Source organism: Zobellella sp. An-6, assembly GCF_052487945.1.
The window spans coordinates 2,775,507-2,831,582 of the sequence record NZ_CP199259.1; the positions used below are offsets into that span (position 1 = coordinate 2,775,507).

The window sequence follows — 56,076 nt, forward strand, 5'->3', positions numbered from 1 at the left end:
TAATTCCCGTCGCCGGCCTGGGTACCCGCATGTTGCCCGCCACCAAGGCCATCCCCAAGGAAATGCTGCCGGTGGTCGACAAACCCTTGATCCAGTACGTGGTCAACGAGGCGGTTCAGGCCGGGATCAAGGAAATCGTGCTGGTGACCCACGCCAGTAAGAATTCCATCGAAAACCATTTCGATACCAGCTTCGAGCTGGAGGCCACTCTGGAAAAACGGGTCAAGCGCCAGCTGCTCGAAGAAGTGCAGCATATCTGCCCGCCGGATGTCACCATCATGCACGTGCGCCAGGGCGAGGCCAAAGGCCTGGGCCACGCCATTCTCTGTGCCCATCCCCTGGTGGGCGATGCGCCCTTCGCCGTGCTCCTGCCCGACGTGCTGATCGACGAAGCCAGTTGCAACATGCAGGAAGACAACCTGGCGGCCATGATCCGCGCCTTCGACAGAGAAGGTCACAGCCAGATCCTGGTGGAGCCGGTGAGCAATGAGCTGGTGGACCAGTTTGGCATCGTCGATATCAACGGCCACGGCCTGGCCCAGGGGACCTCGGCCCCCATGAGCGCCATCGTCGAGAAACCGTTACGGGAAGATGCCCCCTCCACCCTGGCCGTGGTCGGGCGCTATATCCTGTCTGCCGAGATCTGGCCGCTGCTGAAGAAAACCCCTCTTGGCAAAGGCAATGAGATACAGCTGACCGATGCTATCGCCATGCTGATGGAGCAGGAACCGGTAGAAGCCCATCATATCGCGGGAAAAAGTCACGATTGCGGCAGCAAGCTCGGCTTTCTGATGGCCAATGTCGAATACGCGCTTCGTCATCAGGAGCTCGGCGCCGCCTTCGCCCAATATCTGCAGCAGCTACGCCTTCAATGACTCCCGCGGCTGGCGGTGAGCTGAATTTCACCGCCAAAGCTGCCCTTCAGCGTCAGGTTCAGGGGAAAGGAACAACGGTAGCTGAACTGGTCGGCGGTCAGCTCCCCTAATCCCAGGGGGCCGGCATTGCAGCGATCCAGCCAGTCGCTCCCGGCCATGCCACCGTTGGCCACCTCCACCGTGCTGGCATCGGCACTCAGCCTGATCAGGGCCAGATTGACGCGGATATCCAGCCCCACATCCAGGATCAGGCGGTTGATGTATTCCAGGGTTCGGGCCGGACTGTTCAGCATGCTACCCGGCTCGCTGCCGTAGCGGCGCATGGGCTCGTTGAGGATAAAGGTCACCAGGGTCATGATCACCGGCGTATCCATGTTGAGCGGGTCGAACTCCGCCAGCAGCAGCAGCAGATCCCGGTCCAGGTTGAGGTATTCGGTCAACACCCAGGGCGAGCTTTGCCGACAGCTCAGCCGCCAGCCACCCAGCTCCCGCTCCGGCTGCTGCCGCCAGCTCCGCAGCAGGCGGCTGGCGGCGATGTCTTCTCGACGGTAATAGGCCAGATGATCGTGCAACTCATCGAGCATCCTGGTCGACTCGGGTTTCAGGCTGGCGGCAATCACCTCGGCCACCAGGCTCCAGTTGCGGATGGGTTTTATCAGGTAATCCTCGGCCCCGGCACGCAGTGCCCGGGCCACATCCGCCATGGTTTGCCGACTGGAAATCGCAATCACCGGCAACGCCGGGTAGCGCCGCTTCAGGCCGGCGATAACGTCATCGCCCGCCGGCATCAGCAAGAGTCCACAGAGCACCAGATCCGGCCCGTTCAGTTCGGCCTGGACCAGGCCATCCTCGCCGCCATCGGCTTCGATGACCCTGGCGCCCCACAGCTCGAGATAGGTAATCATCAGTCGACGAAACAGGGGGTCTTCTTCTATCAGCAAAATCAGCGGGCAAAAATCAAACATCAAGGGTCGTCCGGTTAATAGTGGTAATGAGAATATCTACACTGAGCCTAGCCGATTTTAGGCTCAATGACAGCGGGGTGACCCCGGCTGTATTCCCTCGGCACTTTGTTGGATAATGTCGGTCCCATACAACCACAGTGGCATTATGACTCCGGCAGAATACCAGGCGCTGACCTCCCCCAGGCTCTCCCACCCGGCTCGCAGCCTGTATCAGTATTATCTCCGGCACCATGCCCGGGGCGACAAGACCCAGGCACTGGACTATCCCAGCCTGGGCAAGGCGCTGGCGGTGCAGGGCGAGGGGGAGTACCGCTACCGGGTCAAACCGGCGGAGCTGACCGCCCTGGTGGACGAATTGCTGGAAGCCGGCCTGCTGAGCCCGCTGGAAAGACCCCACCCCCAGCACTACCACGGTGCCGTCTTTTCGCTGCCGCTGAAGCGGTTGCAGGGGCTGGCTCCCCTGCCCTCCCGCCAGTTCGCCATGCACCCCGAATGGCGCCCGGACGCCCAGTTCGAGGGTCTGGCCCGGCTGTGTGGTCTGCTCGACAGCCATTTCGACGAGACCGAGCTGGGAGAGTTCATCGCCTACTGGCTGGGCCGCCCCGAAGTGTTCGAAAACCAGCATCAGTGGATGCTGAAATTCGTGCGCAAGCTCAAGCACCAGCGCAGCGTCAGGCGGGCCCCGCCTGTGCAAGACACCGAAGGTTACCAGCAGGTGCCGGCCCGACCCGCCTCCGGGCCCAGCCGGCGGGCCCGCGAAATGATGGAAGAGGCCCAGCGCCTCGGCACCCTTCACCAGGAAGATCGCCATGAAAAAGACACCTGAAGAGATTGCCGCCGATCTGGCCGAGATCGCCCGGCGGCGCCGGCAACGACCGGATCAGGATCTGTCCGCCGCCAGCGCCGGCGGTCAGGTCCAGGGACTGCTCGCCCGTCTGCAGCGACTTCGCGCCAGCGGCACCCTGCCCCAGTACGACTATGCCAGCCTCAAGCGCCAGTACGAAGCACAGGCCAATGCCGAAGTGCGTCAGGCCCAGCAGGAGGCGAGGCAGCGGCGTACCGAGCGCTTGCTGGCCCAGGCGGATCTCAATCCGGACTGGACCTTCGCCAATATGGACCCGGAGGATCCGGCGCTCGGCCACCATATCGACACCGCCCACCACTTTATCAACGCCTTCGATCACTGGGGCCAGAAGGGCGGCGCCGCCATCCTGATCTACGGCGATTTCGGCACCGGCAAGTCCACCCTGGCCGGCGCCATCGCCCATGAGTTGATCCGCCAGCACCAGAAGTCGGTGATCTTCCAGCAGTGGGCCTCGGTGGTGGACCGGCTGTTTTTCGGCGTGATCGAGGATCAGGAAAGCCGCAACCAGTATCGCCGTGCCCTGGAAGAGGTGGATCTGCTGGTGCTGGACGAGGTGGCCGCCAACCGTAGCCGGCTGGCCGAAAGCCAGTCCAGCTTTCTCGGCCACCTGCTGCGCCGGCGGCGCAACCTGTCCAGGAGCGTCATCCTCATCACCAACCACGATCCCCAGGCGCTGCACCGGGCGGTGGGCGATTTCTGCTTCGAGGCGATCAAGGCGTTCCACCCGGTCGACATCGCCCTGCAGGGCCCCAGCCGCCGGCCCGAAATCGGTGATTACAGGAGCTGACCAGGTCCTAAAAACGACGGCGCCGCGGGCCGGGACCTGGGTTATTAAGTTGTAACAATCACCGATATTTTCAGGTAAAGTGACGGCCAGGACCACCGTTATCGACTTCATTCAGGAACTCATGTCGGGCACAGGACTCACCACCAAGACGGCGCTGTTCACCATATTGCTGACCCTGCTGACCCTGAGTACCGTCTTGCTGGCCCTGCTCTCGTTTTCCGGCTATCGCGCCGCCGTCGCCCACCTCGCCGACCAGCAGACCCAGGCCCTGATGACCGCCAGCCGCCTGGTTCAGCAAAGCGAAAGCATGGCGGGCAGCAGCGCCTTGCTGCTGCTGGCGAACTCCCATGCCAGCCGCCGCAGGGCGGTGTTCGAAATCACCGATCGCAGCGAATGGATAGGCCGGCTCACCGAGGCGCTACAGCAATACCGTAACCACGACCGCCACTTTGGCGAGATCACCCGGGCCCGATTCGCCCTGGCCGAAAACCTGCAGCACCTCGATGCCCTGGTCGGCGAACGCATCAACCTGCTCGGCCGGCTGGAACAGGCGCCTGCCGGCGATGGGCTGCCGGCCCTGCGCCGGCTGGAGCAGCGGCTGCAGCAGGGCGTCGAGATCAACCGACGCCTGTCGAGGGATCTGAGCGTCGCCGTGGGTTTTCATATCCACGATATCCGCAACGGCATACTGAACACCGTCTCCCGACTGAATACCGACATCGAACGGCGGGAACGGCAACTGCTGCTTATCGCCGCCGCCGCCCTGCTGATGGTGGTAGTCACCGTCACCTATATCCATCGCACCATAGTGCATCGTATCCTGGCCCTGCAGCAGGCCATCAACCGTGAACGTCCCCGCCCCGAACATGTAGTGGTGGAGGGACGGGACGAGATCAGCGACATGGCGCGCTCGGTGAGGAATTACATCGAAAAGATCGGTAAAAACGAAAACCGCATCCTGCGCATGAATCAGAAGCTGCACTTCATGGCCAATCACGATGCCCTGACCGGCCTTTATAACCGCCATCATTTTGAGCACCATGTGCAGTCCTTGCGCCTGCGCACTCCCGACGGCCCCCTCAGCCTGGCCATGGTGGATATCGATTTCTTCAAGTCGATCAACGACCGCTTCGGCCATGACGTGGGCGACAGGGTGCTGACCCAGGTTGCGGCTCTGTTCATCGCAGCCCTGCCCCCGGCGACCCTGGTGGCCCGCTTCGGCGGCGAAGAGTTCGCCATCCTGTTTACCGACACCTCCGCCGAGCAGGCTCGGCAAGTGCTCGAGCGCCTGCGTGGCCAACTGGCGGAGACCCCGCTCGAGCCACATGCCCTCAGGGTCACCCTGAGCGGCGGCCTGGCCTGTGATTACCTTCCGTCCGACATCGGCCTGGCCCTGAAGGCGGCCGATACCGCCCTGTACCAGGCCAAGCACCAGGGCCGGAACAGGATCATCCTAGCTTCTCCCCTGCACACCGCCTAAGGAGCGTCTCCCATGCCGGCAGTCCCGCGCTGTTTTGCCGCCTTGCTCTGCCTGTTGTCCCTGGGGCTGGCCCAGGCCGCAACACGCACCGATATCCGGGTTGAGTTACAACTGGAACCTCCCCACCTGGATCCTACCCTGACCGCTTCGGCCACCACCGCCGAACTCACCTACGCCAACCTGTTCCAGGGCCTGACCCGAATCAACCACAAGGGCGAGGTGGTGCCCGCCCTGGCCCGCGCCTGGCGGGTCAGTGACGACGGCCTCGTCTATCATTTCACGCTGGCAACGGGCGTGTCTTTCCACGACGGCAGTCCCTTCAACGCCGAGATCGCCAAGTTCAGCCTGGACCGGCTGCGGGATCCGGCAAACGGCAACCCGCAGCAACCGCTCTACAGCGCCATCGAGCAGGCACGGGTGCGCGGGGAGCACGAGTTGGAGCTGCACCTCACCCGGGCCGACAGCCTGTTGCCGTTCAAGCTCGGCCTGTCCGCCGCCGTCATGGTGCATCCCGACAGCGCCGACAACAACCGCCATCACCCGGTAGGCACGGGTCCCTACCGTTTCTCAGGCCGGGTGCCCGGACAGGGCGTCAGCCTCGAATACTTCCCCGGTTACTGGGGAGCAGAGCCGTCGATCAAGGGAGCCCGCTTCACCTTCACCTCCAACTTCGTGGAGCTGGAAGCCAGCCTGTCGGAAGGGCTTATCGATCACTATTCCGACGCCAGCACCCTGGTCTCCCACGCCCAGCTGCGCCATCGCAGCGACTACCTGATCCGCGACGGCATCGGCGAAGGGGAGATTCTGCTGGCCATCAACAATGCCCGCCCCCCCTTCGACCGGTTGCCGGTGCGCCGGGCCCTGGCCCATGCCATCGACAAGCAGGCCATACGGCAGCAATTGTACCGGTTCAACACACCGCCGCTCATCGGCAGTCATTTCTCCCCCTATCACCCGGCCTATGTGGAGCTCAGCGACTACTATCCCCATGATCGGGAAAAAGCCCGCCGATTGCTGCAACAGGCGGGGGTCCCCCCAGGCACCGCCATGACCATCACCATACCGCCCACCATCTATGCCGCCGAGCTGGCGCTGCTGATCGCCAGCGAACTGGAGGCCATAGGACTCGAGCTCCATGTGGAAAGGATCAGCTGGCCCCAATGGATGGAGCAGGTGTTCACCAACAGGGACTACGAACTGACCATAGTGTCCCACATCGAACCCATGGATATCGGTATCTATGCCCGCGATCATTATTACTTCAACTACCACAACGATGCCTTCAAGTCGCTGTGGCGGCGGATCGAGCAGGCCACGGCGCAGGGGGAGCGGCACCGCCTGCTGGCGGATGCCCAGCGCATGCTGGCCGAGGATGCGGTGAACGTTTTTTTGCTGATGAAGCCCCAGCTGTCCATCCACAAGAGCAATCTCAGGGGCACCTGGGTCAATACCCCGGTGCCGGCGGTGGTGTTGGAAGAAATGTCCTGGGAATAATCCCCGGCAGCGGCCGGAGGTTTGCTCCCGCCCCGGCTGTTGCTAAACTGGCTACTTCCCCCGGATGGATGGACGCCCCTTGCCGAACAAAAGCCCCCCCTACCCGCCGCTGCGCTTTCGCACCCAGGTGCTGCTGCTGGTCGGCACCCTGGTAGCCGCGACCCTGCTGGTGCAGGGAACCTATCTGCACCACCGCCAGGGCCAGATCATCACCGAGCAGATCGGCCTGCGGGCCATGAACGTGGCCCAGACCGTGGCCCGGATCCCGGCCATCGTCGATGCCTTCGACAGCGCCGATCCGGCGGCCATCATCCAGCCGCTGGCCGAGCAGATCCGCATCGAAACCGGCGCCCGCTACGTGGTGGTGGGCAACAGCGCCGGCATCCGTTATTCCCATCCGCTGCCCGAGCGTCTGGGGCTGCCCATGGTGGGCGGCGACAACGAGCGGGCGCTGATCGGCGGTGAGGCCTATATCTCCGAAGCCGAGGGGTCGCTGGGCGAGGCCATTCGCGGCAAGGCGCCCGTCTTCAGCGCCGACGGCGACATCATCGGTATCGTCTCGGTCGGCTTCATGCTGGAAAAGGTGGATGTCGACATCGACAACTACCTGGCCCTGGGCTGGGTGCTGGTGGGGCTGATGGTGCTGCTGGGGCTGGCGGGGGCCGCCTGGCTGGCCCAGCACCTGAAGCGGGTGATACTGGGGCTCGAACCCCACGAGATCGCCCGCCTGGTGATGGAGAAGGATGCCATACTGCAATCCATCCACGAGGGCATAGTGGCGGTCAACCGGGAAGGACGCATCACCCTGCTCAACCAGGCCGCCCGCCGCTACCTGGATCTGCCGCCCCAGGCCGAAGCCCTGGGCCTGCCGGTGCAGGAGCTGGTGCCCAATTCCCGGCTGCGGGAGGTGCTGTCCAGCGGCGAGCGCCAGTTTGATCAGGAGATGTGGATAGGCGAGCACCCGGTGGTGGTCAACCGGGTACCCATCATTCACGAAGGCCGGGTGGAAGGGGCGGTGGCCACCTTCCGCAGCCGCCAGGAAATCCGGGAACTGTCCCTGGCGCTGAACGCAGTCAGCAGGGACATGGACGCGTTGCGGGTCCAGGCCCACGAGTTCTCCAACAAGCTCTACACCATTTCCGGCCTGCTGCAATTGAACAAGCCCCAACAGGCGCTTGCCCTCATCAACCAGGAAACCGCCCGGGAGCAGGCCCAACTGGCGACGGTGCTGGAGCAGGTGGCCGATCCCCTGGTGGGCGGCATCCTGCTCGGCAAGCTGGCGGACGCGGCGGAAAAGGGCGTGCAGCTCGACATCGTCGAGCACAGTGCCCTGCACACCCCCCTGAGCCCAGGCGGCCAGGAGGTGGTGCTGTCGGTGCTCGGCAACCTGCTCAACAACGCGGTGGATGCGGCCCTGCAAAATCGGGAGGAAGCGCCCCGGGTGCGGCTGTTCTTCACCGATCTCGGCGAACAGCTGCTGTTCGAGGTGGAAGACAACGGCCCGGGGGTGGATCCCGGCCTGCTGGCCCATATCTTCCAGGACGGTTTCACCACCAAACAGGGCAAGCACAGGGGCATCGGCCTGGCCCTGGTACGCCGGCTCTGCCTGGAGCACGGCGGCGACGTCAGCCTGGAGGACGGCGATCTCGGCGGCGCCTGCTTTATCGTCACCCTGGCCAAGGCCAGGGTCGCCCGGCGGGAGGAAAGGATGGCTCAAGAGGACAAGGTGGAATGAACGACAAGACCCACGGCGTGCTGATCATCGAAGACGACTTCCGCATCGCCGAAATCAACCGCCAGTTCGTGGAGCAGACGGCGGGATTCAAGGTGCTGCACGAGGCCAAGACCCGGGCCGAGGCCCTGGCCTTTCTGGCCGGACAGGCCGACCAGATAAGCCTGGTCCTGCTGGACGCCTATATTCCCGATGCCACCGGGCTTGAGCTGTTGTGGGAGATCCGCAGGCATTACCGGCATATCGACATCGTCATGGTCACCGCCGCCAAGGAGGTGGACACCATCCAGGAAGCCCTGCGCGGCGGTGTGTTCGACTACCTGATCAAACCCACCCAAAGCGAACGCATGGCCCATATGCTGGACCGTTTCCTCAGGGAGCGGGCATGGCTTGAGCAGAAACAGGAAATGAGCCAGGAGGAGCTGGACCTGGCGCTCAACCGCCGTCAGGTGCCGGCGCCGGCCGAGCCGGCGGCCACCGCCGGCGGCCTGCCCAAGGGCATAGACCGGCTGACCCTGGATACGGTGCTCGGCACCATGGCCCAGGCCCGCGAGCCGCAAACCGCGGTGGAGCTGGCCAAGGCCATCGGTGCCAGCCGCTCCACCGCCCGACGTTACCTGGAATACCTGGTGGCCCAGGGCAAGGCCTGCGCCGAACAGGCCTACGGCGAGGTCGGCCGGCCCGAGCGGCGCTACCGGCTCAATCCCTGATCAATCCAGCCTGAAGCCGATTTTCAGCACCACCTGGAAGTGCGCGATCCGGCCATCGGTGATATGGCCGCGCATCTCGGTGACCTCGAACCAGTCCAGGTGATCCAGGCTCTCGGCCGCCTTGGCCACCGCCTTCTGGATGGCATCGTCGTAACCGGTGCTGGAAGAGCCGGCCACTTCTATCAGTTTGTACACATGATCGGACATAAAGACTCCATGTTCGCTAAGGCAGCGACCGCCCCGGCGGCCGCTGGCAACGTCCTTAAGCAATAGCAGCCCCCGCCCCTGCCGTCATCCCGCCCGCTCCGTGAACAAAATAAACAAAATCGCCTTAATGCTGTTTTTTCAACTTATGCCCCAAAGCTTGTTGCTTAACACCAACGCATCTATTTTTACACCAGATATTAACAAGGACGAACCAAGGAGAACTGCATGTTCAACGCACTACGCAAACCCTTCAAACGCTTAGGCCTGGCCGCCCTGCCGCTGCTGGCCCTCGGCGCCCAGATGCCGGCCCAGGCCCAGGATTGGCAGCCCACCCGGCCGGTGGAATTCATCGCCCCCGCCAACCCCGGCGGCGGCTGGGATACCCTGGTACGCACCGCCGGCATGGTGATCCAGACCGAGAAGCTGGCGCCGCAGAACTTCGCCCCCATCAACGTGCCCGGCGGCGGTGGTGCCGTGGCCTGGGCCCAGATCGCCCGTGACGCCAAGAACGATCACAAGTTGTTCGCCACCAGCCCGCCCATCATACTGGTGCCCCTGGCCGGCACTTCCCGCTTCAGCCACAAGGACTTCACGCCCATCGCCCAGCTGAACACCGATTACGCCATCATCCTGGTGCGCAAGGATTCACCCTATCAGAACATCAATGATCTGTTCGACGCGATGAAGGCCAACCCCGGTCTGAGCGTGGGCGGTGGCTCGGCGGCCGGCTCCATGGACCACATCGCCATCGCCGGTGCCGCCGCCAAGGCCGGCCTGGAAGCGCGTAACGTCAACTACATCGCCTTCTCCGGCGGCGGCGAAGCCATGGTCAGCCTGATGGGCAACCATGTGGAGGCGGTGATCAGCGGCGCCGGCGAGTCGGCGGGCCAGCTGGAAGGCGGCGAGCTGCGCGCCCTGGCGGTGTCTTCTCCCGAGCGTCTCGGCGGCATCCTGGCCGGTGTGCCCACCTTCAAGGAGCAGGGACTCGACTACACCTTCGACATCTGGCGTGGGGTCATGGGGCCGAAAGACATGTCGCCCGAAGCCCGGGCCTACTACGAAGACCTGTTCGCCCGCATGGTGAAAACCGATGCATGGAAACAGGCCAGCGAGCAGCTGGGCTGGATCGACGCCTACCAGGACGGTGAAGCCTTCGGTGCCTTCCTCGACGCCCAGCTCGATCAGTTCAGCACCATACTGGGTGACCTGGGTCTGCTGCGGCGCTAACGGATAGCGGTGACGGGGTATCCCCGTCACCCGAGTCATGTACAGGTATTGTTATGAACAAACTCAACATCAACCAGAAAATTGGCATTATTCTGGCCTTGTTTGCCCTGGGCTACATCTGGATGGCGTTCCAGATCCCCGGGTTCTCGCTGCCCCGCCCCGTCGACTCGGATACCTTCCCCAAGGCCCTGGGCAGCGCCCTGCTGGTGCTGGCCGTACTGCTGTTTCTGGAAAAGCCCAAGCACAGCGTTCAGGACGATGAAGAGCAGGACGATATCATCGAGGAAACCGGCGGTTTCTGGACCAGCCCGCGCATGCGGGTAGCGGTCACCTCGGTGGCCATTGTCGCCTACGCCTTCGCCCTGCAGCCGGTCGGCTTCGTCGTCACCTCCATCCTGCTGTGCTGCGGCCTGGCCTACTACTACGGCTATCGCAACCACAAGGTCAACCTGTTGGCATCGAGCGGTGTCGTGCTGGCACTGTATTTCATGATGAGTTACGTGATGGATGTGTATCTCCCCACCGGGATCCTGCCCTTCTAAAGGCGCGGTCGCGTTAACTTACCTTTAATCAGGAAAAATCAAAGGTTTATCATTATGATGGATGCATTCAACAGTCTGGTGTACGGCTTCGGCATCGCCCTGGACCCGATGAATATCATGTACGTGTTCGTCGGTGTCTTCGCCGGCACCATTATCGGCATGCTGCCCGGCCTGGGCCCCATCAGTGCCCTGGCGCTGATGATCCCCATTACCTTCAGCATGGATCCCGCCTCCGGCCTGATCCTGATGTCCGGGGTCTATTACGGCGCCATCTTCGGCGGCTCCACCTCCTCCATTCTGCTCAACGCCCCGGGCGTGGCCGGCACCGTCGCCACTTCCTTCGACGGCTACCCCATGGCCAAGAAGGGCATGGCGGGCAAGGCCCTGGCGATCGCCGCCTACGCCTCCTTCATCGGCGGTACCGTCTCGGTGATCGGGCTGATGCTGATCGCCCCGCTGCTGTCCAAGGTGGCGGTGAGCTTCGGCCCCGCCGAGTACTTCGCGCTGATGCTGCTGGGCCTGACCGCCGTGGTCAGCCTGTCCGACAAGTCCCTGGTCAAGGGCCTGATCGCCGCCGTGGTCGGCATGATGATCTCCATCGTCGGCATCGATCTGCAGACCGGTACCGAACGCTACACCTTCGGCAGCCTGGAGCTGCTCGACGGCATCGACTTCCTGGTGGTGGCCCTCGGTGTGTTTGCTTTGGCAGAAGTCTTCTACATGCTGCTCAAGGGTGGCAGCAAGGAACAGCCGCGCAACAACATCGGTTCGCTCAAGCTCAGCAAGGATGAGGTCAAGGATATCGCCGGCCCCATCGGCCGCAGCTCGGTGCTGGGCTTCTTTATCGGGGTGCTGCCCGGCGCCGGCGCCACCGTCGCCTCCTTCCTCGGCTACAGCCTGGAAAAACGCCTGGCCAAGGACGGAGATACCTTCGGCAAGGGCAACATCAAGGGCGTCGCCGGTCCCGAGTCCGCCAACAACGCCGCCTGCGGCGGCTCCTTCGTGCCCCTGCTGACCCTGGGCGTGCCCGGCTCCGGCTCCACCGCCGTGCTGCTCGGCGCCCTTCTGGTGATGGGCGTCACCCCCGGCCCCATGATGCTGGAACAACGTCCGGACGTGTTCTGGGGTGTTATCGCCAGTATGTATCTGGGCAACATCTTCCTGCTGGTGCTGAACCTGCCGCTCATTCCCTACATCGCCCGCATCCTGGACATGCCCAAGCCGCTGCTGCTGGCGATGATCCTGATCTTCTGCATGATCGGTGTCTATGGTCTCAGCTTCAACGTGTTCGACCTGCTGCTGCTGCTCGGTTTCGGCCTGATCGGCCTCGGCATGAAGTTGTTCGGCTTCCCCACCGCCCCGCTGATCCTGGCCTTGATCCTGGGTGCCCTCATGGAAGAGTCCATGCGCCGCGCCCTGCAGATCTCCGGCGGCGACTGGATGACCTTCGTCGACAAGCCCATTTCCATGTGGCTGTTGATCCTGGCCTCGCTGTCCCTGTTCGCACCGCTGGTGAAAAAGGCAGTACGCCGGGTGATGGCCTCGGGCAAGACCACCCTTGCCTGATTCCTCGCTGCCATCCTGATGACAAAAAGCGCCGCCCCGGCGCTTTTTTATCGGTCCCGACTCCTGAACGCCGGTACCGGCAAGGGGATCAAGCCCGTCCTCATCCAAAAAAGGCCCCGCGAGGGGGCCAAGGCACGATTAACGCTTTAATACACTCAGGACTCGGTTTGCAGCGCCACCTCGCCGGCGGGTTTGGCGATGGGCTTCATCAGCAGGGTGTAGCCCACCACGCTGATCAGCAGGCCGACGAAGAAGGCCAGATCCATGAAGATCAGGCTGCAGACGAAGGACACGCCATACACCAGGAAGGCCCGCAGGTTGTAGTTGTTCTGGTAGACGAAGGGGCCCTCGGGATCGTAGAAATCGTTAACGTTCAGCCGGCCACGGCGCAGCAGGTAGAAGTCGGCCAGCATGATGCCCGCCACCGGACCGAGCAGGCCGGAGGTGATGACGCTGAACCACAGCAGGTTGTCGGCGAATACCCAGGGCATCATCAGCAGGCCGATTACGCCGGAGATGGCCACGCCCTGGGCGAAGTTCAGCCGGGGGAAGACGTTCATCAGGATATAGGCCGAGGGCATCAGGTTGGCGGCGGTATTGGTGGACCACTGGGCGAAGGCGATGGTCAGCATGCTCAGGATCAGCACCACGGGCGAGCTCATGGAGTTGAGCACGATTTCGATGGGATCCCAGGTGCCGGTGAGGATGCCGCCTATCATGCCCACCATCAGGATGCCGGAGCCGATCACGATAAGGCCGGTGATCTGGGCGACAAAGGGCTTGCGGTTGCGGATAAAGAAGTTCTTGCTGGAATGATCGCGCGAGCGTTCCAGCTTGCGGGTGAGATCCGGGCTGTTCAGGCCCATGGTGATCCAGATACCGGCGATGGCCATCACCGCGAACCAGAAGGAGCCATTGTCCAGCGAGGGCGCGGCCAGCACGTCGCCGATGGTGGCGTCGTTGGTCTGCAGCAGCCAGAAGGTGACCAGGCCGATCAGGATGGTCAGCGCCGGAATGGCGACCCAGTCGAACTTGGCCATGGCCTTCATGCCGTAGACGGCGTTCACCACCTGCAACACCCCGAAGATCAGGATAAGGATGGTGGTGTTGGTATAGCCGACCCACATCTCCAGCACCTTGCCGATGGCCACCGCCGCCACCCAGGTCTGGAAGCCGAACCAGAAGCAGGCGGGAATGGCGCGGAAGGCGGCGGGGATCTTGGCGCCCTTGTAGCCGAAGCAGGCGCGGATATAGACGGTGAAGGGGATGCCGTAGCGGATGCCGATGTCGCCGGCCAGGATCAGGATGCTGGTGACGATGGCGTAGGCCGCCAGTATGGCGCCGATGATGGTCCAGGGCGACAGGCCCGGATAGAGCTGGGCGCCCATGGTGAAGGCCCCCATGTTGATGGTCATGCCCGCCCAGAGCATGGTGAAGTCCCAGATGTTGATGTCCCTGTCCTTGTCGGTGGACGGCATCAGCTCGGGGTTGTTCATTTCGTGTACCGCCATTGGCCTCTCCCTGTGTGACTGCCGTGCCGGCGAGGTTGCCGGTACGGGTTAAATGTGATCAATTAAATTGAAATTACGTAAACAAAATAACCAATATATCGTTAACAATAAATCCACAGTTTCGTTATCAATACATATTTGTGATCCTTGTCACGCTATGCCGGCGCGAGGGCGACCGGTACCGGACGGATCGACGAGGGGAGCGCCCGGCTGTCCCGCCACTCCCGCTTCTCTTCCGTCACGCTCGCGAAGGCGGGAGTCCATGCGTCCCTTCGGCTCAGCCATTGCTATCCGACCGGCCTCCGCCCTGTTCGCCCGAACTGAATCCGGATGACCCCTGCGGTGACCTGAACGGCATGGTGCGCAGTGCGCCGGCGATTCGCGGTGTGAAAGAGCTCAAGCAGCGAGCCCGCTCCCGTATGCGGCAGTTGCGACGCGGGCCGGAGCGGGTAAAAACGGGGCATATCGCTTATGCGGCATAGTCGATGCGTTTCCCGCTATGTTATTAATGCCATAAAAAACAATAACTTATAAAATAGTTTGAATTAATTCGATATCAATGTGCCACTCTTTTCAATTTTTTTATCAGGCCGACACTCCTAATATCGGTTCCGAGCTTAACGAACAGCGAGCAACGCCTGGCCGGGCTTTAAAAAACAGTCAGCAAGACAACCCAAAGGAAACGAAAGCCATGTCTAAAGTAACAATTGAATTTTTTCACGATGCGGTCTGTGGTTGGTGTTATGTCCTGAGCCCGAGGTTACGCAAGCTGGTTGAACGGGCCGATGTCGAAGTGAAACAGCGCTGCTTTGTACTGCAACGCAATGATAAAGAAATGGTTCAGCGCTTTGGTTCTCTGGCTGCCGCCAAATCGGAAATCCTGAAGCACTGGGTCGCCTGCCAGCAAAAGGCGGATGACCCCACTCGCTTTAATATTGAAGGCATGCGTGCTCGGCCATTCTCCTACCCGAGCGGCTATTTGGCGGCGCTGGGCGCCAAAGCGGCAGAGTTGCTGGGAAATTCAGACACTCACTGGGATTACTTCGATGAAATCCAGCGCCTGCACCTGAAAGTGAACGATAACATTGGCGATCGTGAGGTCATCATCGCCGCAGCGGGCAATATCGGCCTGGATACTGAAGCCTTTGCCAAAGCCCTGGACAGCGATGAAGTCCGCCAGGCGGTAGAAACCGACCTCAAGCGAGCCAGAGACTTTGACCTGCGCAGCATTCCAAGCCTGATTATCAACGGTGAGCATGTGGTGTCTGACACCTTGACCAACGAACAAATTGAGCGACTGTTTTTGCAATAAGACTGAAAAGCAGCCCAGATAAAACACGAAAAGCATTGCAAGCTTTTAAATAGCTGTTCCGAATGGTAGATCACTGTCGGCAATGACCGGGTTCCGCTAAGCAGACCCTCCGCGCCAGGGATGGCGCGGCGGAGCCTCCAGGGACGGGTTCACGGCGTGTCTGCGTGCGGAATCCGGTCGATGTAGCACTATTTGGATCAGTTATTTAATTATATTAAGGTGAGATGGCACAATGACGACAAAAGTACTGGTTCTATATTATTCAAGCTACGGCCATGTTGAAACAATGGCGCACGCGGTGGCGGAAGGGGCAAGGAGCGTCGGTGATGTGCAGGTCGATATTAAGCGCGTACCCGAGTTGGTGCCGGAAGAGATTGCCAGGCAATCCGGTGTTCAACTGGATCAGCAGGCACCCATTGCCGAGCCCAATGAGCTGGCGAACTACGATGCCATTATTTTTGGTACACCGACCCGCTTCGGTAACATGGCCGCCCAGATGCGCAACTTCCTCGACCAAACCGGTGGGCTGTGGTTTGAGCAGAAGCTGATCGGTAAAGTCGGCAGCGTGTTTACCTCAACGGGCACCGGCGGCGGCAATGAAACCACCCTGCAGTCATTCCATACGACGCTGTTTCACCATGGCATGGTGGTGGTTGGCTTGCCTTACTCTGCACCCGGACTGACCGACCTGTCGGAAGTAAAAGGCGGCTCTCCGCTGGGGGCGGCGTGCATCGCAGGCGGCGACGGCTCACGTCAGCCTTCGTCCAAGGAGCTGTCAATGGCACAATTCCAAGGCCAGCATGTGGCCAGGCTGGCCAAGAAAATCAGCCGGTAACCCTGACCGATCCAGGATGGCGGCCGCCTGTCAAAAAAGGCGGCCAGCCCTTCTTGACCTTCCCCGGCGACGGAAGGAGGCCATTCCCGGACGCCATCACAATGTCGCTGCAGGCTGCCGGCCCCAGGCGCCGCCGTATTCCTCCCTCCGGATCCCAGTGATCACCGGCATCGTGGCGGTATTGAGCTTGCTCATCAGCGCCGCGAACTACGCCGACTCTGCCGGCTTTTCCTCCCGCAGGTTATCGGCCATCGACCTCGCTTTTAGACTGTGCTCCCGTCCTGCGGGTACCACCCTGGTCAGGGTGATACCGGCTACTCACGCTTTTTCCCTTCCATGATGCCTTTCTTTCTATGGGTGGACGGCGTCGGATGCCGTGGTGGCAGGATTCTAATTCACAATTTGATTTTTATTCATTGTGTTGACAACCATTACGTTGCACTATGGCTTGGCTTTAAATAACTGATCCTAATAGTGCTACATCGACCGGGCCCCGCACGCAGACACGCCGTGAACCCATCCCTGGCGCGGAGGGTCTGCTTAACGGAACCCGGTCGTTGCCGACAGTGATCTACCATTCGGAACGGCTATTTAAATAAATATTCCGCAAATGAAAAACATGTTTAGATTTGATTGGTTAAAGGAACATCCCCCATGTCGGCGCGCGTAACCTTAGAAATGTGGCGGGCTTTTATTGCGATTGCAGAGCAAGGCAGCGCGATGAAGGCGGCTCAAAAATTAAATAAAAGCCAGTCCGCCCTCTGCCACAGCATCAAGAAAATGGAATCGTTGCTGGGGCATTCATTGTTTATTGTCGAAGGCCGAAGGTCCACCTTGACGGACCTTGGTCACAGCCTGCTGCCTCGGGCACAAAGTTTACATAATAACGCCACCCAGATTGAAGCGCTGGCCTCGAAATACCAGGGGAAGCTGATGACAGAAATCAATGTGGCCGTGGATGTACTGCTTCCTTTTGACTTTATCCGGGACGTTTTTGAACGCTTTTATCAGGTTTATCCAACGGTTTCTATCCGGGTATTCGAAACCTCGCTGTCCGGGGCCGAACAGTTGATGGAGTCTGGCAGCGTGTCGCTGGCGATTGCCAGCCGCCTCCCCAAAGAAACCGTACTGGAACCCTTGGCCGAGATCGAACTGCTTTGCGTGTGCGCCCCTTCATTTCCGCTGGCAACCGAAACACGGGTGTTTCAACCGGAACTGAAACGTTACCGCCAGGTGGTGATCCGTGATTCTGGTAACCAGAACCTTGATAGCGGCTGGCTGGGATCACACCAGCGGCTGACGGTCAGCAGCCTGACGGCGGCGTTGGCGTCCGTCGAGCAGGGGCTGGGGTTCGGCTGGTTACCGATGCACAGTATTGCCGAGAAAATGGAGTGTGGTGATTTGGTACCTGTTGATCTGACGAAGGGAAAAAGCCGGATCGTCAGGCTGCAGCTGGGCATGAGTCCGGATCAGGCCCATGTTGGTGAGGTGAATACACTGTTTGATCTGTTTAACCAGCCGAAAGCCAATCCGCCGAGGTTGAGCGTGCATAGGTAAGTGGATGGCTCTCTCCGGCTGAAGGTGTCTGAAGACACGGCGGGTATTGGAGGGCTGTTTGGATGGCGGGGAATGGGCGGGCACGGTTGGCATTCCCACGCCGGGAGTGGGAATGCGGTAACGAATAGGCTAACTAACCGCTCCTAATAGTGCTACATCGACCGGGTCCCGCACGCAGACACACCGTAAGTCGTGATACTCGCGGCGGGCAAGTCGGAACAGTTGTTTAGCGGCGGGACTGCAATACCCGGGCAATCTCCTCCAGGCTGGCGGGATCCTCTATGGTGGAAGGCACCGTATAGTCTTCGCCGTCGGCCATCTGGCGGATGATCCGGCGCAGTATCTTGCCGGAGCGGGTCTTGGGCAGGCGGCCGACCACCAGGGCGGCCTTGAAGCAGGCCAGCGGACCGATGCGCTCACGCACCAGGGCGATCAGCTCTTCGACGATTTGCCCGGGCGGAGTATTCACCCCGTCCTTGAGCACCACCAGCCCCAGGGGCTGCTGGCCCTTGAGTTCGTCCTGCACCCCCACCACGGCGCACTCCGCCACCGCCGGGTGGCCGGCCAGCACCTCCTCCATCTCGCCGGTGGACAGCCGGTGGCCGGCCACGTTGATAACGTCATCCATCCGCCCCATCACGAACAGGTAGCCGTCTTCATCCAGGTAGCCGCCGTCGCCGGACACATAGTAGCCGGGAAAGGTGCTGAGATAGCCCGCACGGTAGCGGTCGTGGTTGCGCCAGATGGTGGTGAGGCAACCAGGCGGCAGGGGTTCGCGCAGGGCGATCAGTCCCTGGGTGTTGGCCGGCACCGGCTGGCCCGCCTCGTCCAGCACCTCGACATTGAAGCCCGGCACCGGCAGGGTGGCGGAGCCCGGCTTGATGGCATGGGGCTCCAGGCCGATGGGGTTGGCGGCGATGGGCCAGCCGGTTTCGGTCTGCCACCAGTTGTCGGTCACCGGCCGGCCGGTATGCGCCATCACCCACTCCAGGGTGGGCGGATCCAGCCGCTCCCCGGCCATGTAGATATGGCGCAGCCTTGCCATGGGGTAACGCCGCACACCCTCGCCGGCGGGATCTTCCTTCTTGATGGCACGAAAGGCGGTGGGCGCCGAGAACAGCACACTCACCCCGTATTCGTCGCACAGCCGCCAGAAGGCGCCCGGGTCCGGGGTTTTCACCGGCTTGCCCTCGTAGAGAATGCTGGTGCAACCCCTGAGCAAGGGGCCATAGACGATATAGGAATGGCCCACCACCCAGCCCACGTCCGAGGCGGTGAACATCACCTCGCCCGGCCTGAGATCGAACACCGCCGCCATACTGAAGTGAAGCGCCACGGCGTAGCCGCCGGTGTCGCGCACCACCCCCTTGGGCTTGCCGGTGGTGCCCGAGGTGTAGAGGATATAAAGCGGATCCGTGGCCGGCACGGGCACGCAAGGGTGCGGCTCGGCCCGGGCGAGCAGGGCCTGCCAGTCCCGATCCCGCTCTTCGGCAAGCACCGCCTCGCATTGGGGCCGTTGCAGCACCACCACCTGCTCCGGTTTCCAGCGGCTGTCCATCACCGCCTTGTCGACCATCGGCTTGTAGGGGATAACCTTGTTCACCTCGATGCCGCAGGAGGCGGTGAGCAACACCCTGGGCTCGGCGTCCTCGATGCGTACCGCCAGCTCGTGGGCGGCGAAGCCGCCGAACACCACCGAGTGCACCGCCCCCAGCCGGGCGCAGGCCAGCATGGCCATGGCGGCCTCGGGGATCATCGGCATGTAGATGACCACCCGATCGCCCTTGCCCACCCCCAGCCCGGCCAGCATGCCGGCGACCTTGGCCACCTCGTTGCGCAGGGAAAGGTAGCTGTAGCGGGCCTTCTGGCCGGTGACCGGCGAGTCGTAGATGAGGGCGGTGTCGCCGCCGCGCCCGGCCTCGATATGATGATCGAGCGCCATATGGCAGAGATTGAGTTCGCCGTCGACGAACCAGCGGTCGATGCCGTTGCCGTCCTTGGCCAGTATGGTCTGGGGAAAGCGGAACCAGTCGAGCGTTTCCGCCTGCTCGCGCCAGAACCGTTCCGGTTGCTGTCGCGCCGCGTCGTGGTAGTGCCGGTAGGTAGACATCGATGTCCTCCTGTAAGCAAGGTGGCGCCGGCCCCTCCCCTGGGCCGGCGGTGGATTCTTTCGCATGCAGGCCGGGGCCTGTGCGTCACTCCCGCGCCTCCGTCACTCGCGCAGGCGGGAGTCCATTTATCCCTGCAGATCAGCCGTCGTTTTATCCCTGCAGATCAGCCGTCGTTTTATCCCTGCAGATCAGCCGTCGTTATCCGCCTGTGTGCACCCGGCCCTGGATCCCCGCCTTCGCGGGGATGACAAGGGAATGCGCGGGGATGACGGGTGAATGCACAGGGAGCCGTAAGGTCGATTTCGGCCGACCGCCCCTTTTAGTTGATCACAAACAGCTCCATAAACTCCTGCACCGGGGTGGCCTCCAGCCGTTGCTGATCCAGGCAGAGATCCACTATCTGCCGGCAGCGGCCCTGGGGGAAGCGGGTCTGCAGGTTGCGCAGGAACTTGTGCTCCAGCACCGGGATGCCCTCGGCCCGGCGGCGGCGATGGCCGATGGGGTATTCCACCTCCACCTTGTCGGTGCTGGTGCCGTCCTTGAAGAACACCTGGATGGCGTTGGCGATGGCGCGCTTGTCGGCCTCCAGGTACTCGGCGCTGTAGCGCGGCTCCTCCACTATCTCCATCTTGTCGCGCAGGGCGTCGATGCGACTGTCGCCCCGGTGGAAGTCGTCCTCGTAGTGCTCGGCCACCAGGTCGCCGTACAGCAGGGGCACGGCAATCATGTACTGCAGGCAGTGATCCCGGTCCGCCGGGTTGGCCAGATCCCCCACCTTGGAGATGATGCGGATGGCGGACTCGTGGGTGGTCACCACGATGCGGTCGATGTCACCGATGCGGTCCTTCACCTGGTCGTGCAGGCGCACCGCGCACTCCACCGCGGTCTGGGCATGGAACTCGGCGGGAAAGCTGATCTTGAACAGCACGTTTTCCATCACGTAGCTGGCGAAGGGCTGGTTGACCTTGAAGCTTTCGCCCTTGAACAGCACGTCGTAATAGCCCCATTTGGGTGCGGTCAGTACCGAGGGCAGCCCCATCTCCCCCTTCATGGTGATCATGGCCAGCCGTACCGCCCGGGCGGTGGCGTCCCCCGCCGCCCAGGACTTGCGCGAGCCGGCGTTGGGGGCATGGCGGTAGGTGCGCAGCGAGCAGCCGTCGACCCAGGCCTGGGACAGGGCATCGATGATCTGCTCCCGGCTGCCGCCGAGCATTTTGGTGACCACGGCGGTGGAGGCCACCCGCACCAGCAGCACGTGATCCAGCCCCACCCGGTTGAAGCTGTTTTCCAGCGCCAGCACGCCCTGGATCTCGTGGGCCTTGATCATGGCGGTGAGCACGTCCTTCATGGTGAACGGCGCCTTGCCCTGGGATACCGCCACCCGGCTCAGGTAGTCGGCGGTGGCCAGGATGCCGCCCAGGTTGTCGGAGGGATGGCCCCATTCGGCGGCGAGCCAGGTGTCGTTGAAGTCGAGCCAGCGGATGAGGCAGCCGATGTTGAAGGCGGCGGTCACCGGATCCAGCTCGTGGGAAGTGCCGGGCACCCGGGCGCCGTGCCGCACCGTGGTGCCGGGTACGAGCGGCCCCAGGTGCTTGGTGCACTCGGGAAAGCGCAGCGCCAGCAGGCCGCAGCCCAGGGTGTCGATCAGGCAGTTGCGGGCGGTGTTGTAGGCCTCGGCGGAGTCGATCTCGGTGTTGGCCACATAGTCGGCGATGGTGACCAGCAGCTGATCGGGATCGGGTCTTTGGTTCAGGTCGAAATTGGCGCTCATCTTGGTGTTCCTTGTCTCTTGGTCGACATCGTTGCTCTGTGAATGGGGTGGTCGACTGAAGTCGACCCTACGGTCGGCTTGAGGCTTCCGCTCAGCGTTGCACCGGAGCCAGGAAGTGACTTGCAAGTCCCTGGATCCCCGCCTTCGCGGGGATGACACTTCACGTCCAGCCTCAAGCTTCCAGCTTCCGTTCAGCGCTGTGCTATCGGCACCCACTGCTGGTGACCCGGGCCCACGTAGTCGGCGCTGGGACGGATGATGCGGTTATGGGCGCGCTGCTCCATGATGTGGGCGGTCCAGCCGGTGACCCTGCTCAGTACGAAGATGGGGGTGAACAGCTTGGTGGGAATGCCCATGAAGTGATAGGCGCTGGCGTGGTAGAAGTCGGCGTTGGCGAACAGCTTTTTCTCCCGCCACATCACCTCCTCCACCCGCTCCGATATCGGGTAGAGCACCCGGTCGCCCACCGCCTGGCCCAGCTGTTTGGCCCAGGGTTTGATGATGGCGTTGCGCGGATCCTTCTCCTTGTACACGGCGTGGCCGAAGCCCATCACCTTGTCCTTGCGCGCCAGCATGGCCAGCAGCTCGCGCTCGGCCTCGTCCGGGCCGCTCCACTGCTCGATCATCGCCATGGCCGCCTCGTTGGCGCCGCCGTGCAGGGGCCCGCGCAGGGTGCCGATGGCGGCGGTCACCGCCGAGTGCAGGTCGGTGAGGGTGGAGGCGCACACCCGGGCGGCGAAGGTGGATGCGTTGAACTCGTGCTCCGCATACAAAATCAGCGAGCAGTGCATCACCTTCACGTCCAGCTCCGGTGGGGTGTTACCGCGCAGCATGTGCAGGAAGTGGCCGCCGATGCTGTCGTCGTCCAGGGCGGTGTCGATGCGCACGCCGTCGTGGGCGTAGCGGTACCAGTAGCAGATCATCGAGGGCAAGAGCGCCAGCAACCGCTCCGCCGCCTCCTGCTGCTCGCTGAATTTGTGTTCGGTTTCCAGGTTGCCGAGCAGGGAGCAGCCGCTTCGCAGCACGTCCATGGGGTGGGCCGAGGCGGGGATCTGCTCGAGCACGGTGCGCAGCGCCGCCGGCAGGCCCCGGTTGGCGCGCAGCAGGGCCTTGAAGGCGGAAAGCTCGCCGGTGTTGGGCAGGTAGCCCTTGAGCAGCAGGAAGGCCACTTCCTCGAACTGGGCCTTGGCGGCCAGATCCTCGATATCGAAGCCCCGGTAGGTCAGGCCGGAGCCGGTCTTGCCCACGGTACAGAGGGCGGTCTGGCCGGCGCTCTGGCCGCGCAGTCCTTCGGTGTTAGTCATGGTTTCCTCCTTGTGCGAACAGTGCATCCAGTTTGGCTTCATAGTCGTGGTAGCCCAGGGTCCGGTACAGCTCTTCCCGGGGCTGCATCAGTGCCACCGCCTCGCGCTGGTGACCGTCCTGCAGGATGTGGCGGTAAACGGTCTCGGCGGCCCGGCTCATGGCGCGGAAGGCCGACAGCGGATAGAGCACCATGGCCACCCCGGCGCCGGCCAGCTCCTGCTGGCTGAACAGGGGGGTCTTGCCGAACTCGGTGATATTGGCCAGCACCGGCACGCCCACGGCGTCGCAGAAGGCGCGGTACTGATCCAGGCTCTCCATCGCCTCGGGGAAGATCAGGTCGGCGCCCGCCTCCACGCAGGCCAGGGCCCGCTCCACGGCGCTGTCCATGCCCTCCACCGCCAGGGCGTCGGTGCGGGCCATGATGGCGAAACGGCTGTCGGTGCGGGCGTCCACCGCCGCCTTGATCCTGTCCACCATCTCCGCCCGGGACACGATGGCCTTGTTGGGCCGGTGGCCGCAGCGCTTTTGCGCCACCTGATCCTCGATATGGATGGCGGCCACCCCGGCCCGCTCCATCTCCTTCACGGTACGGGTGATGTTGAAGGCGCCGCCGAAGCCGGTATCCACGTCCACCAGCAGCGGCAGGGGGCTGGCGGCGGTGATGCGCCGGGCGTCCTCCAGCACGTCGTTGAGGCTGGTGATGCCCAGATCCGGCAGGCCGAAGGAGGCATTGGCCACGCCGGCCCCCGACAGGTACAGGGCCCGGTGCCCGGCCTGCTCCGCCTGCATGGCGCTGTAGGCGTTGACGGCGCCGACGATGGCCAGCGGCCGGGATGACGCCATGGCGTCGAACAAACTCTGCTTCATTGCATTTCCTCCTGGAATTGGGCCAGCAAATGGTTGCGACTGCGGGCCACGTGGCGACGCATCAACAGCTCGGCCAGCTCGCCGTCGCCCTGGAGCACGGCGTCCAGGATCTGGCGATGCTCCCGCAGGGCGAGCCGGGGGTCGGAGTGACGGTAAGAAAGACGATGGCGGTACATGCGCAGCAGCTGGTACAGCTCATCGCACAACAGGCCGACCAGCATCCGGTTGTGGCTGGCCTTGAACAGCAGGTAGTGGAAGTCCTCCTCCCCCTGCTGGCGCAGGTAGACCTCCTGGCTGTCGACAAATTTCTGGTGCTCGTCCAGCAGCCGGGTGAGGGTCTCGGCCTCTTCCCGGGTAATGGCGGCGGCGGCCAGGCGGCAGGCCATGCCCTCGAGCGCCTCGCGCACCGCGAACAGCTCGGTCAGCCCCTCGGCGGTGAGTTGCACCACCCGGGCGCCCTGGCGCGGCAGCCGCTCCACCAGGCCCAGTCCTTCCAGCCGCAGCAGGGCTTCGCGCACCGAACCCCGCCCCACCGCGTAACGGCGGGCCAGCTCGGGTTCGGACAGCTTGGTGCCGGGGGTCAGTTCGCCGCTGATCACGGCTTCCACCAAGCGGGGGGTCAGATCTTCACTGAGTACGGACATGATGTTGTCGACATTTCAGTTTCACATAACTCAAAAATAGCAGGTTATTAGCAAGATGAAACAAAAGTTGTCGACAAAAATAACAAAAGGGGAAGTTGCGCACATTTCGACCAAGGTCGTATTGTGGTGAGGGGTGAGCCGTAGAGTCGAATTTATTCGACCACAATCCGGCGCCATTGGTGACAAGGTCCACTGAAGTGGACCCTACAACTGACCACGGCACCGGTGGTGGAAAGGTCCACTGAAGTGGACCCTACAACTGACCGCGGCGCTGTTGGTGGAAAGGTCCATTGCAATGGACTCTACCGCTGGAGCGCGAGCGGGCCGCCCTCCCTGCGGAGGGCCTGCTCGTATTCAAACGGACAGGGAATAGGGCTGGCCGTCCCGGAGCAGCCAGTCGGTCACCGCTTCCTCCGGCATGGGTTTGGCAAGCAGATAGCCCTGCCCCAGCTGGCAGCCCAATTGCTGCAGCAGCCGCTGTTGCTCGGGTTGCTCTATGCCTTCGGCGGTCACCGCCATGTCCAGGCTCTGGGCCAGGGAGACGATGGTCTTCACCAGGTTGACCGCCCGGCTGTCCGTCGACAGATCGGCGACGAAAGACTTGTCGATCTTGAGCTTGTTCACCGGCAGCTGACGCAGGTGGCTGAAGGAGGAATAGCCGGTGCCGAAGTCATCCAGCGCAATTTCCACCCCGAGCCGGCGCAGCTCGTGCAAGGTATCGAGGGAGCCGGCCGTGTCCCACAGGCTGGTGTCCTCGGTGATCTCGAGCACCAGGGCGCCGGCGCCGACCCCGGTCACCAGCAGCGTCTTTCCTACCGTTTCCGCCAGTTCACCACGCATAAAGATGCTGGGGCTGATGTTGACGTTGATCTTGAGCCAGCCGAAGCCCGCCAGTTGCCATTGGCGCAACTGGCGGCAGGCCCGGTACAGCACCCACTCGTTGAGCGCGCGCGCCAGGCCGTGGTGTTCGGCCACCGCGATCAGCTCCAGCGGGCTGACCCGGCCGAACTCCGGCGACTGCCAGCGCAGCAGCGCCTCAAGGGACTCGATGCGGCCGGTGTCCAGCCGGAAAATGGGCTGGTAGTGCAGCGCCAGCTCGTCTTTTTCGATGGCCGCCTGCAGCGCCACCGCCAGCTTCTGCTGACGCAGCCGCTGTTCGTTCATGCCCGACTCGAACAGCTGTATCGCCCCCTGGTCCTGTTTCTTGGCGTAATACATGGCGGTGTCCGCGTGGCTCAGCAGCTCGGGCATGGTGGTGCCGTGATCCGGGTACAGGCTGGTGCCGATACAGGCCTTAGGCGACAGGCAACCGTCGTTGAGCCGAATTTCCCGCGACAGCGACTGCCACAGCCGTTGCGCCATCTGCTCCGCCTCCGCCATTTCCGCCAGTTGCTGGATCACCACGAATTCATCGCCGCCCAACCGGGCCACCTGGCCCTGATCGCCGATGGTCTGGCGCAGGCGTGCGGCCACCACCCGCAGCAGCCTATCGCCCACCTCGTGCCCCAGGCTGTCGTTGATCGCCTTGAACTCGTTCAAGTCCACCATATGCACCGCTATCCGGTGCCGCTCCTTCTGGGCGGCCAGAATGGCACTGCCCATCAGCTGGTAGAAGTACATGCGGTTGGGCAGGCCGGTCAGCATGTCGTGGTAAGCCAGGTGGCGGTTGCGCCGGTTTTCCCGCACCAGCAGCCACAGCATCAGGCCGCCGCTGATGAACAGGCCGGCCAGGTAGAGCATGGAGCGCAGGCGGATATCCTGAATGATGTTGAGCTGCTGCCAGACATTGGCCCCGGAGAAGCTTTCCACATTGATTTCCCGGGTCAGCGTCCGGTAGGCGGCGAATTCCTGTTGTAACGCCAGAATGCCGGCCCGGTCGTCGGCGTGCAGCCCGTAAACCCGATCTTCCCACGACGCCAGCTGAGTCCGTAAACGCTGCAGCAGGGGCAGCATGCCGGGCTGCTCCCGCAGCGGCTGGCTCTCCTCCCCCTGCAGCAGCACGTCAATCCGGCTCCACAACACTTCGAAGCGCAGCTGCACGTTCGCCTCGTCGTCGGTGCCGGCCATAAGCTCGGTCAGGGCATGGTCGAACTTCAGCACCTCGGTCTCCAGCTCGGAACTGGCCCAGCCGATGGCCTTGATGGTGGCCGACACATAGCGTACCACCTCCAGATCCCGGTGATAGCTGTAGATCGAGCTGAGGCCGAACAGCAGGGCCACGGCGGTAAGCGACAGCAGCTTGAGTTTGGTCACGGTCAGCGAATGTCCAGGGTTCTGAGTTGCCAAATCATCATCTCATGGTGCTGCTTGGTATCGAGGGCCGGCATGTCCGACAGGGGCAACAGTACCCACACCGGGCCCTTGTCGCGGATTTTCATCGCTTCCCCGTCCTTGTGGGTGGCCAGCAGCACCGGCAGGCGCGCGGCCGTCGCCCAGTCGATATCCACATGATACTGATTCAGTGCCGACGCCCTGATCTTTTCCCCGTCGGCCGCCCCCACCCTGGCCAGCAGATCCTTCAACAGCACCCCGCGGTAATGATGCGATCCATCGGTCCAGGGAGTCTGGGTATTGAACTCGTGCTGGGGAAGTTGTCCCAGCATGGCCAGGTCGAAGTCGGCCCGCCCCTCGGCATTGGTCACCCCTATCTTGCCAGTCAGGCTGAGCAGCACCGGGTCCTGGGCCGCCGGCAGGGGCTCTGCCGCCGCCAGGGTACCATGGCACAGGGTGAGCAGCAGGCACAGGAAGTAAAGGGGACGCCGCAGCCCGTCCCCGAGTAACGACTTTGTCGGAAGCATGGTGATACCTCTTATCATGAGGGACTCATAAGAGTTTAGATAGCCGCGCCCAGATTAACAGGCCGCGCACAACAAAAGTCCGCAGATTAAAGCAGTCGGAAATTGAAGTCGAGCTGAACCGGGCACCACGGCAAAGCCCTGAGCAAAAAGGACTCATTCAACGTCAACCCCCGACCTATCAGGTCATCATGGCCCGCTTGCCTGCCACCGGCGCATCTGCTCAAAGCCATGCGCCCGCCCGGAGGAAACCACCATAAAGCGCTTCCGGTACCGGCCGCCGTGCTGTGGCTGCCCCTGCCCGCGCTGTCGCTTCCGTTCGCCCCGGGCTCCGGCTCACCGGTTGGCGGCCACGGACCCGGCCTTTACTCCGCCGCGTCCTGGCCGGCGGCGGGCGCTTCCCGCGGCAGCTGGCGGATGTGCAGATCCATCTGCGGAAAGGCGATCTCGATACCGGCCTTGCGGAACGCCTTGAGGATGGCGAAGTTCAGCTCGCTGGTGGTGACCATGCGATCGTTCATCTTGTCCACGTAGGCACGCAGCTCGAAATCCAGGGTGCTGGCTCCGAACAGGGTGAAGAACACCGAGGGCGCCGGCTCCTCCAGGGTCAGCGGGTGTGCCTCCGCGATCTGCTCCAGCAACGCCTTGGCCTGGTCCACGTCGGCGTCATAGCTCACCCCTACCTTGATCACGATGCGGGTCACGTTGTCCGACAGGGTCCAGTTGATCAGCCGCTCGGTGATGAAGGCCTTGTTGGGCACCACGATTTCCCGGTTGTCCCAGTCGATGATGGTGGTGGCCCGGGTACGGATGCGCGCCACCGTGCCGCTGAACTCGCCGATGGTGATGGTGTCCCCCACCCGTACCGGCCGTTCGAACAGCATGATGATGCCCGATACGAAGTTGGCCACCACCTCCTGCAGGCCGAAGCCCAGGCCCAGGGTCAGGGCCGCCACCATCCACTGCAGCTCGCTCCAGCGCAGGCCGAGCAGCGAAAACACGGTGATCACCGCCATCACCGCCAGGGTGTAGCGCAGCAGGGTGGTCACCGTATAGCAGTGGGCCGCATCCATCAGGCTGCTGCGGGCCAGCAGTATCTCCACCAGGCCGGGCAGGTTGCGTGCGGCCAGCAGGTAGACGCCACCCAGGAAGATGGCCAGCAGGAAGTCCTGCAGGCTGACCACGCTCAGTACCTCGCTTTCCCCCACCGTGATGGTGCGCGACCAGAGCGTCACCCCGTCGAGCCAGGTCAGGGCCGGCAGCACGTCGGCCCACACCCAGAGCAACGCCACCACCAGGCCGGTGGCGGTGGCGGTGCGCAGCAGGGTACGGGTCTGCTGGTTGATGTGCTCCAGGCTGAGGTGGGGATCGGGCAGATCGACGCTGCCTTCGGCGGGGCTCTTGTCCTCTTCCGCCTCCCGCGCCTTCTGCTCGCGCCGACGGCGGATCAGCAGGTGCACCTCGCTCAGGATCAGGGCGCGGGCCGCCAGGCTGTAGGCCAGCCACACCAGCGCCAGCACCACCAGGCTGTCGATGAAGCGGGGCAGCAACTCGGCCACGGTGAGCAGGTAACCGCTCAGGATCAGCACGCCCATCACCGCGAACAACAGGCTCATGCCGAGCCGCAGCAGGCGCCGCTGATGCTCGCTGATAAACCCCGTCTGTTTCTTGGGCGGGGGCGCCAGCAGTTGCCAGGTGGCCAGACCGTTCACCAGGGTGCTCAGCAGCAGGCTGATGCGACCGAAGACGTCGTAGACGTCCTCGTCCGGGTGGACGAAGCTCAGGGACAGCAGCAGGATGAACAGCAACTGCAGCGGCAGGAACCAGGACAGCACGGTGCGCAGCCGGGACATCAGCAGGGGATGCCAGTCGAAATGTACCCGGCCCAGCCCCCCCTTGCGGGTGAAGGACAGGAACAGGTGCCCGGCGAGCCACCAGAGGGCGATATTGCGCAGAGTCACCGCCAGCACCTCCACCGCCGGCTCCGACTCGGACAACCCGGTCGGCTGCAGGGACGCGGCCAGCAGCAACACCGGCACCGGCAGCACCCGCAGCAGGCTCCAGCCGATGGCCTTGAAGGTCAGGTTGATGTTGTCGGTATAGCGGTGGGCGCATTGCTCCGCGATCTGCGCCAGTTGCCCCCGGCTGTTGCGCCCCCAATGCGTCAGCAGGGCCGCCAGCGCCATCACCAGCACGGTGCCCAACGGGTTGGCCGCCACCACCAGCCACATCACGGCCAGCAGCGAGCGCCAGTTGGCCGGGGTGAGCAGGCTCAGGACGGCATCGGGCAGCTGCTTCAGCCAGTCCAGATCGATCAGCGAGTGGCTGGGCCACCACAGCAGGCTTTCCCCCAGGATCTGATCCAGCTCCGCCACCAGCCGGTTCACTTCCCGCAAGCGCACCTCGTTCTGGCGCAGCTGTTCGCCGAGCTGATCTTCCGCCTGCAGCTGCAGGCTCAGGATCTGGACCTTGAGCCGGTTCAGTTCGCTCCGGGCCGGATCCTCGATCAGCAGGGGCGGCTGGGCCTCCAGCTCCCTGAGCTGGTCGCGCAGGGAAATGCTGCGCAGCCGGGACTGGGCCAGCTCCCGCTCCAGCTCCTGCAGGGAAAAGCGGGGCTCCTTGTATTCGTTGAGCCGGCGTTTCTCATCCAGAAACTGCACACCCAGGGCCTCGGTCAGGCCGCCGATGTCGAGCCGCTCGCGGATACTGTCCAGGGTCTGGGTCAGGCGGGTTTCCCGCCGGCCGTAGTCGTCCCGCCGCTCCTGCAACAGCCGCAGCTGTTCATTGGCCGCCGCCACCCCGTCGATATTGCCACGCAGCGCCTCCAGTTCGGAGGAGAAACGGCTGGCGACTTCCGGCTCGCGCTCGGTCAGCCGGTGCAGTTCGACGCTGAGCGCCCGCAGCTCGGCGGAAGAGCGCTGGTTGAAGTCGGCTTCCAGCACCTGCAGGTACAGGCCGAGCAACTGCTCCGCCAGGCCCAGGACCTGGATTTCCAGGCGCAGCAATTCCAGCCGCGCCGGAATGGTCCTGGCGTCCAGCTCGGCGGCCAGCAGCCTGGCCTGCTGCTGCCGCAGGGCCGCCAGCTTCAGCTGCTCCACCGCCTCGGCCAGGCCGGGCTGTTGTTCCGCCGCGGCCGGTACCGCCCTCTCTTCCTCCGGCTGGCGGCGGATCTCCTCCAGGCTCTGCTGCTGGCTGCGCGACTGCTCTTCGAGCCGGGCCTGGGCCTGCTGTTTCTGCTCCAGCTCGCTCAGCAGCCGGTTTCGTCTGACATTGAGCTCGGCAATATCGCTTTCGAGCCGGGTGAGCGGAATATCCCGCTCGCCGGCGCCGGTGAGCAGGCGGCCGAACTCGTCCAGCTGCTGCTCGGCCTGGGTCAGGCGTTCATCGAAGCTGCGCACCTGTTCGACCCGCTCCAGCGCGCCCTTGAGCCGGGCCACCGCACTCTGTTCGTGCTCCAGTACCTGCTGCCAGAGCTGACGCTCTTCTTCGGACAGCGCCTCCTTTTCCAGCTGCTGGCCGGCCCGGGTCTCAAGTTCCTCCTTCAGCCAGGCCTGGGCCGGCGCATCGTCGATGGCGGCGACATGGGCCTCCATCTGCTCGCGGCCCAGTGCCAGGGCCTTGCGCAGCGCGGGCAGCTGCCGCATCAGCATCAGGGCGGCATTGTCCGGGTTCAGGTTCGGGTCCGATTCCTGAGCCTGAGCCTGAGCCTGAGCCTGAGCCTGAGCCTGAGCCTGAGCCTGAGCCTGAGCAGGCAGCCCCCACCACACCAGCAGACAAAGCAACCAGCCGGTAACACCCACACCGGCAATAGCGGAACGACGCATAAACAGCCACATACTCGAGGAGAAAAACAGGGCTAGATAATACGCCAGAAGGGACGGGGTCGGCGAGCCCCGGAATGGATTGGGAAATGGAGATCGAAAATGGGGGGAATGAAGGCCGGAACCGGGAGCCCGGTCCCGATTCCGGCCAGAAGACTCAGAGGCGGTTGAGGGTCACGCCGGACTCCGGCAGGGCGGTCAGCACCGGCCGTTGGTTGCGCACATAGTCGACGAACGCCTGGGCGTCGGTGTTGCAGCGCACGCCCTGGGCCTTGCAGTCCAGCGGCTGGTTGATGTAGTGCACCTGTACCCGGCCGCCGTCGGTCTTGCTCAGCCGGGCCACCGGGAAGGCCGCAAGCTTGCCGTCGACGAAGGCCAGATCGAGCCGGTCGGTCAGCACCTGCTGGCTCTCGAACAGGGTGTTCCAGCCGTCATTGCCGGAGGCGTTGTAGCTGGTCATCACCACCTGGTAGCTGGCTTGCGGATCGAGCCGCTGCCACTGGCCGTCGCGCCGGACCTCGATGCGGCTGAGGAAACCCCTGTCCCTGCCGGTTTCGTCGAACTGGTAACGCAGCCCCGCCACATAGGGGAACTTGCCGGTATGGGCCCCCTCGGGCAGGGAGGCGTTGATGGCCTCCAGCAGCAGGCCCGCCACCTGGCGTCCGGTGAGGGAGACGATGCTCATGGCATTGGCGAAGGGCAGCAGCTCCAGGCCGACATGGCCTTCCTTGAGCTCGCCCGGCTCCAGGCTGTTGCGCACGCCGCCGGCGCCGACCAGGGCGATGTCGGCGCGCCGGCCGGTCACCGCCCGTACCTCGGGGGTATTGGCCCAGTACAGCTGGCTGGCCGCCACCAGGGGAGCGACCTGGGAGCCCTGACCGTCCACCGGCAGCCGCACGTGCTTGAGCGCGGCGGGGACATGGCCGATCACCCGGCCATAGGCCTGGTCCAGGGCCGGCTTGTAGTTCTCGTCGATATGGCTGCGCAGGGCCGGATCTTCCTCCACCAGGGCGATATTGGGCTGGGCCTCGATATAGGCGGCGACCCGCTCGGCGTCCTGGCCGGCCAGGCGGTGCTGTTCGGCGCGGCGGATATCGCGGAAGAAGGCGTTGTCGGACAGCAGGGTATTACCGCCCTCGCAGCGCAGCAGCTGGCCGTCGGGGCTCAGGGTCACCTCTACCCGCCCCATGGCCTGGGCATACTGGCCGGCCTGCACCACACAGGTCTTGCCGCGGCCATCCTGATTGGTGAACACCCGGGCATAAGGCTCATTCTGCTCCCAACCCAGGTTGCGGAAATCCCCGAGCAGGCTGTGGGAGTGGCCGCCGACGATGAGATCGATGCCGTTCACCTCTTTCGCCAGGCGCTGGTCCCGCTCCAGTCCCAGGTGGGTGATGGCGATGATGTGTTTCACCCCCTGCTCGCGCAGCGCCCTGACGGTACGCTGGGCGGCCTGCACCTCCTGTTCGAAGATCAGCTCGCCCACGTTGGGGGCGATGTCGGACATGTCTTCCAGCACCAGGCCGATCACCGCCACCACGGGATCACGACCGGCATCCTCCATGCTCTCGAGCCGCTCCTTGTCATGGCCGTCGAATTCATAAAGCACATAGGGCTTGAGGTTGTCGAGCTCCGCCAGGTGCGGATCCCGGCTGGCGTCCAGGTTGGCGGCCAGCACCGGGAAGTCGACGCTGCCGATAAAGGCGGCCAGGCGCTCGTTGTCGAGGTCGAACTCGTGGTTGCCGAGCGCCATGGCGTCGAGCTGCATCCGGCTCAGCACGTCGGCGTTCATGGCGCCCTGGTTGAGCTTGAAATAGCCGGTGCCCTGCCAGGCATCACCGCCGTGCAGGAAGAGGATGGGCTGATCGGCGGCGGCGGCCTGCTCCTTGAGTCCGTTGGCGAAACTGAGCAGGCGGGGATGGCCACCCAGGCGGGTGAACAGGGCCCGGTTGTCGAGCTCCAGCCGCGCATCGGTGGGATCGAAGTGGGAATGGGTGTCGTTGATATGGGCCACGGTCAGGGTGAAGGGTTGATCCGGCTGCTGGCTGGCGCAGCCCGCCAGCGCCAGCGCCAGTACCCCGGCCACTATGCTTTTGTTCATGGATGGATAAACTCCGTTTATTAATAAATGTCGTGCTCTTGGGTTCTGCGTGCCTGGTCGACTGAAGTCGACCCTACAAAATGCACCTGGCCTGCCGCAGGGTCCACTTCAGTGGACCACTCGCCATCGGCACCATGGTTTGGTCGAAATAAATTCGACCCTACGGCGGCCGTACCTGCCGTAGGGCTCAACTGGTAAAGACCACCGTCTTGCCGTTGTGCAGGAACACCCGTCGCTCGATATGGTACTGCACCGCCCGGGCCAGGGTGATGCATTCGATGTCCCGCCCCTTGGCGATCAACTGTTCCGGGTAATGGCTGTGATCCACCACCTCCACTCCCTGGGTGATGATGGGGCCCTCGTCCAGATCGTTGTTGATGTAGTGGGCGGTGGCCCCCACCAGCTTGACCCCCTTGTCGTAGGCCTGGTGGTAGGGTTTGGCGCCCTTGAAGCCGGGCAGCAGGGAATGGTGGATATTGATGGCCCAGCCCTCGAGCGCGGCGCACATGGCGGGGCTCAGCACCTGCATATAGCGCGCCAGCACCACCAGATCCGCCTCGCACTCCCTGATGATGCCGAGCACCTGGGCCTCCTGCTCGGCGCGGTTGGCGTCGCTCACCGGCAGGTGGTAATAGGGAATGTGGTGCCAGTCGGCCAGGCGCTGCAAGTCCGGGTGGTTGGAGATGATGGCCGGGATCTCGATGGCCAGTTGGCCGGTACGGTAGCGGTAGAGCAGATCGTTGAGGCAGTGATCGAACTTCGACACCATGATCACCACGTTGGGCCTGTGGCGGGTGGCGGTCAGTTCCCACTGCATCCCGAACTGCTCGGCCCGGGGCGTGAAGCCCAGGCGGAAGCCGTCTTCGTCGAAGGCGGGCTCCCGGGGCGGGCGGAATTCCACCCGGATGAAGAAGTGCTCGCTGATGACATCGTCGAAGGTCTGCATCTCCACCACGTAACAGCCCTGCTCGCGCAGGTAACGGGTCACCACGTCCACGGTGCCCAGGCTGCCCCGACAATGGGCGGTCAGATAATAGGTGTCTCTCGGCTTGGCCACGGATGCTCTCCCTACCCAGATAAATGATGTACCCTCACGGCGCGAGCCCGCTATTTTGCGGCAATCCGCGCCATTGTGCCAGTGGCTCAGGCGGACGGCGGCGCCAGCGGTTTTTCCATCAGGAAGCGGGTGAACACCAGCCCGCCCCGATTGACCTGCTGCCGGCTCAGCAGCCGGAAGCCGCGCTGCTCGAACAGGGGCTTGGACAGCAGGCTGGCGTCGGTGCGCAGCCGCGCCACGCCACGCCTTGCCGCCTCGGCCTCGATATCGGCACAGAGCCGGCTGGCCAGGCCCCGCCCGGCATGCTCGGCCAGCACGTACAGCAGCGCCAGGTGATCGTCCGGGTGCAGGGTGGCGAAGGCCACGGGGATCTGCTGGAAGGCCATGATCCGGGTGTAGCCGTCCCGGATCAGGGCCTTGAATTCATCCGGGTACAGATAGGGGAAGGAGGCCCACACCGCGACCTGGTCGTCGCTGTAGCCCTGCCGCCCCTGGGCCATGACCGCATCGTGGTAGATCAGCTCCAGGCTGCTGAGATCGGTCTCTTGATAGTCTCTGATCAGGTACATGTCGGCTCCGGGAGCACGGTCGGTCCGGGCGGTCTGTTAATTCTTGTCCGCCCCGTCGGGCTTGTCCAACCAGCGCAGCTTCATCTCCCTGCTGCGGGCGACCAGGGCCATGACCCCGCCCGCCAGGCACACCATGACGCCGAAGATCCAGGCCGGCGCCGGCCCCCACAGCATGACGCCGGAGCCGGACAACAGCAGCACGAAGCCCATCAGCTTGGCGCGGGTGGCACGGCCGTTGACCGACAGGCGTGCACCGCAGTGGGGGCAACGAAAATGCACATCGAGCCCCCGGCTTTCCCGTTCGGTCACCTGGGCGGGGCGGATCACTTGCTCACAACTGGGACATTTCACGCGTTTTCCTCATCTGGTATGGGTTCGGGGCCGGCCTCGATCAGGCTGCCCGGGGCGATTTTGTCCTTGCCGGCCAGGCCCTGCAAGTAAAACAGGCAGCGTTCGCCATGGTAACTGAGCCGCGCGCAGCTGCGGGCCAGGGTCAGGCCGTCGAGGGTGGCCTCCATCGCCAGCTTGCGGGTGGCCGAGGCCTGCAAAATGGACAAGCGGATATCCTGGTTGTGCTGGCGCAGGGCCTGCAAGGCCTGCTCGATATCCTCTTCCTGCCGGTGGTCGGTGAGCGCCTGGGCGGCGTTGAGCAGCAGCGCCGCCAGCTCCCGGGCGTGCTGGCTGAGGGGGATGATGGCCTGCACCCGGGGTTCCCAGCGGATCTTGAGCGCCTCGTGGGCGCACTGGCGCACATGGTCGAGCAGGTGCAGGCAGGCGTTGAGCCGGTTGAGCACCTCCCCTTCCGCCTCCGGCAGCCGGGCCAGGTAACGGGCCACCACCTCGGTGGCGTCCCGGGCCTCATCCAGGTTGGCCACCACGAAACCGGCCTCCTCGTTGCGCAGGCGGGCGGCGGCGTTCTGCAACACCACCAGGGCGCACTGGCGCAGGGTATCGTGGGCCGCCTCCACCGCCAGGGAGGGCACCACCTGCATGCTGGCGTCGAGGTGGCGGGTCAGCGCGGGCCGCGGCTCCGGCAACAGCCGCTCGGCCAGGATCGCCAGCTGGGCGGTGAAGGGCAGGAACAGCGCCGCCCCCAGCAGGTTGAACAGGGTGTGGAAGGCGGCCAGGGTCAGGGCCTGGTGGTCGCCCAGACCGTCGCCGGTGAGCCAGTCGGCCAACCAGATCAGCAGCGGCAGGATAAAGAAGGCCAGGGTGCCGGCCCCGATATTGAACAGGATATGGATGAGGGCGGTGCGCTTGGCGGCGATGGTGGCGCCGATGGCCGCCAGGGCGGCGGTAAAGGTGGATCCCAGGTTCTGGCCGATGACCATGGCCCCGGCCTGCTCCAGGGACAGGGTGTCCGTGGCCAGGGCGGTCAGGGTGATGGCGAGGGCGGCGCTGGAGGACTGCATCAGCAGCGTCATCACCAGCCCCACCAGCAGCAGCATGAAGCGCGCACCCAGGGTGGCGGCGCCGAACCGGCTGAGATCGATGCGCTCCGCCAGCCCCCCCATGCCGCTCTGCAGCAGGTCCAGCCCCACGAACAGCACCCCGAAGCCGGCCAGGGCGATGCCGGCCGAGGCCAGGCGCCCCCGGCCCAGCAGCCGCAGCAGCACGCCGATGCCGACCAGGGGCAGCAGCAGGCTGCCGATGGACAGCTTGAGCCCGAGCAGGGACACCAGCCAGCCGGTGCTGGTGGTGCCCAGGTTGGCGCCGATCACCACGCCGATGGCCTGGCTCAGGGAGAGCAGGCCGGCAGACACGAAACCGATGGTGGCCAGGGTGGTGGCATGGGAAGACTGCACCAGGGCGGTGATGGCCGCCCCGCTCAGCACCGCCTTGGCCCTGGAGCCGGTCAGCCGGCCCAGGGTGGTGCGCAGCCGGTCCCCGGCCAGGGCGGTCAACCCTTCGGTCAGCAGTAGCATGCCCAGCAGGAAGAGGCCGATGCCGCCGAGCAGGGTACCGATGGTGGTGAACATGGCGAAACAGCTCCCGGTGCCGATGATGCCCGCGGGCCGCCTTGAGGCCCGACAAAACCGCGATGATAACAAAGCCTGGCCGGGCTAGCTGCCGGCACAGGCGGATTTTGCCGGATTTTTGCTAGGGTTAAGACAGGAGTCAGCACAGGAGCACCGCCATGTCCCCCTTCCTCCATCGACGCGCCGCCGGCCAGGCCCTGGCCAGGGCCCTGCGGCATTACCGGGGCCGCCCCGACCTGCTGGTGCTGGGCCTGCCCCGGGGCGGGGTACCGGTGGCCTTCGAAGTGGCCCGGGCCCTGGACGCCCCCCTCGACGTGCTGCTGGTGCGCAAGCTCGGCCATCCCCACCACGAGGAGCTGGCCATGGGTGCCATCGCCTCGGGCGATATCCTGGTGTGGAACCCGGAGATCCGCGGCCGCCTCGAGCAGCAGCGGGTCGAGGCGGTGATCCGCCGGGAGCGGGCGGAGCTCGAGCGTCGGGAGCACGCCTACCGGGGTGATGCCCCGCCGCTTGTGCTGACCGGCGCCACCGTGCTGCTGGTGGACGACGGCCTGGCCACCGGCGCCACCATGGAGGCGGCGGTACGGGCGGTAAAAAGCCAGCGGCCGGCGCGGCTGGTGGTGGCGGTGCCGGTCAGCTCGGTCGAGGCGGCGGCCCGGATCCGGGCCCTGGCGGACGAGTTCGTCGCCCTGCGGGTGAGCCCCGAGTTCGGCTCGGTCGGCCAGTATTATCTCGACTTCGGCCAGACCGAAGACCAGGAAGTCCGCGAATTGCTGGCCGAGGCGGCCAGACCGGGCAGTTTGCCGTAGCGGACGACAACCGGGGTCATCCCTCCAGCTCCAGCAAGACCAGCTCGGCCACCGGTCCGCCGGAAGCCGGGTTCTGCCCGGTGATCAGCCGCTGGTCGCTCACGGCGAAGGGCTGCCAGGGCGCCTCCGCCTTCCGGTAGAGGGCACCACGCCTGACCAGCTCGTCTTCGGTGAGAAAGGGCACGTACCGATCCAGCTCGGCCAGTTGCTCTTCCTCATTGGAAAAGCCGGTCACCTCCTTGCCCTCGATCAGCAGGGTATCGTCGGCCAGCCGGATATTGAACAGGCCGGCGGCCCCGTGGCAAACGGAAGCAACGATGCCGCCGCTCTCATAGATGCGCTGGCCGATCAGTTGCAGCGCCTCGTTGTCGGGAAAGTCCCAGATAACGCCATGCCCCCCGGCGAAATAGACAACAACATAATCGTCCGGATCGACCTCGGCGGGGCTGAGGGTGGCCCCCAGCCGGTTCATGAAGGCCTTGTTCTGGTACCAGCGCCAGTCCAGCTCGTCGGCCATGGCCAGGCTGTGGGGATCGATGGGGGTATAGCCGCCCCTGGGGCTGACATAGTCGACCTGGTAGCCGGCCTCCTCCATCTTGCTGACGAAATGCACCGCCTCACCCAGCCACAGGCCGGTGGCCCGGTTCAGGTTGGGATATTTTTCCACGCTGGTCACTACCACCAGAATTTTCTGTTTCATCACTCTTTCTCCCTGCCATCGACAGCCGATTACCAGTGCAAGCTTAGTCCCACTGCCGCCAAATGGGTCGACGCGGGACGATAATGACCACCAACGGCAAGACCGCGCCGACGGTAACCCGCAAAGCCCTTTAATTTTTTCCGGCTTGGGATATGCTGCGGGCAGTCAAGCCAACGAACGGGATAAGAATTTGAAACAAGCTTACCTCAGTGCCCTGGTGATCGGCGCCGTGCTCAGCGGCTGCGCCGGCCAGGCCGAAACCTCACAGCCGGCCGCCGCGGTCCGGCAACCAGCGACCGCCACGCCACCGCTCAGCGCCGCCGAGCAGCAGAGCTTTGCCGCCTGGCGGCAGGGTTTCCGCGGTCGCGCCCTGGCCGCCGGCATTCGCCCGGCGGTGTTCGACGCCGCCTTCAGGGACGTCAAACCGAACCAGGAAGTGATGCGCCTGGACGGACGCCAGGCCGAGTTCACCAAGCAGATCTGGGAATACCTGGACACCGCCACCTCCGCCACCCGCGTCAGCAACGGTCGCCAGAAATGGCAGGAGCTGGCCCCCACCCTCAGGGCCATCGAAGCGCGCTATGGGGTGGACGCCAAGGTGGTACTGGCCATCTGGGGCATGGAAACCAACTACGGCTCCTTCCGGGGCAACACCGGCATCATCGAGGGACTGGCCACCCTCGCCTTCGAGGGCCGCCGCCGCAGCTTTGCCGAAGAGCAGCTGATCGCCGCACTCAGGATACTGCAGTCGGGCGACACCAGCCCCGAGCGGATGCGCGGCTCCTGGGCCGGCGCCATGGGCCACACCCAGTTCATGCCTACCAGCTACCTGCAGTATGCCCAGGACTTCACCGGCGACGGCAAGCGGGACATCTGGGGCGAGGATCCCACCGATGCCCTGGCCTCCACCGCCTACTACCTGGCCCGTTTCGGCTGGCAACAGGGCGCGCCCTGGGGACTGGAAGTGAAGCTGCCGGCCGGCTTCGACTACGGCCTGGCGGATCAGGACAACCGCCAGCCCGTGGCCTACTGGCGCGGCAGGGGCATCACCACCCTCGACGGCCGGCCGCTGCCGGATCACGGCGAGGCCGCCATACTGGTGCCCGCCGGTGCCCAGGGCCCGGCCTTCGTGATCTACAACAACTTCCGGGTGATCCGCCGCTACAACAACGCCACCTCCTACGCCATGGCGGTGGGCCACCTGGGCGACAAGCTGGCCGGCGGCGGCGAGTTCCGCACCCCCTGGCCACGGCACGAACGGGCCCTGAGCCGGGTCGAGAAGGAGGAGCTGCAGCGCCGGCTCACCGCCCGGGGCTTCGACACCCGGGGCGCCGACGGGGTCATCGGCCCCAACACCATCGGCGCCATCCGCGCCTTCCAGCAGTCCCGCGGCCAGGTGGCCGACGGCTACGCCAGCGAATCGCTGCTCAAGCAACTGCGCTGAGGTTAAGAACAGGGCCGGACGGCCCTCAGGCTGCTGACAAACCTTCGTATGACTCTGTGGTCACTCCCGCGAAGGCGGGAGTCCAGTGCACTATGTCATGGATCTCCGCCTTCGCGGAGATGACCAGGGTTAAAGCGGCGGCGAGAATGGGAAACATCTGGCGAAAACACAGGGGCTGGACTTTGTGATCAAGCTGAGGGCCGGGCGGCCCTTCTTTCAGGCCGCCTTATCCGCCAGCAGGTGACCGGCGTCGAAGCCCATGATCAGCGATCCCCAGTGCCGACCCTTGACATAGAGGGGAATGGACAGATCGTTGATCACCTCGCCGGTGTTGCGGATATAGCTCTGCAGCAGGAAGGGCTTCTCGTGGTTGCAGCGCCGCCGCTCCTGGCGGCTCTGGTTGTAGAGCCGGCGATGGCGGCAGTGGCGGTTGTCCCGCTCCGGGTCACCGCTCAGGGGCTGGGAGTCCTTGCCGTGATGTACCGGGATATAGCCCTTGGTGTCCACCCCCACCACATAGATAAACTCCGGATGTTCCTTGATAAAGCGGTCGTAGAGCGGCTGCAGCTTGCCTTCCACCGCCGTGACGTACCCGGTCATGAACTGGGCCGGCACCTGGCCCGGATTGACCGGCCGGTAATTCTGGTCGAACAGGTTGACGCCCTCGTCCTGGAGCCGCCCCAGCAAGGTGCCCACCTCATCCGCCCATTGGGTGCCCAGCCGGGTGATGCGCTCGAAATCTCCCTGTCCCACGATGAACTGGGACAGCAGCTCCAGGGTGGCCTCGGTGGCGCTTTCCAGCGACGAAGAAAAATCCCGGGACCGGGTCATGTTGTCCTTCATGGTGACGGAGAGCTCGGCGATGGACTCCACATGCTGATGGGATTCCTTATTGGTGTAGGAAAGCTCGTCCAGGGCGGCGGAAATGGTGGTGAGCTGCTGGCTCATCTGCTCAAAATCCGCCACCATGGCGCCGAACTGATCCCGGTTGCGGCTCATGAACTGATCCGTTTCCTGGATATGCTGGCTGATGGTCTCGGCTCCCTCGCGGGTGCTCTGCACCAGGCTGGTCATCTCACCGATATTGCGATGTATTTCCTGGGTGGCCTCCCCGACCTTGCGGGCCAGGTTGCGCACTTCGTCCGCCACCACCGCAAAGCCCCGGCCGGCCTCGCCGGCGCGGGCCGCCTCTATGCTGGCGTTCAGGGCCAGCAGGTTGGTCTGCTCGGAAAAATCCTGTACCAGCCCCAGTATGTTCTGGATATTGCGGGAGTTCTGGCTCAGGGTATGGACCGTTTTGCCGAACTCCCGGGTCAATTGCTCCACGGCCTTGATCTTGTCCACCGCCAGCTGCAGCTCCTCGCTCGACTGGCGTACTTCGGTCAGGTTGTGAGTGGTTTGCTGGCTGATGTCCACGGTGTTGGCGGCGATTTCCTCCACCGCCAGGGTCGCCTGCCGGCTGGACTCGAAGATCTGCTGGGCGATCTTCTCCTGGCCGGCGGAGGAATGGCCGGCATGCCCTATCATCTGCTGCAGACGGGTGGCGTTGACGGCGACGCTGATCGAATTCGTCCGGGCTTCGCTGATCATCGCCTTCAGCTTGCCGGAGAAGTCGTTGTAGCTCCTCGCCATGGTGGAGATCTCATCGAAGGTGTAATCGGGCAGGGTCGCCGAGATATCGCCATTCTTGTCTTTCACCGCCTGCAGGGCCGCCGTGATGTCCTTGATCGGCCGGACGAAAATCTCGCGCATGAAGAACACGATGAAGATGCCGAGGGCCAGGGTCAGCAGGGTTCCGCCCAGCAGCAGCCAGCCGAACTGCTGCAACACCCGCTCCGCCGGGGCGGCATCCACGCCGAGCCCGCCGATCTCCTGGCTCAGCCGGCTCAGGTAGAACAGCGACAGGCCGGTCAGCAGCAGCTGCGGCAACAGCAGGGCGGCGACATTGCCCACTATTTTGCGGGTGAGGGTATACCAGAAGGTTTTTTCTATGGTGCGGTAGAGGTTCATCCTGATGCTCTCGTTGTCATAATTCCATTGTGCGGGCGGCGGTAATCTGTCATTTCAGCTGCAACATACTAAGCCATCTCCGGCACCAGGCCACAGTTTCATGTGGAAACTTTGACCTGGTGCACAGCGTGGTGACCGGCGATGCGGCGTTCGCTCAGGTACTCCGCCAGGTCGCAGGCGGCCGTCACTGCGCAAAGAATACCGCCAGCCAGATGGTATCCTGCTCCGGGTGGGTCCAGTTGACCCGGTGCCGGCGGTGGGCGGCGATGGTCAGGCAGTCGCCGGGCTCCAGCCTCAGTCGCTCGCACGGCGCTTCCAGCTCCAGCTCCGCCGCCCCCGCCACCAGCAGCACGAACTCGTGTTCGGCCTGATCGTACCAGAAGCCCTCGGGAGAGCGGTGGCCGCGGGAAACGATGCGCTCGATACGCACCCGGGCACTGCCGGCCAGGGTCTGGATCAGCTCATCGGGCAGCGCGGCGGGGATGTCTTGCCACAGGTTCATCGGCACCTCCTTTCAAAGATCACAAAAATGAAACATATATTCGACAACCAGACCCGGGCGTGGTTAACTGGCCCTGATTGTGAACCCGGGAGCCGCCGTCATGAAAGAAAAGGATCTGCTGTTTTTCCAGCCGCGGTGGCGGCGTATCGCCGTCACCCTGTTCTGCGCCGGCTGGGCCGCTTGGGAATGGCTCAACGGCCAGCATCTGTGGGGGCTCATCATCACCGGCGTCACCCTCTACTGCTACTGGACCCTGTTCCATACCTTCACCCCCATCAAACCGGAGCCGGACAAGCAAGACTAGCCATGGTCCAGCAGCCAGCGCCGGAAGCTCTCCGCCGCCGCCGGCAGCGGCTTGTGCCGGTTGTGCACCAGGTAATCGGCCCGGCCGGACGCGTAACAGAAGGGGCCGACCCGGCGGATCAGGCCCGCCTCCAGTTGCTCCCGGGCCATGAAGTCCCAGCCCAGCCCCACCCCCATGCCCTGCAGCACGCCGTTGAACGCCAGGGTCACCTGGTTGAAGGTCGGAGCATTGGCCGGCGCCCGGTAGTCCACCCCGAAATGGCGGAACCAGTCCTCCCAGTCGATGCAGTTCCAGGCCGAGGAGTCGAGCTGGATCAGCGGCAGTTGCTGCAGCTGGGCCACCTCGGTGGGCTCCTCCAGCACCAGTTCCCGGCTGCAGATGGGATAGACCCGCTCCTCGAACAAGGGCTCCGCCCGCAGTGAAGGCCAGTTGCCGTCGCCATAGAGGATACCCAGATCGTATTCGTCCAGGCTGTATTCGTTGATGTCGTTGGTGGAGCTGACGTGTACCGCCAGCTCCGGGCAAGCCCGGTTGAACTCCACCAGCCGGGGGAACAGCCAGTAATGAGCCACCGCATGGGTGCACACCAGGGTCAGGCTGCGGCTGTTGTGGGCCGCCCTCAGCCGCTCGACACTGCGCTGCAACTGCTGCAACAGGGGCGTGAGTTCGCCGAACAGCGCCAGGCCGGCCCGGGTCAGGGCAATGCCCCTGGGCTGGCGTTCGAACAGCACCAGCCCCAGGCTGGCCTCCAGTACCTTGATCTGTTTGCTCACCGCACTCTGGGTCAGGCACAACTCGGCGGCGGCCCGGGTAAAACTGCCGTGGCGGGCCACCGCCTCGAAGAACAACAGGCTGTCGAGGGGCGGCAGGGTCTTGAAGGGACGGTACATGAGCGGCCTCCATGGCACGGGATCCTGTCCCTAACATAACACCGGGACATTCCGTTATGGAATGCATGAATATAGCATTATCCCCAAATATATCAGTCCCTTGCCTCTGCCGAGAGCGCCAACTCGGCATGGCCATGACAATACCGGGAAGGCCGGCGCCCACCATCGACCGGGTTTGGCATCCCATTGGTGCAGAACGCCGGCCAAGTTTGCTATGATCCCCGCCCTGTTGCGTTCCGCCCCCGGGCCGGCGCGAAACCCCGTTCAAGCAGCGCACGGCCGGCGCTGGAGGAAACCATGTCTCAGTTTGTTGTTTGTGCCCTCTATAAATTCGTTACCCTGGAACGCCACGAGGCGCTGCGCGCGCCGCTGCTCGCCCTGATGGAAGCCGGGCAGATCCGCGGCACCCTGCTGCTGGCGGCCGAGGGCATCAACGGCACCGTGGCCGGCTCCCGCGCCGCCATCGACCGGCTCAAGGCCTGGTTCGCCGCCGACGACCGCTTTGCCGGTATCGACTACAAGGAATCCCTGAGCGCGGAGCAACCCTTCTATCGCACCAAGGTCAAGCTGAAGCAGGAAATCGTGACCCTGGGTGTCGAGGGCATCGATCCCAAACGGGTGGTGGGCACCTATGTGGAGCCCAGGGACTGGAACGCGCTGATTTCCGATCCGGAGGTGGTGCTGATCGATACCCGCAACGACTACGAGGTGGAGATCGGCACCTTCAAAGGCGCCGTCAATCCCCATACCGAGAGCTTTCGCGAATTTCCGGACTATGTGAAAAACAACCTGGATCCGGCCCGGCACAAGAAGGTCGCCATGTTCTGCACCGGCGGCATCCGCTGCGAGAAGAGCACCGCCTACCTCAAGGAGCAGGGCTTCGACGAGGTCTATCACCTGCACGGCGGCATCCTCAAGTACCTGGAGGAAGTGCCGGAGCAAGACTCCCTGTGGCAGGGCGAGTGCTTTGTGTTCGACAACAGGGTGACGGTGGATCACCAGTTGCAGCCGGGCCATTACCAGTTGTGCTCCGCCTGCCGGGCACCGCTGTCGCCCGCCGACCTGCAAAGCCCCCACTACCAGCACGGCGTCAGCTGTCCCCGTTGCCACGACCGGCAGACCCCGGAGCAGCGCCGCCGCTACGCCGAGCGCGAACACCAGCTGCAACTGGCGAAAGAGCGGGGCGAGGCCCACATCGGCAGCGACGCGGTCGAGGCCGCCGAGCGGCACCGGGCGGAAAAACTCGCGCGCAAGCAGGCGCAGCAGGCCCGCAAGGGCTGAGCGCGGCGGCGCCGTTAACAGGCCCCTGCGGTCTGCCGTTGCCTCGCCTCCCCCGCCAAGGCGGAGCGGCCGGAAGCCGGCTCGATGCCGTTTTACCCTTGCCCGCCGTACGGCGGGTCCCTTTTGACCAGGAAGCTGCCCGGTGCTTTGGATCCCCTTTACCCTGTTCGCCGCCCTGATGCAGGCCTGGCGCAACGCCTTCCAGAAACAGCTGAGCCAGGAGGCCGGCGCCACCGCCGTGACCCTGGCGCGCTTCGTGCTGGCCGGGCCCATCGCCGCCCTCTACCTGTGGCTGCTCTACCGCTGGCAGCCCCAGCAGCCGCTGCCCGATATCAGCCTCCCTTTCGCCGCCTACATAGTGGCGGCGGCGCTGAGCCAGATCCTGGCCACCGCCCTGATGGTGCGGCTGTTCCAGCTGCGCAACTACGCGGTGGGGGTGGGACTGGCCAAGAGCGAGGCGATACTGGCGGCGGCCCTGGGGGTGTTCTTCTTCAGCGCCCCGCTCACCTCCCTGGGCTGGCTGGGAGTACTGATCGGCGGTCTGGCGGTGTGGCTGTTGAGTGGCCTGCGCCGGGCCGTGGGCGGCCCCGTCTCGCCGGCCACCCTGCTGATGGGCCTGGGCAGCGGCCTGGCCTTCGCCCTCACCTCCCTGTGGGTGCGGGAAGCCAGCCTGGTGCTGGGCCTGCCCTTTCCCTTCGGTGCCGCCTGGGTGCTGCTGCTGGTGATTTCCCTGCAGACCCTGGTGCTGCTGCTCTGGCTGGGGCTCAAGGATCCCGCCGGCCTCACCGCCCTCCGGCGCCGGCCGGGGCTGACCTTGCTGGTCAGCCTCAGCAGTTGCCTGGGCTCCATCGGCTGGTTCAGCGCCATGAGCCTGGAAAGCGTGGCCCTGGTCAAGACCCTGGGCCAGATAGAGGTGCTGTTCACCCTGATGATCTCGGCCTGGTACTTCCGGGAGAAGCTGGGCCACCAGGATCACTGGGGCCTGCTGCTTATCGTGGTCGCCGCCCTGTGCGTGATGTGGGCCTAGCCCATGCGCCGGCGCGCCCGGTGGGAGGCGCCGTTGCGTACCGCCCAGCGCAGCACCAGGGCCAGGGCGTGCACGCCAAGGCGCACGCCACGGCGCTCGAGTGATCCCAGTTGCCGGTCGCTCATCGCCAGCGCCCAGGACGGCAGCAGATCCATGCCCGCCCTCATCAAGAGTCCCACCAACGGCCGGGCCGCCGGACTGGGCGCAGGTGCCGCCAGCAACAACCGGAAGATCTCTTCGGTGCGCTCATCGAACACCAACTCGGGGCGCATCCGTTGCAGGTACAGCTCGATATCATGCCGGCTTTTGGGCACGCCTTCCGCCCCCAGCGCCTCGGCCACCCGCGCGGCCTCGGCGAAGTAGCGGTCCTGCCCGGTCAGGCTCAGACCGGGGTTGCAGTAACGCAGATGGGCCGCCATAAAGCAGCTCACCTCCGCCACGTGCACCCAGGTGAGCAGGGCCGGATCGTCCGCCGCATAGGGCCGGCCGTCCGCCGCCACCCCCGTCACCCGGCGATGGATACCTTTCACCCGCTCGATCAGCCGCTCGGCGCCGGCCCGGGGAGCGAAGGTGGTGGCGGCGATAAACTGGCTGGTGCGGCGCAACCGGCCCGGCATGTCTTCCCGGAAACGGGAGTGATCCCAGACCCCGGCCAGCGCCAGCGGATGCAGCATCTGCAGCATCAGGGCGCCGATGCCGCCGCACAGCATGGCGGTAAAGTCGCCGTGCACCCGCCAGATCGCCGACTCCGGGCCGAACAGGCCGGGATCCCCCCTGGGGTGCTCGTAGTCGATGTCACCCAGCGCCAGCCCGGTCACCCCCATCACCTGGCGCTCGATGCGTCGTCGCAGTGCTTCCATCCCGGCCCTACCTGAAAGGATAACGCTTAAAGGTCCACAATCGTTTGACCCCTTCCAGCACCAGCAGCCCCACCGCCGCCCAGATGGCGATATAGGTGGCCCACTGGCCGGGGGCGATGCGCTCGCCCAGCAGCAGGGACACCAGCACCAACAGCACCGGCTCCACATAGCCGAGCAGACCGAACAGCACCAGAGGCAGGCGCCGGCTGGCCAGGATATAGGAGATCAGGGCCAGGGCGCTGACCAGCCCCAGGCCCAGCACCAGCCAGGGCAAGACGGGTCTTTCGGTGAAGGGCGCCAGGGGCGCCCCGGCGGCGAACAGGAAGCCGCAGGCCAGGGGCAGCAGCAACGCCATGTCGAGCCAGAGCCCGCCCAGGTTGTCGTTGCCCAGGAAGCGGCGCCAGACGAAATACAGCGGATAGCCGACGGCCACCACCAGGGTCTCCCAGGAGATGCCGCCGGCGCGCCACAGCTCGTTGGCCACCCCGGCGGCGGCGCAGGCCACCGCCAGCCATTGCAGCCGGCTCGGCCGTTCCCGGTAGAGGAAGCGGCCGACCAGCACCAGCGCCAGCGGCATCATAAAATAGCCGAGCGACACCGGCAGCCCCCGCCCGTTGAGCGGCGCCCACATAAACAGCCACAATTGTACCCCTATCAGGGCGGACGACAGCGGCAGCCCCAGCCACAGCAGCGGCCGCCGCCTCAGCTGGCCGAGCAGGCCGGTCACCAGCCGCCAGTCGCCGCCGAGCAGCAGGAATAGGCCCATGCAGGGCAGGGTCAGCAGCATGCGCCAGCCGAAGATCTGCTCGCCGTCGAGCGGCCACAACAGGCTGGCATAGTAATACAGCAGCGCGAACATCACCGACGACAGTACCGACAGCGCAACACCCCTGGCCACTCTGGTTTCCCCCTGCTTTGTTGTTATTCATGATCGGATCGGCCGGCAGCTTAGCAGCTTTGCGCACCAAGATTGAGCGGACATTAAAAATAAAAACAGTGCGACTCCCTACAGGGTTCCGCAAAGGCAGCAGATACTGCTACCCGCTCCGGTATCTTCCGTCGTCATCATGCTAACCAACCGGCGCCGCCGGCCCATCGGTGGCGGCGACCCCGAAGGGCCGGAAACCGACCCGGACGGATTTTGCTGTGCCTCGGCCGGCAAAACCGCTATAACAGCGGCTCGTTGAATGACAAGGAAAAAACCGATGCGCCTGCCTTTTCTCGCCCTGCTGGCCCTGTGCCTGGCCGGCTGCGCCGCCGCCCGGGGCGAGCGGCTCGAGCTCCTGCCCCTGGCCGACTTGCCCCCCCGGCTGTCGGAAAGCTCCGGCCTGGCCGCCTGGCGGGGCGGCCTGCTCAGCCATAATGACAGCGGCAAGCCGGCCACCCTGTTCGCGCTGACCGCCGACGGCAAGCACGCCCGAAGCTGGCCGGTGCCGGCCGGCAATCGCGACTGGGAAGACATCACCGTACACGGCGACCACATCTACCTCGCCGATACCGGCAACAACGGCGGCAGACGCCGGGATCTGGCGGTGTACCGGCTGCAGCTGGCGGAAGGCGAGCTGCAACTGCGCCAACGCCTGCCGGTGGCCTACGCCGAGCAGCACAACTTCCAGCCGCCCCGCCACCAGCACAACTTCGATGCCGAGGCCCTGGCCTGGGTCGAGGACGAGCTGTGGCTGCTGACCAAACGCTGGCTGGATGAAGACACCGCCCTCTACAAACTGCCGGCGGAAGGGAGCGAGGCGCCGCTGGTGGAGCGGCAGCGGCTGGCCACCGCCATGCTGGTGACCGGCGCCGATTATGACGCCGCCAGCCAGACCCTGCTGCTGCTCGGCTACAGCCGCCACTGGCTGGACCGACGCGCCTTTCTGTGGCTCTACCCGGTGCGGGACGGGCGGGTGGAGGAAGCCCGGGGCCGGCGCTGGCGGCTGGCCGAGAGCGGCCAGTTCGAAGGCATCACCCTGGGCGAGGACGGCTTTGTCTACCTGAGCCGGGAAGGCGGCGGCAGCAACCTGTTCCGCAGCCGCCGGCCCCTGCACGAACTGCTGCCAACGGCCGCACCGGCTCAGCCGCGCCGGTAGCTGCGGATCGGAAAGCGGGGAACGAAGCCCAGCCGCCGATAGAGCCCCTCGCCGGCGGCGGAGGCCTGCAGGGTCAGGTAACGAGCCCCCTGCTCCCGCGCCAGGGCCATCAGCTGCAACATCAGTTCATGAGCAATGCCCCGGCCCCGGTGCTCCGGCACCACCCCCACCTGGTGAATCCCCGCTACCTCCCCGGTGTGGAACAGCAGCGCCGTGGCCACAGGCACAGCCTCCCGGCTGGCCAGCAGCAAGCAGGCCCCGCTGTCCCCGAGCAGGCGGCGGACGGTCGCCGCCGCCACCTCGTAGCCGAAGGCCCGGCCGCACAGCGCCGCCCAGCGATCCGCCTGGGCGGGGGTCAGGACCCGGCTCAGCCGCAAGTCGCCTTCCGGCCGGCCTCCCTCGCCGTCGACGCTCAGGTGCATGGCCATCTGCGCCAGCACCAGGCCGAAGCCCTGGCTTGTCAGCGCCCGCTCCAGCACCGAGCCGGCGGTCCAGACCGGCACCATGGCCCTCGGCGGCAGCCGGGCCAGTTCATGCCCCTCGCACAGCGGTTGATGGCCCCAATCGAACCAGAAACGGTGCGGCCAACCCCGGCTGGCCTGTAGGCCGGCCATGCCGCCGGGCTCGGAACCCATGGCCCGCCACAGGGCGGTCAGATTGTCGATATTGGCCTTGTCCAACTGCGTGTCATTCATGCTTTACTCCCGGTTTATCAGGATGATCCCCGCCACCAGCGCCACCGCCCCGAGCAGCTTCAGCGGGGTGATCGGCCGCACCGGCAGCTCGAACCAGCCGTAGTGACTGACGATCAGCGCCACCGCCAACTGGCCGGTCAGGGCGAAGGACATCATGGGCCCGACTCCCATGCGCGGGATCAGAAAATAGAACAGTCCCACCCCCAGGGCGCTCAGGGCGCCGCCGAACCAGAGGTGGCCCGGCACCGCCTGCAGGGTATCCGGGCCCGGCCAGCTTCGCGGCAGGACCAGGCTGGCCAGCAGGGATACCCCGGCCGCCACCCCGAAGGCGATGGTGGTGCCCAGCAACACATGGCGCAGCTGGACCCCGAGCTGGGCATTGAGGCCGGCCTGCACCGCGATGGCGGCGCCCGCCAGCAGGGCCAGTACGGGTAACAGGCTCATGGTCAGTACCGCCGCACCAGTTCGTCGTAGGCCAGGCGCACCTTCGCCAGCCCCGCCTGCGCGTCCTCGGGGTGGCGATAACCCAGGGTACAGATGGCGGTGGTGGTCAGTCCCTGCTCCGCCAGCCCCAGTTCCCGGTCGTAGCCGGCCGGATCGATGCCGGTCATGGGACAGCTGTCGATGCCCAGCAGGGCGGCGCCGGTGAGCAGGGTACCGAGGGCGATATAGGCCTGCTGGTGGGCCCATTCCCGCCGCCGCCCCGGGGACTGGGCGGCCAGGAAACTCAGGTAGTGATCGGCCATGGCCGACAGCGCGGCGGCGTCGGCCCCGCGCACCTCGGCCAGCCGCGCCAGGTAGTGGGACACCAGCCGCTCATCCGGTCCCACATCGGCGGCCAGCACCAGCAGGTGCGGCGCCTCCACCACCTTGTGCTGCCCCATGGAGTGGGCCAGCAGCCGCCGGCGCAGGGCCGGCGACTCCACCAGCAACAGCCGGTAGGGTTGCAGGCCAAAGGCCGAGGCGCTGAGGCCGGTCGCCTCCAGCAGCTGGTGCAAAAGCGCCGGTGCCACCGGCTCCGGTGCGAACCGCTTGACCGAATAACGCCATTGCAGGGCGCTGATAATGTTCATTCGACTTTCTCCCGACAGGCAGGCGGACCCCCATGGCCGCCCGATGTCCGCCAGCATAGGGGGAGCCGGAGCCGGCTTCCTTTACATAGGTTGAGTGCCCTCGATTTTTTTGCGGATGCGGCTGAGCTGGGTGGGCGTGATGCCCAGGTGGGAGGCGATATGGTACAGGGGCAGGCGCCCGGCCAGGGCCGGAAAGTCGCGCAGAAAGCGCAGGTAGCGTTCGGCCGCCTCCTCCTGCACCAGCGCTATCTCGCGGGCGTCCTTGTCCAGCAGCCAGTGATGCTCCAGGTAGTGGATCTGGAACAGGGCGAGATCGTGGTGCCGGTGCAGCAGACGGCGGAAACTCGCGAACGAAATGTCGATGACCACCGCCGCTTCCAGTGCCTCCAGGGTCACCCGCGACGGCTCACCGCGCAGCAGGGCGGTCATGGCGCCGGGAAAGCGTCCTTCCTCGAAGAAGGCCTTGTTGTACTCGTTGCCTTTCTCGTCGAGCACGAAGGCCCGGAACAGCCCCCGGTGCACGAAGGAGAAGGAGGTCGGCGTTTCGCCGGCCCGGCACAGCAGCTCATGCCTGCGCAGCTCTCGGTAGCTGCAGGCGGTCTGCAGCGCCGTCCAACTCTGGTCGCCGAGCGGGTAATAGCGGTCCAGGGTCCGGCGCAAGGCGGCGAAGGCTTCGGTCTTCAAGGGGGTCAAACGGTATGCTCCTGGCTGCACTGCGGTGTGGCGTGATTATACATCCGGTGCCGGCCGGGGCTAACCTGCCCGGGGCTAACCTGCCCGGGGCTAACCTGCCCGGGGCTATCCGCCCGGGCTATCCCGCCGAGCGCAGCGGCACGTTCAGGGACGGCGAAGGCGCGGCGCTGTCGATGCGGATGCGCACCGCATCGTGGCGCCAGATCTCCCGGTCACAATCGATCGGCCGGCCGAACTGATCGTAGTTGACCCGGGTCACCGCCAGCACCGGGCTGCCCGGGGCCAGGTTGAGCACCCGGGCCGCCTCGCCCCGGGCCGCGGTGGGACAGATGTCGAAGCGGGAGCGGCCGTACTCCAGCCCGTATTCGCGCCGGTAGAGCTCGGTCAGGGACTGGCTCAGATCCTGGCGCTCTATGCCCGGAAACAGATGTGGGCGCAGGAAGTGGGTCACATAAAGCACGGTCCGGTCGTCGATGCGCCGGGCCCGGCGGATGCAAAACAGCGGGCTGAGCGGCGCCAGCTCCAGCTCGGCCACCAGCTCGGAAGGCGCCACCACCACCTCGGCGCCCAGCACCCGGGTCTCGGCCCGGCGCCGCTGGGCCTCCACCAGGGCGTGGAAGTGGGAGCGGCTGGCCGGGTTGTAGACCAGGCGCGGTCGCGACACGAACCAGCCGCGCCGCTCCTCCCGGTAGATGAGCCCCTCGGCCTCCAGCATGGACAGGGCGTCCTTGAGGGTGATGCGGGTGGTATCGAACAAGGCGGCCAGCTCCCGCTCGGCGGGCAGCTTGGCCCCGGGCGGGAGGGCGCCGGCCGCGATCTGGCGGCGCAGGGTCTCGGTGATATGGGCAATCTGGGTGTTGGGAAGCGGCTCCATGAAGATGGCCTAGTCCAGGAGAGAGTGGCACCAGTATCGGCCGTCGCCATGACAGCCTTATGACAGAAAAACGGAGAGAACATCATCAAAACGGCACCGAATTGCCATGAAACCGTCGCCGTTCTGTCACACAGGGCCCCTAGCATGAGTTCCGAACCTGACCTAGTCCAGAGGATTGCAACTCATGAAACACCTGTTTACCGCAAGTCTGCTTACCCTGGCCCTGGGCACCGCCGCCCAGGCCGCCGACATCGGAGAGCTGGAAGCCAAGGCCCGGGCCGAAGGCCGGCTCAACAGCGTGGGCATGCCCGACTCCTGGGCCAACTGGAAGGACACCTGGCGGGACCTGACCGAGCAATACGGCATCCGCCACCAGGACACCGACATGAGCTCGGCCCAGGAGATCGCCAAGTTCGCCGCCGAGAAGGAAAACGCCACCGCCGACATCGGCGACGTGGGCGCCGCCTTCGGCCCCATCGCCGTGCAGCAGGGCGTGACCCAGCCCTACAAACCCAGCACCTGGAGCGAGATCCCGGACTGGGCCAAGGACGAGGACGGCCACTGGATGCTGGGCTACACAGGCACCATCGCCTTTATCGTCAACAACGAACTGGTGACCAGGGCACCCGGCTCCTGGGCCGAACTGCGCCAGGGCGAGTACAAGGTGGCCCTGGGGGACGTGGGCGTGGCGGCCCAGGCCAACAGCGCCGTGCTGGCCGCCGCCTTCGCCCTGGGCGGGGACGAGTCCAACCTGGCGCCGGCCCTGAATCTGTTCGCCGAGCTGGCCAGGCAGGGCCGGCTGTCGCCGGTGGACTTGAACATCGCCAACCTGGAAAAGGGCGAGATCGAGCTGGCGGTGATGTGGGACTTCAACGCCCTCAACTACCGTGACCAGATAGACCGCGACCGCTTCACCGTGGTGATCCCGAGCGACGGCTCGCTGATCTCCGGCTACGCCACCATCATCAACAAGTACGCCAAGCACCCCAACGCCGCCAAGCTGGCGCGGGAATACATACTGAGCGACGCCGGCCAAATCAACCTGGCCCGGGGCTACGCCCGCCCCATCCGCACCAATGTGACCCTGCCCGAGGACGTGCAGGCCAAGCTGCTGCCCAACGACATGTACGCCAAGGCCCGCCCCATCGGCGACTTCGACGCCTGGGAGCAGACCACCCGCACCCTGTCCCGGCTGTGGCAGTCCGAGGTGCTGCTGCACCAGAAGGGCTGAACATGAACAAGGTCATACTGGTCCTTGTCGACGGTCTGGCCCATGAGGTCGCCCAGCACAGCCTGGGCTACCTGCTGGCCATGGGCGAAGCCGGGCGGGCCACCGGCTACAAGCTGCAGTGCGAGCTGCCGGCGGTGTCCCGCCCCCTGTACGAGACCATACTCACCGGCACCCGCCCCGTGGATCACGGCGTGGTGCACAACCAGGTGGTCCGCCCGAGCCGCGAGCAGAGCATTTTCACCCTGGCCCGCGCCGCCGGCCTGACCACGGCGGCGGCCGCCTACCACTGGCTGAGCGAGCTGTACAACCGCGCCCCCTACCAGGCGGTGCGGGACCGCTTCACCCAGGACGAACGCCTGGCCATCCAGTACGGGATCTTCTACCACCGGGACGACTATCCGGACTGCCACCTGCTGCTGGACGCGGAATGGCTGCGCCGGCGCTTCGATCCGCACTTTCTACTGATCCACCCGATGAACGTGGACGACGCCGGCCACAAGCACGGCCTGGACTCCGCCCAGTACCGCAACAGCGCCCGCCGCCTCGACCTCTGGCTGGCGGACTACCTGCCGGGCTGGCTGGAACAGGGCTACCAGGTGCTGGTGACCAGCGACCACGGCATGAACCGGGACCACAGCCACAGCGGCACCCTGCCCGAAGAGCGGGAAGTGCCGCTGTTCGTGCTGGGCGCCGCCTTCAGTCACGACCGCCACGCCCACCCCCGGCAGACCGAACTGTGCGGCACCCTCGCCAGCCTGCTGGGGCTCACACACGACAAGCCGGTCTGCGGAGAGTTATTGAAATGAATGAACAACCTCTACTCAGTGCTGACGACGGTGCAGACCGGCATCAGCTAAGCCGACCGTCGGCGCCAGGGATGGCGGCGTTCGAGCCTCCAGGGGGCGAGCCAGCTCGCCGTGACGAGTGGTTTCAGCCTGACCGAACCTCCGGTGAAGGTTCGCAGCAGGCTGAAACCACGAGTGTCATGTCCTTACGGCGAGTCGGCGTGCTGAGCCGGTCGGCACCGACCTCGCCAGCCAAACCCGCTTCCTGGCGCCGCTTGATGCCGCTCGCCCTGGGGCTGCCCTTCGCCCTGGCGTTCGGGCTGTTCCAGCTCGCGCCCATGGCCTGGGTGCTGATCCACAGCTTCCAGGCCGGCGGCGACTGGAGCCTGGCCAACTTCGGCCAGATCCTGGGCTCCCCCTATTACCGCCAGTCCTTCGCCAACAGCCTGGATCTGGCGCTCTGCTCCAGCCTGCTCGGGCTGGCCATCGCCCTGGCAGGCACGGCGGCCCTGCGGCAGGTGCCGGGCCGGCTGCGGGACGCCGTGGTGGCCTTCACCACCATGGCCAGCAACTTCTCCGGCGTGCCGCTGGCGTTCGCCTTTATCGTGCTGCTGGGCATGAACGGCGCCGCCACCCTGCTGCTGCAGGAGCTGGGCCTGGTCGAGGGGTTCCACCTCTACTCCCGGGCCGGGCTTATCCTGCTCTACACCTACTTCCAGATCCCGCTGGCGGTGCTGCTGCTCTACCCGGCCTTCGACGCCATCAAGGCCGACTGGCGCGAGGCCGCCGCCCTGCTCGGCGCCGGCCCGCTGCACTACTGGCTGCGGGTGGCGCTGCCGGTGCTGAGTCCGGCCCTGCTCGGCACCTTTATCATACTGCTGGCCAACGCCCTGGGCGCCTACGCCAGCACCTATGCGCTGATGGCCAGCAACTACAACCTGGTCACCATCCAGATAGCCGGCCTGGTGGCGGGGGACATCTTCCTCGAGCCGCAACTGGCGGCGGCCCTGTCGCTGCTGTTGATGGGGCTGCTGTTGCTGGTCACCGCCGTCAACCAATGGCTGATCGCCCGGAGTCGTTATGAATAAGGCCCCCCTGTCCGCCCGGCTGACGGTCTGGGCCCTGGTGGCCCTGCTCGCCACCCCCATCCTCATCACCCTGGTGTATTCCCTCTCCGCCCAGTGGGGGGCGCAAATCCTGCCCCGGGGCTTCACCCTGGACTGGTATCTCCGGCTCTGGTCCGACGGCCGCTTCCTCGCCGCCTTCGGCCGCTCCCTGCTGGTGTGCGCCGCCGCCCTGGCGCTGAGCCTTCTGCTTATCCTGCCCACCCTGTTCGTGGTGTTCTACCATTTCCCGCGGCTCAAGGGGCTGATGAACCTGCTGATCCTGCTGCCCTTCGCGGTGCCGGCGGTGGTGTCCTCGGTGGGCCTGTTGCAGCTCTACGCCGGCGGCCCCCTGCCGCTGGTGGGCACCCCCTGGATACTGGTGTTCAGCTATTTCACCCTCGCCCTGCCCTTTATGTACCGGGCGCTGGCCAACAACCTGGAGGCGGTGAACCTGCCGGATCTGATGGACGCCGCCCACCTGCTGGGCGCCGGCACCACCCGCGCCTTCTTGCAGGTGGTGCTGCCCAACATCAGGAACGGCCTGCTCAGCGCCCTGTTCCTCGCCTTTTCCTTTTTGTTCGGGGAGTTCGTGTTCGCCAACCTGCTGGTGGGCACCCGCTTCGAGACCCTGCAGATCTACCTGTACAGCCAACGCACCAACAGCGGCCACTTTACCAGTGCCATGGTGATGTCCTATTTCCTGTTTATCGGCGCCGCCACCTGGCTGGCCCTGCGCCTGCAAACCCGGAGAGCCTGATGTTTTATCTGGAAGTTGCCCACTTCGCCAAGTCCTTCGGCGACACCCCCGTGTTCAACGATATCAGCTTCGACGTCCGCCAGGGCGAGCTCATCACCCTGCTCGGCCCCTCGGGCTGCGGCAAGTCCACCCTGCTGCGCAGCCTGGCGGGACTGGTGCCTCCCGACACCGGCCAGATCCGGGTCGCGGGGGAAGACATCACCTGGCTCAACCCCCAGCGACGGGGCATCGGCATGGTGTTCCAGAGCTACGCCCTCTTCCCCAAT

Annotated in this window: 51 protein-coding genes (2 of these 51 running past the window's edge); 24 read left to right on the plus strand and 27 right to left on the minus strand. The window is 64.8% G+C overall.

Going from position 1 to position 56,076, the window contains the following annotated elements; genetic code table 11:
- Positions 1 to 875, plus strand: the 3' portion of a protein-coding gene (gene galU, locus ACT7DK_RS12890; RefSeq protein ID WP_445399757.1) for a UTP--glucose-1-phosphate uridylyltransferase GalU. The gene continues 31 nt to the left of window position 1, outside the view; the window shows 875 of its 906 coding nt (coding positions 32-906); the start codon falls outside the window, past its left edge; it ends in the stop codon at positions 873 to 875.
- Here galU and ACT7DK_RS12895 read toward each other — a convergent pair.
- Complete coding sequence (locus ACT7DK_RS12895) at positions 869 to 1,840, minus strand: response regulator (RefSeq protein ID WP_445402348.1); 972 nt, start codon at positions 1,838 to 1,840, stop codon at positions 869 to 871. The genes galU and ACT7DK_RS12895 overlap by 7 nt on opposite strands.
- A 145-nt stretch (positions 1,841 to 1,985) precedes the next feature.
- On the opposite strand from ACT7DK_RS12895, the gene ACT7DK_RS12900 reads away from it, so the two are divergent.
- The 6 genes from ACT7DK_RS12900 to ACT7DK_RS12925 all read left to right on the plus strand — a co-directional run bounded on the left by ACT7DK_RS12900 (position 1,986) and on the right by ACT7DK_RS12925 (position 8,908).
- Positions 1,986 to 2,666, plus strand: a complete 681-nt coding sequence (locus tag ACT7DK_RS12900) for a DnaT-like ssDNA-binding domain-containing protein (protein WP_445399759.1) — start codon at positions 1,986 to 1,988, stop codon at positions 2,664 to 2,666.
- Entirely contained in the window at positions 2,650 to 3,492 is an 843-nt protein-coding gene (locus tag ACT7DK_RS12905) for a DnaA ATPase domain-containing protein (protein WP_445399761.1), read from the plus strand. Before ACT7DK_RS12900 ends, ACT7DK_RS12905 begins: the two co-directional genes overlap by 17 nt.
- A gap of 121 nt (positions 3,493 to 3,613) precedes the next feature.
- A complete protein-coding gene (locus ACT7DK_RS12910; protein WP_445399763.1) occupies positions 3,614 to 4,972 on the plus strand; it encodes a diguanylate cyclase in 1,359 nt (452 codons plus the stop codon).
- Positions 4,973 to 4,984: 12 nt separating this feature from the next.
- A complete protein-coding gene (locus ACT7DK_RS12915) occupies positions 4,985 to 6,466 on the plus strand; it encodes an ABC transporter substrate-binding protein (protein WP_445399765.1) in 1,482 nt (493 codons plus the stop codon).
- A 79-nt stretch (positions 6,467 to 6,545) separates the two neighbouring features.
- Complete coding sequence (locus tag ACT7DK_RS12920) at positions 6,546 to 8,201, plus strand: ATP-binding protein (RefSeq protein ID WP_445399767.1); 1,656 nt, start codon at positions 6,546 to 6,548, stop codon at positions 8,199 to 8,201.
- Complete coding sequence (locus ACT7DK_RS12925; RefSeq protein WP_445399769.1) at positions 8,198 to 8,908, plus strand: response regulator; 711 nt, start codon at positions 8,198 to 8,200, stop codon at positions 8,906 to 8,908. Before ACT7DK_RS12920 ends, ACT7DK_RS12925 begins: the two co-directional genes overlap by 4 nt.
- Here ACT7DK_RS12925 and ACT7DK_RS12930 read toward each other — a convergent pair whose 3' ends face one another.
- A complete protein-coding gene (locus tag ACT7DK_RS12930) occupies positions 8,909 to 9,115 on the minus strand; it encodes a dodecin (RefSeq protein ID WP_445399771.1) in 207 nt (68 codons plus the stop codon).
- Positions 9,116 to 9,340: 225 nt separating this feature from the next.
- Between ACT7DK_RS12930 and ACT7DK_RS12935 the strand changes: the two genes are divergently transcribed.
- Genes ACT7DK_RS12935 through ACT7DK_RS12945 form a run of 3 tightly spaced genes read left to right on the plus strand, consistent with a single transcriptional unit; the run spans position 9,341 to position 12,450 of the window.
- Positions 9,341 to 10,342, plus strand: a complete 1,002-nt coding sequence (locus tag ACT7DK_RS12935) for a tripartite tricarboxylate transporter substrate binding protein (protein WP_445399773.1) — start codon at positions 9,341 to 9,343, stop codon at positions 10,340 to 10,342.
- 53 nt (positions 10,343 to 10,395) lie between these two features.
- A complete protein-coding gene (locus tag ACT7DK_RS12940) occupies positions 10,396 to 10,884 on the plus strand; it encodes a tripartite tricarboxylate transporter TctB family protein (RefSeq protein WP_445399775.1) in 489 nt (162 codons plus the stop codon).
- 54 nt (positions 10,885 to 10,938) lie between these two features.
- Entirely contained in the window at positions 10,939 to 12,450 is a 1,512-nt protein-coding gene (locus ACT7DK_RS12945; RefSeq protein WP_445399777.1) for a tripartite tricarboxylate transporter permease, read from the plus strand.
- A 155-nt stretch (positions 12,451 to 12,605) separates the two neighbouring features.
- On the opposite strand, the gene ACT7DK_RS12950 is transcribed toward ACT7DK_RS12945, so the two are convergent.
- Positions 12,606 to 13,961: a cytosine permease gene (locus ACT7DK_RS12950; RefSeq protein ID WP_445399779.1), complete on the minus strand. Its 1,356-nt coding sequence runs from the start codon at positions 13,959 to 13,961 to the stop codon at positions 12,606 to 12,608.
- 691 nt (positions 13,962 to 14,652) lie between these two features.
- On the opposite strand from ACT7DK_RS12950, the gene ACT7DK_RS12955 reads away from it, so the two are divergent.
- From ACT7DK_RS12955 to ACT7DK_RS12965, 3 genes are all read left to right on the plus strand, one after another.
- Entirely contained in the window at positions 14,653 to 15,273 is a 621-nt protein-coding gene (locus ACT7DK_RS12955; RefSeq protein WP_445399781.1) for a DsbA family oxidoreductase, read from the plus strand.
- 232 nt (positions 15,274 to 15,505) lie between these two features.
- Positions 15,506 to 16,108, plus strand: coding sequence for an NAD(P)H:quinone oxidoreductase (gene wrbA, locus ACT7DK_RS12960; RefSeq protein WP_445399783.1), 603 nt, complete (start codon positions 15,506 to 15,508; stop codon positions 16,106 to 16,108).
- A gap of 654 nt (positions 16,109 to 16,762) precedes the next feature.
- Positions 16,763 to 17,665, plus strand: coding sequence for a LysR family transcriptional regulator (locus ACT7DK_RS12965; protein WP_445399785.1), 903 nt, complete (start codon positions 16,763 to 16,765; stop codon positions 17,663 to 17,665).
- Between the two features lie 226 nt (positions 17,666 to 17,891).
- Here ACT7DK_RS12965 and ACT7DK_RS12970 read toward each other — a convergent pair whose 3' ends face one another.
- The 13 genes from ACT7DK_RS12970 to ACT7DK_RS13030 all read right to left on the minus strand — a co-directional run bounded on the left by ACT7DK_RS12970 (position 17,892) and on the right by ACT7DK_RS13030 (position 36,685).
- On the minus strand, positions 17,892 to 19,775 hold the full coding sequence (locus ACT7DK_RS12970) for a propionyl-CoA synthetase (protein WP_445399787.1): 1,884 nt from the start codon (positions 19,773 to 19,775) through the stop codon (positions 17,892 to 17,894).
- 320 nt (positions 19,776 to 20,095) lie between these two features.
- Positions 20,096 to 21,547, minus strand: coding sequence for a bifunctional 2-methylcitrate dehydratase/aconitate hydratase (locus ACT7DK_RS12975; protein WP_445399789.1), 1,452 nt, complete (start codon positions 21,545 to 21,547; stop codon positions 20,096 to 20,098).
- A gap of 191 nt (positions 21,548 to 21,738) precedes the next feature.
- On the minus strand, positions 21,739 to 22,851 hold the full coding sequence (gene prpC / locus ACT7DK_RS12980; protein WP_445399791.1) for a bifunctional 2-methylcitrate synthase/citrate synthase: 1,113 nt from the start codon (positions 22,849 to 22,851) through the stop codon (positions 21,739 to 21,741).
- On the minus strand, positions 22,844 to 23,719 hold the full coding sequence (prpB, locus tag ACT7DK_RS12985; protein ID WP_445399793.1) for a methylisocitrate lyase: 876 nt from the start codon (positions 23,717 to 23,719) through the stop codon (positions 22,844 to 22,846). The genes prpC and prpB overlap by 8 nt, the downstream gene beginning before the upstream one ends.
- A complete protein-coding gene (locus tag ACT7DK_RS12990; protein WP_445399795.1) occupies positions 23,716 to 24,363 on the minus strand; it encodes a GntR family transcriptional regulator in 648 nt (215 codons plus the stop codon). The genes prpB and ACT7DK_RS12990 overlap by 4 nt, the downstream gene beginning before the upstream one ends.
- Positions 24,364 to 24,717: 354 nt before the next feature.
- Entirely contained in the window at positions 24,718 to 26,616 is a 1,899-nt protein-coding gene (locus ACT7DK_RS12995; RefSeq protein ID WP_445399797.1) for a putative bifunctional diguanylate cyclase/phosphodiesterase, read from the minus strand.
- Between the two features lie 2 nt (positions 26,617 to 26,618).
- The gene (locus ACT7DK_RS13000; protein WP_445399799.1) at positions 26,619 to 27,161 is read right to left on the minus strand and encodes a molybdopterin-dependent oxidoreductase; all 543 of its coding nucleotides are present in this window, start codon (positions 27,159 to 27,161) and stop codon (positions 26,619 to 26,621) included.
- Between the two features lie 362 nt (positions 27,162 to 27,523).
- The gene (locus tag ACT7DK_RS13005) at positions 27,524 to 30,982 is read right to left on the minus strand and encodes a mechanosensitive ion channel domain-containing protein (protein ID WP_445399801.1); all 3,459 of its coding nucleotides are present in this window, start codon (positions 30,980 to 30,982) and stop codon (positions 27,524 to 27,526) included.
- Positions 30,983 to 31,136: 154 nt separating this feature from the next.
- The gene (locus tag ACT7DK_RS13010; protein WP_445399803.1) at positions 31,137 to 33,080 is read right to left on the minus strand and encodes a bifunctional metallophosphatase/5'-nucleotidase; all 1,944 of its coding nucleotides are present in this window, start codon (positions 33,078 to 33,080) and stop codon (positions 31,137 to 31,139) included.
- 187 nt (positions 33,081 to 33,267) lie between these two features.
- Positions 33,268 to 34,137, minus strand: coding sequence for a formyltetrahydrofolate deformylase (gene purU, locus ACT7DK_RS13015; RefSeq protein WP_445399805.1), 870 nt, complete (start codon positions 34,135 to 34,137; stop codon positions 33,268 to 33,270).
- An 86-nt stretch (positions 34,138 to 34,223) separates the two neighbouring features.
- The gene (locus ACT7DK_RS13020; protein ID WP_445399807.1) at positions 34,224 to 34,706 is read right to left on the minus strand and encodes a GNAT family N-acetyltransferase; all 483 of its coding nucleotides are present in this window, start codon (positions 34,704 to 34,706) and stop codon (positions 34,224 to 34,226) included.
- Positions 34,707 to 34,742: 36 nt separating this feature from the next.
- Positions 34,743 to 35,057 carry a hypothetical protein gene (locus ACT7DK_RS13025; protein WP_445399809.1) on the minus strand — a complete coding sequence of 105 codons (315 nt, stop codon included), beginning with the start codon at positions 35,055 to 35,057 and terminating at the stop codon, positions 34,743 to 34,745.
- Positions 35,054 to 36,685: a Na/Pi cotransporter family protein gene (locus ACT7DK_RS13030; protein WP_445399811.1), complete on the minus strand. Its 1,632-nt coding sequence runs from the start codon at positions 36,683 to 36,685 to the stop codon at positions 35,054 to 35,056. The genes ACT7DK_RS13025 and ACT7DK_RS13030 overlap by 4 nt, the downstream gene beginning before the upstream one ends.
- A gap of 158 nt (positions 36,686 to 36,843) precedes the next feature.
- On the opposite strand from ACT7DK_RS13030, the gene ACT7DK_RS13035 reads away from it, so the two are divergent.
- Positions 36,844 to 37,494: a phosphoribosyltransferase gene (locus tag ACT7DK_RS13035; protein ID WP_445399813.1), complete on the plus strand. Its 651-nt coding sequence runs from the start codon at positions 36,844 to 36,846 to the stop codon at positions 37,492 to 37,494.
- 16 nt (positions 37,495 to 37,510) lie between these two features.
- On the opposite strand, the gene ACT7DK_RS13040 is transcribed toward ACT7DK_RS13035, so the two are convergent.
- Positions 37,511 to 38,194, minus strand: a complete 684-nt coding sequence (locus ACT7DK_RS13040; RefSeq protein WP_445399815.1) for a type 1 glutamine amidotransferase domain-containing protein — start codon at positions 38,192 to 38,194, stop codon at positions 37,511 to 37,513.
- Positions 38,195 to 38,384: 190 nt separating this feature from the next.
- On the opposite strand from ACT7DK_RS13040, the gene ACT7DK_RS13045 reads away from it, so the two are divergent.
- Positions 38,385 to 39,638, plus strand: a complete 1,254-nt coding sequence (locus ACT7DK_RS13045; RefSeq protein ID WP_445399817.1) for a lytic murein transglycosylase — start codon at positions 38,385 to 38,387, stop codon at positions 39,636 to 39,638.
- 216 nt (positions 39,639 to 39,854) lie between these two features.
- Here the strand turns inward: ACT7DK_RS13045 and ACT7DK_RS13050 are convergent, their stop codons facing one another.
- Together ACT7DK_RS13050 and ACT7DK_RS13055 are read right to left on the minus strand one after the other, a co-directional pair.
- The gene (locus ACT7DK_RS13050; protein WP_445399819.1) at positions 39,855 to 41,648 is read right to left on the minus strand and encodes a methyl-accepting chemotaxis protein; all 1,794 of its coding nucleotides are present in this window, start codon (positions 41,646 to 41,648) and stop codon (positions 39,855 to 39,857) included.
- A 184-nt stretch (positions 41,649 to 41,832) separates the two neighbouring features.
- The gene (locus ACT7DK_RS13055; RefSeq protein WP_445399821.1) at positions 41,833 to 42,150 is read right to left on the minus strand and encodes a cupin domain-containing protein; all 318 of its coding nucleotides are present in this window, start codon (positions 42,148 to 42,150) and stop codon (positions 41,833 to 41,835) included.
- A 100-nt stretch (positions 42,151 to 42,250) separates the two neighbouring features.
- On the opposite strand from ACT7DK_RS13055, the gene ACT7DK_RS13060 reads away from it, so the two are divergent.
- A complete protein-coding gene (locus ACT7DK_RS13060; protein ID WP_445399823.1) occupies positions 42,251 to 42,454 on the plus strand; it encodes a hypothetical protein in 204 nt (67 codons plus the stop codon).
- Here ACT7DK_RS13060 and ACT7DK_RS13065 read toward each other — a convergent pair.
- Positions 42,451 to 43,344, minus strand: a complete 894-nt coding sequence (locus tag ACT7DK_RS13065) for a LysR substrate-binding domain-containing protein (RefSeq protein WP_445399825.1) — start codon at positions 43,342 to 43,344, stop codon at positions 42,451 to 42,453. The genes ACT7DK_RS13060 and ACT7DK_RS13065 overlap by 4 nt on opposite strands.
- 297 nt (positions 43,345 to 43,641) lie before the next feature.
- Between ACT7DK_RS13065 and trhO the strand changes: the two genes are divergently transcribed.
- The gene (trhO, locus tag ACT7DK_RS13070; protein WP_445399827.1) at positions 43,642 to 44,625 is read left to right on the plus strand and encodes an oxygen-dependent tRNA uridine(34) hydroxylase TrhO; all 984 of its coding nucleotides are present in this window, start codon (positions 43,642 to 43,644) and stop codon (positions 44,623 to 44,625) included.
- A gap of 142 nt (positions 44,626 to 44,767) precedes the next feature.
- The gene (locus ACT7DK_RS13075; protein WP_445399829.1) at positions 44,768 to 45,652 is read left to right on the plus strand and encodes an EamA family transporter; all 885 of its coding nucleotides are present in this window, start codon (positions 44,768 to 44,770) and stop codon (positions 45,650 to 45,652) included.
- On the opposite strand, the gene ACT7DK_RS13080 is transcribed toward ACT7DK_RS13075, so the two are convergent.
- Positions 45,649 to 46,512, minus strand: coding sequence for an oxygenase MpaB family protein (locus ACT7DK_RS13080; RefSeq protein WP_445399831.1), 864 nt, complete (start codon positions 46,510 to 46,512; stop codon positions 45,649 to 45,651). The genes ACT7DK_RS13075 and ACT7DK_RS13080 overlap by 4 nt on opposite strands.
- Positions 46,513 to 46,519: 7 nt before the next feature.
- On the minus strand, positions 46,520 to 47,410 hold the full coding sequence (rarD, locus tag ACT7DK_RS13085; RefSeq protein WP_445399833.1) for an EamA family transporter RarD: 891 nt from the start codon (positions 47,408 to 47,410) through the stop codon (positions 46,520 to 46,522).
- A gap of 307 nt (positions 47,411 to 47,717) precedes the next feature.
- On the opposite strand from rarD, the gene ACT7DK_RS13090 reads away from it, so the two are divergent.
- Positions 47,718 to 48,596: a hypothetical protein gene (locus ACT7DK_RS13090; protein WP_445399835.1), complete on the plus strand. Its 879-nt coding sequence runs from the start codon at positions 47,718 to 47,720 to the stop codon at positions 48,594 to 48,596.
- On the opposite strand, the gene ACT7DK_RS13095 is transcribed toward ACT7DK_RS13090, so the two are convergent.
- The 5 genes from ACT7DK_RS13095 to ACT7DK_RS13115 form a co-directional block, all read right to left on the minus strand.
- Complete coding sequence (locus tag ACT7DK_RS13095) at positions 48,581 to 49,291, minus strand: GNAT family N-acetyltransferase (RefSeq protein ID WP_445399837.1); 711 nt, start codon at positions 49,289 to 49,291, stop codon at positions 48,581 to 48,583. The genes ACT7DK_RS13090 and ACT7DK_RS13095 overlap by 16 nt on opposite strands.
- Positions 49,292 to 49,294: 3 nt before the next feature.
- Positions 49,295 to 49,735, minus strand: coding sequence for a DMT family transporter (locus ACT7DK_RS13100; RefSeq protein ID WP_445399839.1), 441 nt, complete (start codon positions 49,733 to 49,735; stop codon positions 49,295 to 49,297).
- A 2-nt stretch (positions 49,736 to 49,737) separates the two neighbouring features.
- Positions 49,738 to 50,364 (minus strand): NAD(P)H-dependent oxidoreductase, encoded by a 627-nt coding sequence (locus ACT7DK_RS13105; RefSeq protein ID WP_445399841.1) that lies wholly within the window; start codon positions 50,362 to 50,364, stop codon positions 49,738 to 49,740.
- A gap of 81 nt (positions 50,365 to 50,445) precedes the next feature.
- Entirely contained in the window at positions 50,446 to 51,057 is a 612-nt protein-coding gene (locus tag ACT7DK_RS13110; RefSeq protein ID WP_445399843.1) for a Crp/Fnr family transcriptional regulator, read from the minus strand.
- Positions 51,058 to 51,175: 118 nt separating this feature from the next.
- A complete protein-coding gene (locus ACT7DK_RS13115) occupies positions 51,176 to 51,931 on the minus strand; it encodes a UTRA domain-containing protein (RefSeq protein ID WP_445399845.1) in 756 nt (251 codons plus the stop codon).
- A 184-nt stretch (positions 51,932 to 52,115) separates the two neighbouring features.
- On the opposite strand from ACT7DK_RS13115, the gene ACT7DK_RS13120 reads away from it, so the two are divergent.
- From ACT7DK_RS13120 to ACT7DK_RS13140, 5 genes are all read left to right on the plus strand, one after another.
- Positions 52,116 to 53,162: an ABC transporter substrate-binding protein gene (locus tag ACT7DK_RS13120; RefSeq protein WP_445399847.1), complete on the plus strand. Its 1,047-nt coding sequence runs from the start codon at positions 52,116 to 52,118 to the stop codon at positions 53,160 to 53,162.
- Positions 53,163 to 53,164: 2 nt separating this feature from the next.
- Positions 53,165 to 53,968, plus strand: coding sequence for an alkaline phosphatase family protein (locus ACT7DK_RS13125; RefSeq protein WP_445399849.1), 804 nt, complete (start codon positions 53,165 to 53,167; stop codon positions 53,966 to 53,968).
- Between the two features lie 179 nt (positions 53,969 to 54,147).
- Positions 54,148 to 55,035, plus strand: coding sequence for an ABC transporter permease (locus tag ACT7DK_RS13130; protein ID WP_445399851.1), 888 nt, complete (start codon positions 54,148 to 54,150; stop codon positions 55,033 to 55,035).
- On the plus strand, positions 55,028 to 55,810 hold the full coding sequence (locus ACT7DK_RS13135; RefSeq protein WP_445399853.1) for an ABC transporter permease: 783 nt from the start codon (positions 55,028 to 55,030) through the stop codon (positions 55,808 to 55,810). The genes ACT7DK_RS13130 and ACT7DK_RS13135 overlap by 8 nt, the downstream gene beginning before the upstream one ends.
- Positions 55,810 to 56,076, plus strand: the beginning of a protein-coding gene (locus tag ACT7DK_RS13140) for an ABC transporter ATP-binding protein (protein ID WP_445399856.1). The gene runs 750 nt beyond the window's last position; 267 of the gene's 1,017 nt are visible here — the first part of the coding sequence; the start codon lies at positions 55,810 to 55,812; its stop codon lies off the right edge, out of view. Before ACT7DK_RS13135 ends, ACT7DK_RS13140 begins: the two co-directional genes overlap by 1 nt.

Bases quoted from the DNA above. Each gene is read 5' to 3' on its own strand.
- ACT7DK_RS12895 (WP_445402348.1), bottom strand. From the start codon at position 1,840: ATGTTTGATTTTTGCCCGCTGATTTTGCTGATAGAAGAAGACCCCCTG.
- ACT7DK_RS12900 (WP_445399759.1), top strand. From the start codon at position 1,986: ATGACTCCGGCAGAATACCAGGCGCTGACCTCCCCCAGGCTCTCCCAC.
- ACT7DK_RS12905 (WP_445399761.1), top strand. From the start codon at position 2,650: ATGAAAAAGACACCTGAAGAGATTGCCGCCGATCTGGCCGAGATCGCC.
- ACT7DK_RS12910 (WP_445399763.1), top strand. From the start codon at position 3,614: ATGTCGGGCACAGGACTCACCACCAAGACGGCGCTGTTCACCATATTG.
- ACT7DK_RS12915 (WP_445399765.1), top strand. From the start codon at position 4,985: ATGCCGGCAGTCCCGCGCTGTTTTGCCGCCTTGCTCTGCCTGTTGTCC.
- ACT7DK_RS12925 (WP_445399769.1), top strand. From the start codon at position 8,198: ATGAACGACAAGACCCACGGCGTGCTGATCATCGAAGACGACTTCCGC.
- ACT7DK_RS12930 (WP_445399771.1), bottom strand. From the start codon at position 9,115: ATGTCCGATCATGTGTACAAACTGATAGAAGTGGCCGGCTCTTCCAGC.
- ACT7DK_RS12935 (WP_445399773.1), top strand. From the start codon at position 9,341: ATGTTCAACGCACTACGCAAACCCTTCAAACGCTTAGGCCTGGCCGCC.
- ACT7DK_RS12940 (WP_445399775.1), top strand. From the start codon at position 10,396: ATGAACAAACTCAACATCAACCAGAAAATTGGCATTATTCTGGCCTTG.
- ACT7DK_RS12945 (WP_445399777.1), top strand. From the start codon at position 10,939: ATGATGGATGCATTCAACAGTCTGGTGTACGGCTTCGGCATCGCCCTG.
- ACT7DK_RS12950 (WP_445399779.1), bottom strand. From the start codon at position 13,961: ATGGCGGTACACGAAATGAACAACCCCGAGCTGATGCCGTCCACCGAC.
- ACT7DK_RS12955 (WP_445399781.1), top strand. From the start codon at position 14,653: ATGTCTAAAGTAACAATTGAATTTTTTCACGATGCGGTCTGTGGTTGG.
- wrbA (WP_445399783.1), top strand. From the start codon at position 15,506: ATGACGACAAAAGTACTGGTTCTATATTATTCAAGCTACGGCCATGTT.
- ACT7DK_RS12965 (WP_445399785.1), top strand. From the start codon at position 16,763: ATGTCGGCGCGCGTAACCTTAGAAATGTGGCGGGCTTTTATTGCGATT.
- ACT7DK_RS12970 (WP_445399787.1), bottom strand. From the start codon at position 19,775: ATGTCTACCTACCGGCACTACCACGACGCGGCGCGACAGCAACCGGAA.
- ACT7DK_RS12975 (WP_445399789.1), bottom strand. From the start codon at position 21,547: ATGAGCGCCAATTTCGACCTGAACCAAAGACCCGATCCCGATCAGCTG.
- prpC (WP_445399791.1), bottom strand. From the start codon at position 22,851: ATGACTAACACCGAAGGACTGCGCGGCCAGAGCGCCGGCCAGACCGCC.
- prpB (WP_445399793.1), bottom strand. From the start codon at position 23,719: ATGAAGCAGAGTTTGTTCGACGCCATGGCGTCATCCCGGCCGCTGGCC.
- ACT7DK_RS12990 (WP_445399795.1), bottom strand. From the start codon at position 24,363: ATGTCCGTACTCAGTGAAGATCTGACCCCCCGCTTGGTGGAAGCCGTG.
- ACT7DK_RS13000 (WP_445399799.1), bottom strand. From the start codon at position 27,161: ATGCTTCCGACAAAGTCGTTACTCGGGGACGGGCTGCGGCGTCCCCTT.
- ACT7DK_RS13005 (WP_445399801.1), bottom strand. From the start codon at position 30,982: ATGCGTCGTTCCGCTATTGCCGGTGTGGGTGTTACCGGCTGGTTGCTT.
- ACT7DK_RS13010 (WP_445399803.1), bottom strand. From the start codon at position 33,080: ATGAACAAAAGCATAGTGGCCGGGGTACTGGCGCTGGCGCTGGCGGGC.
- ACT7DK_RS13020 (WP_445399807.1), bottom strand. From the start codon at position 34,706: ATGTACCTGATCAGAGACTATCAAGAGACCGATCTCAGCAGCCTGGAG.
- ACT7DK_RS13030 (WP_445399811.1), bottom strand. From the start codon at position 36,685: ATGTTCACCACCATCGGTACCCTGCTCGGCGGCATCGGCCTCTTCCTG.
- ACT7DK_RS13035 (WP_445399813.1), top strand. From the start codon at position 36,844: ATGTCCCCCTTCCTCCATCGACGCGCCGCCGGCCAGGCCCTGGCCAGG.
- ACT7DK_RS13040 (WP_445399815.1), bottom strand. From the start codon at position 38,194: ATGAAACAGAAAATTCTGGTGGTAGTGACCAGCGTGGAAAAATATCCC.
- ACT7DK_RS13050 (WP_445399819.1), bottom strand. From the start codon at position 41,648: ATGAACCTCTACCGCACCATAGAAAAAACCTTCTGGTATACCCTCACC.
- ACT7DK_RS13055 (WP_445399821.1), bottom strand. From the start codon at position 42,150: ATGAACCTGTGGCAAGACATCCCCGCCGCGCTGCCCGATGAGCTGATC.
- ACT7DK_RS13060 (WP_445399823.1), top strand. From the start codon at position 42,251: ATGAAAGAAAAGGATCTGCTGTTTTTCCAGCCGCGGTGGCGGCGTATC.
- ACT7DK_RS13065 (WP_445399825.1), bottom strand. From the start codon at position 43,344: ATGTACCGTCCCTTCAAGACCCTGCCGCCCCTCGACAGCCTGTTGTTC.
- trhO (WP_445399827.1), top strand. From the start codon at position 43,642: ATGTCTCAGTTTGTTGTTTGTGCCCTCTATAAATTCGTTACCCTGGAA.
- ACT7DK_RS13080 (WP_445399831.1), bottom strand. From the start codon at position 46,512: ATGGAAGCACTGCGACGACGCATCGAGCGCCAGGTGATGGGGGTGACC.
- ACT7DK_RS13090 (WP_445399835.1), top strand. From the start codon at position 47,718: ATGCGCCTGCCTTTTCTCGCCCTGCTGGCCCTGTGCCTGGCCGGCTGC.
- ACT7DK_RS13095 (WP_445399837.1), bottom strand. From the start codon at position 49,291: ATGAATGACACGCAGTTGGACAAGGCCAATATCGACAATCTGACCGCC.
- ACT7DK_RS13100 (WP_445399839.1), bottom strand. From the start codon at position 49,735: ATGAGCCTGTTACCCGTACTGGCCCTGCTGGCGGGCGCCGCCATCGCG.
- ACT7DK_RS13105 (WP_445399841.1), bottom strand. From the start codon at position 50,364: ATGAACATTATCAGCGCCCTGCAATGGCGTTATTCGGTCAAGCGGTTC.
- ACT7DK_RS13115 (WP_445399845.1), bottom strand. From the start codon at position 51,931: ATGGAGCCGCTTCCCAACACCCAGATTGCCCATATCACCGAGACCCTG.
- ACT7DK_RS13120 (WP_445399847.1), top strand. From the start codon at position 52,116: ATGAAACACCTGTTTACCGCAAGTCTGCTTACCCTGGCCCTGGGCACC.
- ACT7DK_RS13125 (WP_445399849.1), top strand. From the start codon at position 53,165: ATGAACAAGGTCATACTGGTCCTTGTCGACGGTCTGGCCCATGAGGTC.
- ACT7DK_RS13130 (WP_445399851.1), top strand. From the start codon at position 54,148: ATGTCCTTACGGCGAGTCGGCGTGCTGAGCCGGTCGGCACCGACCTCG.
- ACT7DK_RS13135 (WP_445399853.1), top strand. From the start codon at position 55,028: ATGAATAAGGCCCCCCTGTCCGCCCGGCTGACGGTCTGGGCCCTGGTG.